A 56,734-nucleotide genomic window follows, 5' to 3' on the forward strand; every position below is an offset into this window, starting at 1 on the left:
TTCTATCGCCAACTGAAGGGCCTCATGCCCCGATACGGGCGTGACCCTGACGACCTGAAGATCATGCCGGGTGTGTTGCCCGTCGTGGCCGACAGCGTGGAGCAGGCGCAGGCGCTGTTCGAGCAATTGCAGGCGCTGGTACAGCCGCAGGTCGGCCTGTCGCTGCTGGCGGATATTGCCGGTGGCACTGACCTGGGCGCCTACCCGCTCGACGGACCGTTGCCTGACCTGCCGCTGACCAACGCCGGGGTCAGCCGCCGCGACTTGCTGATCAACGTGGCCCGCCGGGAAGGTTTGAGCATTCGCCAGCTGTACCTGCGCATGGCGGCGGCCCGCGGGCATCTCGTCGTGGTGGGTGATGCCGCGCAGGTCGCTGACCGGCTTGAGCAGTGGTTCGTCGAGGGCGCGGCGGATGGCTTCAACGTGATGCCTGCGTTCCTGCCCGGCGGGCTTGAAGACTTCGTCGACAAGGTGGTGCCTGTGTTGCAACGGCGCGGCCTGTTCCGGCGTGGCTATCAGGGACGAACCCTGCGTGATCATCTGGGCCTTTCCCGGCCCGCCCATCCCGGTTTTCAAGAGGAGCGAGTAGCCCATGGCTGATTTTTCCAACCTGCCGCGGGTTCGCGGCGAACTGCTGGAGGTCCGCCCGGGCCGACGCCTGAGCGTGGCTCACCAGCCGGGTGGGGACACCGTGGTGTTTTTCGGCCACGGGGGTGGCGGTAACAAGGACCAGTGGCGTGAACTGTGGCGAGACCTGGGCGAACAGGGCCACACCCTGGTGGCCTGGGACCTGCTTGGCCATGGCGCAAGCGACAAGCCGCGCGATGCGCATGCGTATGCCTGGGATGAACTGGTGGCCGACGAGCTGGAAATACTGCGTCGCTATGGCGGTGAACGCAACATCATCGTTGCCCATTCCTTCGGTACTGGCCTGGCCCTGAGTGCCTTGTTGTCTGGCCCTGCGGTCAACGTCGACGCGGCCTTGTTGCTGGGCAGCCAGTTGCACCGGCCGCTCAAGCGCAAGGGGTTGTTGAACCTGCCTGTGTGGGTGCTGGAGTTGCTCAGGCCGCGGTTGTCCCGAGGCTTTCGCGCGTTGGCCTGGCACCCGGAGGCCGATCCAGCGCTGGTGGACTATGAACAAGCGCTGACGCAGAACAATCCGCTGTATGTGTTCAAGGCCCTGGTCGGCCATGCGCAATGGCCGGACGCGGCGGCGTTGGCGGGGCTGGACCTGCCCGTCTCGGTGCTGGCCGGTGATCGCGATGGCCTGACCCCGGCCAGCGGCGGCGAGGCGTTGGCCCGGCAATTACCCACGGCGCAGTTCCAGGTGCTGGCGCGTTGCGGGCACCAGTTGATGCTGGAACGACCGGATGAGGTGTTGGCGGCGTTCAACCGGCTGCTGGCGCAGTTGCAGGTTGGTCACTCGGGGGCTCCCCAGCTTCTGCGCCGTTCCTGAGCAAAACGGTTTACCCACGATGGCGGGGTGATTGGCCGCCATCGCGGGTAAACCCACAAGCACCTGGCCTGCGGCCGTCGGCAAGGCCTCAGGCCTCTTGCACTTGTGGGCTTCCAGCCTCCACTACAAACCGCTTCAGCGTCGAAACCGTGGCGTTAGGGTCCATCCGGTCCGAAATCGCCTGCATCTTCACCTCCAACCGTTCCCGGTTCAGGTCCAGCGACAGGTACCCACGTGGTCGGCTGTCGTAGAAGCGGATCTGAGGGTTGGCCGGCAGGATCGACTGAATCGCCTCGTAGCTGGGGCCATTGGAGGTGATGGAGGTGCCGACGAATTCCGCCGCGACCAGGCGCGATTGCGGGTCTTGCGGGTGCTCGTGCAGGTGGTTGGCCCAGAACGAGTGATAGTCTCCGCTGAGCACCACTGGGTTGGCCGCGCGGCTGTCACGCAGGTTGTCGATCAGGCGGCCGCGGGCTGCCTGGTAGCCGTCCCAGGTGTCGGTCCAGTACCGCGCTTCGCCCCCGTCTGGCCGTTGCGCCCGCAAGGGGGCGACCAGCAGGTTTTGCGCCAGCAGGTTCCAGCGTGCTTCGCTGCGCTTGAGCTTGTCATACAGCCAGCGCTCCTGCTCGAAGCCGAGCAAGGTACGCCTGGGGTCGGCAAGGTCGACGCAGCTTTGCACTTCCATGTGGCCCTTGCCGAAGTTCGGCGCCTGGTAGCAAGGCTGCTTCGAGCGGTACTGGCGGCCGTCGAGCACCGGCAGGCTGGCCAGGTCACCCCAGGCAAAGCGGCGGTAGATCAGCGGGCTGCCATTGCTGCCCATGGGCGGGCGGCGCAGCGGCATGTTTTCCAGGAACGCCTGGTAGGCCGCGGCGCGGCGTTGCCGGAAGCGTGCCGCGTCGATGGCCGGGTCTTTGGAGTAGACGCCGGAGTAGTCGTCCTGCACTTCGTGGTCGTCCCAGGTGGCGATCCATGGTGCGGCGGCGTGCAGTGCTTGCAGGTCCGGATCGGTACGGTGCAGGGCATAGCGGTAGCGATAGCCGGCCAGGTCGGTGGCTTGCGGGGCGTTGTACGAACGGGCCAGCCCTGGTGTGCCCGGCGCGTTGCTGTACTCGTAGATGTAGTCACCGAGAAACAGCACCAGGTCTGGACGCTCCTCGGCCATGTGTCGGTAGGCGCTGAACAGGCCGCGCTCGTAGTGCGCGCAGGAGGCGACGCCGATGCGCAAGCGGTCGGCGGGCGCCCCCGGCGCCGGCAAGGTGCGCGTGCGGCCTGTCGGCCCCAGCTCGCCCAGGGCGATAAAGCGGTACCAGTACTCGCGGTCGGGGGCCAGCCCGCGTAGTTCCACCTGTACGGCGTGGCCGTTGACTGCCAGGGCGTGGGTGCGGCCGCGCTGGGCGATGCGGCGAAAGTCCGGGTCCGCCGCGACTTGCCAGTCCACGGTGATGCTCGAGGGTAGCGCCTGCTCATTGCCAGGGTAGGGCAGCCCTTCGCTGAGCCGTGTCCAGATGACGAAACCGTCAGGCCATGGGTCGCCACTGGCGACCCCCTGGCTGAAAGGCGTGGCCACGCCGGCCAGGGCACGGCCATAACGCAGCAGCAAGGGCGCCGCAGCGGCGCCGGCCAGCAGGCGCAGGGCCTGCCGACGGTGCAGATGATGGCTCATGGAGACTCCTCAGAAGCTGTAGCCGGCCTGGATGCCGACGGTGCGCGGGTCACCGGGGGTGGCCATCTGCGCGTTGGAGAGGAACGAGCCGTGGTACAGGTCGTATTGTTTGTCGAACAGGTTGCGTGCCCACAACGCCACCGACCAATTACCGTTCACCGGCTTCAAGCCAAGCCGCGCATTGGCCAGCCAATAGGCTTCGGTGGTGGTGCCATTACTGCCGGCGATGCTGTCGTGGTAGGAATAGTCGCTTTGCGCGCTGAGGATGAAACCCGGTACCTCCCAGACATATTCCACCTGCCCGCCGTAGCTGGTTTCCGGGAAGTTGGTCAGGCTCGAACCTGAAAAGTCGGTGTACACGGGGTAGGCGAAGTTGACTGCGCGGGTGGCACTGCTGTTGAGCCCCTGGTAGTCGATGTACTTGCCTTTCTTGGTGCCGAAGTACTGGCCGATGGTCAGGCCCGCGAGGGGCTCCCACTGCAGTTCGAGTTCGTAGCCGTAGATCTTCGACTTGGGAACGTTCACCAGGCGGCCGACGTTGCCCACCTGCGGGCTGATCCATACCTGCGACTGGTATTGCTGGTCGCGGTAGTCGTAGTAGAAGGCCGCCGCGTTCAGTCTGAGGGTGTTGCTCAGGTCGCTTTTGAAGCCCACCTCGTAGGCCAGCAGTTTCTCCGGTTTGACCGGCGCGATCTGCTCGACGTAGGTGGAGTTGTAGGCCGTGAAACCTCCGGACTTGATGCCACGGCTGACTGTGGAATACAGCAGTGTCGAAGGCGTCAACTGGTATTCCAGCCCCAGCTTCCAGGACGTGGAGTGGCTGTCCAGGTCGCTGTCGGCAGCGGGGAAGGTGCTTGGGCCCAGGCTGTAGTCGCCGTTGCTGACCAGAATGCGGCGGGTGCTGAAGTCGTTCAGCTCGCGGGTCTCTTTCTCTTGGCGCAGGCCGACGATCAGCTTGAGGTCCTCGGTCAGTCGGTAGTCGCCCTGGGCGAAGGCGCCATAGGTGCGTGAGCGCTGCTGGTAGGAGGTGAAAGTCCCGTAGCCAAGGTTGACGCTGAAGTCGGAGTAGAACGCCTCATCCAGACGGTCTTTGGCAAAGTACAGGCCGGTCTGCCAGTTGAAGCGTTCGTTGTCGTGGGAAGCCAGGCGCAGTTCCTGGGAGAACACCTCGATCTGCGAATCGAAGAACTCGTCTGACTGTGGGATTTCGGAGGCATCCCAGTCGATGTACTCGCGGCGACGGAACCGGTCCGAGGAAGTGATGCTGGTGACGGTCAGGTGATCGTCGAGGTCGAAGGTGCCGGTAAGGGCCAGGCCGGTGCTGTCGTTGTCGCGGTGTGGTTTGTCCTTCACCGACAGCCCGGTCAGCCCGGCGAAGCCTGGGGTCAGGCCCCAGCCGGTATGCTTGCCGTTGTTTTCCGGGGCGATGGGCGCGTAGCGCGAGCCGTAGGTCGCGTTGGGTTTGAGCCCTTGGTAGAGGTACGAGCCGCGGCTGTCTGACTTGTCCTGGCCGCCGTGTACAGAGAGGTTGAAATTGATGTTGTCGCTGGCGTCCCAGTCCAGTTGCCCGCGCAGCGATGTGGTGTCCTTGTCGCCCAGGCTTTGCCCGGTGACGCGGTTGTCCTGCCAGGCGCCGCCCTGTTCAGTGATGAACGCCAGGCGCCCGCGCAGGGTGTCGCTGAAGGGCCCGGAGATGAAGCCCTCGAGGTTGCTGGCATGGTACGAGCCGTAGTTGCCGGTCAACCCGCCGTGTAGCTCGCGGGTCGGCTTGTTGGTGATGAAGTTGATCGCGCCCGCCGTGCTGTTGCGCCCATACAAGGTCCCCTGCGGGCCGCGCAGCACTTCTACCCGTTCCAGGTCGAAGAGCTGGCCTTGGGTCTGGATCGGGTAGGGCAGCGCCACCTGGTCGAGGTAGACGCCGACGGTAGAGGTGTTGTTGCTGCCGTAGTCCTTCAGGCCGACACCGCGGATACGGAACAGCGGGTTGCCGCTGCCGTATTGCGGGGCGATGTCCAGGTTAGGCACATAGTTCTGCAACTGGTTGACGCCGGTGACGCCTTTGTCCTGCAGGTCCTGGCCGCTCAGCGCGGTCAGGGCGATACCGATGTCCTGGGCAGACTCCTCCTGGCGCTGAGCGGTCACCGTCACTGGCGCCAAGGCGGTGGTGGGCTTGGTCTCGCCTTGCTCGGCGAATACGTCTGTGGTGAGCAGTGACAGCAGCGGCGCACTGGCGAGCAGCAGCGGTCGACGCCCTAGCGCAAGCAGGGGGTGGTTGATGCGTTGTGTTGGCATGGCGGGTATCCCTTGAAAAATGCGATGCGAAATCGACGCCGTGGCCGTTTCGCGTAAGGGCCGCTCTGTGAAGAGTAAGCAGACGACGCAAAAGCAAGCGCTATGCCATCATCGTTTTGTCATGATTTTGAAAGCATTCTGGTGTTTGTTCATGCACCGCAGGCAAGGCTGGCGTTTGATTCGCAACAGTGTCTGGCGCAGGTTGTTGCGGAATCAGCAGGGGCGTTCAAGTGGTTATGTTCTAATGCTTTTTTAATATTTCTGGCTATAAGCAAGCGCCAGTAGAGTACAAGCCCACCCACCTTATGCTTACACCGGGATGTACTTGCCATGAGCGGTTCTCTGGGACAGCCGAACCCCATTCTGACCTTGCCCCAAGGTGAGAAGGACCCGTTGTCGATCCGCGCCAAGGCGCTGGTTTTCGCCGATCCACGCTCGCGCCAGTTGCTGGAATACCTGCAACGGGTCGGCCCGAGCGACGCGCCGGTGCTGATCAACGGCGAAACCGGCACCGGCAAGGAGCTTGTCGCCCGCTACATCCACGCCGCCAGTGGCCGCCAGGGTGCTTTTGTGGCGGTCAACTGCGGTGCCATCAGCGAGAACCTCGCCGAGAGTGAGTTCTTCGGCCATGAGGCCGGTGCTTTCTCTGGGGCGGTCGGCCGGCGTGTCGGCTGGTTCGAGGAGGCTGACGGCGGTACGCTGTTCCTCGACGAGATCGGCGATCTGCCGTTGCCCTTGCAGGTGAAACTGCTGCGGGTGTTGCAGGAGCAGGAAGTGGTGAGGGTCGGTTCGCGCAAGCCGGTGAAAATCGATATCCGCTTGGTCAGCGCCACCAACGTCAACCTGGAACAGGCCGTGGAGGCAGGCAATTTCCGCCTCGACCTGTTCTACCGGATCAATGTCGCACCGGTTGAGGTGTTGCCGCTGCGCGAGCGGCCGCTGGACGTGCTGCCACTGGTGGAGCACTTTCGCGCGTTTTACAGCGCGCGTCTGAAAATCAACCCGCCCATGCTTTCAGAGTCTGCCGCGCAGGCGCTTGTGGATTACCCATGGCCGGGCAACATCCGCGAACTGGAGAACGTGGTGCACCTGGCGTTGTTGGTGGCGGGCGACAAACCCATCCTTCCCAAGCACCTGAAATTCTCCGCCGGGCTGAGCACCTCGCAGACGGGACCGTCCGGGGCGCTGAAGCTGCCCCAGGAGGAGATCCGCGAGCAGTTGCTGCGCCTGTTCGAAACGCCCGGGGATTCGCTGCTGCACGACATCGAAGACCTGATCGTGCGCGAGGCGTTTGCCCATTGCAGTTTCAACCAATTACGTACGGCGCAACTGCTTGGGATTACCCGCAATGCCATGCGTACGTTGCTGGTCAACCATGGGATGCTCAAGGGCCGCAACTGATGCCAGCACCCGTCGACGGCGCGCACCGGGCTAACCTGGCTGCGCGCCGCGTTGGAGCACTCAGCAGGCTTGAGCCGCCAAGCGGTTGCTGACGTTGCGCCCGAGCACCAGCACTGTCACGAAACCGCAACCCACCAGGGCCGTGGCCAGACTCAGCAGCACCGAGCTCCCCAGTTGGTCAACGATCTGCCCGCCGAAGAACGAGCCCAAGGCGATAATCACCTGGAACATGGCGACGAACAGTGGCATGCCGCGTTCGACATCCTTGGGCGCTACAACAAACATCCAGATACTGGCGCAGGCCGGGAACGCCCCGAAGGCGAAGCCCCACAGTGCGATCAGCATCGCTGCGCCCGTCAGGCTGGTGGCAAAGTAGGGGAACAGCGCGGTGCTGATAGCGATCAACACCGCCACCAGCAGCAAGGTGTGCCGTACGCTTCGGTTGGCGGCGAAACCGGCGAAGATATTCCCCACTACGCCCGCCACGCCATACAGCAACAGCAAGGAGCCAATGGTCGGCCCATCGAAGCCCGCATTCTGTTTGAAGAAGGGCGCCACGTAGGTGTACGCGGCAAAATGCGCCAGGCCGATCAGCAATACAGCGATCAAGCCAACCCGAGCTTGTGGGTTGATGAACAGTGCCGGCAGGTCACTGATGCGTATGGCCTTGTCTGGGTTGAGCCGCGGCAGCAGGAGGATCTGCGCCAGCAGCACCGGTACGCCCACCAGCGCGGTTACCAGGAAGGTCATGCGCCAGCCCAGCAAGCCACTGAGCCAGGTGCCGACGGGCACACCCAGCACGGTGGCCAGGGTTACGCCCACCATGATGATCGAGGTGGCCTGCGCCACGCCTACCCCCTTGGGCGCCAGGCGGCCACTGAGGGCAATGGCCGTAGCCCAGAACCCACCGATGCTCACGCCCAGCAGCACGCGGCCGAACAGCAGCAGGTTGAAGTCGCTGGCGTAGGCCACCACCGCGTTGGCGATGATCATGATCAGCGTCAGGCCGATAAGCAGGTAGCGACGGTCCAGGGCACCAATGCCCACCGACAGCAAGGGGGCAGCGAGGGCGGCCATGATGCCGGGCAGGGTCACCATCAAGCCGGCATGGCCTGCGCTGATCCCGAGGTCGCTGGCGACGTCGTTGAGTACGCCCACCGGGAGAAACTCACTGGTCACCAAGGCAAAGGCACCCACGGAGACCGAGAGAATCGCCAACCACTGCTGTTTGACGCTCTGTTGATGATGTTCGGGAAGGCCGCTAGGGGCCTGGCTGTCGCTTGGCATGGTGCTGGGTTCCAAGGGGGTATGTCGCCTGTAGCAGGCGCGGGAGCGGGGAAAAATCAAGGAGGATTATAAAAGACGGTTTTGATCACCCAACAGGCGGGCTGCTCGATAGTAATCATCAGCGTGATCGATGAGGGGCCCTCAGTAGAGCGTCTGCGTCACGCTTTGCGACTGTGTGCGCACGTGTCATGAGTGCTGGTGAGCGACGTTTCTGCCTGGGTGGCGGCCAGGTGCAATCGTTCGGCCAGCCACATCACTGCTGCCGTTTTTGCATAGCATTCTGCTAAGGAGATACGGTCGTACGGTCGAAGCAGCGTCAGGCTGCTGTGAGTGGCCCCGAGGTACGTGGGCTGTATCCACCCATGGCATAAACCAAGGGTCTGTGCTTGGGCCCACAACTGTGGTGTGGTGCAGAACAAGTCAGCGTTCCACGGTATAGGGAGGGCTGGCCGTTGGTGACGGGCAGGGCAGCTGTCGAGTACCGTCTGGATGAGCGTTTGGCCGCCTGGTTGCAGGTTCCCTGAGTTGACCTCGTGATCCGGGCTGACAAAGCTGAAGCTGTAATAGCGAAACCCTAGTTCCTCGACCAGTACAGGTAGCTCGTTGAGCAAGGCTGGAAGGTTGCTTAATCCTTTCCATTGTTCGGTAGTCCGCTGCTTCATGGAACCTCCCTGTCTGTCAGCCCTTAACCTGACGTTATCGGTGATACCCCATGGGGCCGAGAATTCTGTCCGATGACTTCACAGCGGCTGGTCGGTCGGAGGTGGAATAGCGGCCTACAAATTTAATGGCATTGACGGTAGCGTTTAGTTCGATTCAGTTCCGATGAAAATAGTTTCACAAATGACGCGTCCCTGGGTTGAGGACGGGCGCACTCACAAAAAAGAGGGGAAATTTGATTTGAATTGAGTCAGCAGGCGCTGTTGGGGCGGGCTCGCCCAGGGTGGCTGCAAGGTTCAACGTGCCGAGAGCGCGTAGAACCTTGCTACTGCTTCCGGGCCGGGTCAGTGCTGCGCGCTATCTACCGCGATGCTTTCGCCGCACACTTGCGCGTGCTTGAGGCTGCGATCGGCGATGGCGTAATGGATCAGCCCGCCCAGACCTGCCCCGAAGAACCAGGAGAACTGCGACAGCGTATCGAACGCTGGGACCAGCGCCAACACGATGGCGATCAGCGAAGCCGGGATGAACGCTGCTACCGCGCGCAGGTTGACCCCGCCGCTGTAGTGATAGGCGGCTTCGGTGCTTTCGCTATACAGCTGCGGCAGGTTCACCCGGCTGCGGCGTATCAGGTAATAGTCGGTGACGATGATGCCGTACAGCGGGCCGAGCAGGGCGCCCAGGCCACCGAGGAAATACACGATCACGGATGGGCTGTTGTACAGGTGCCAAGGCAGGATCACCACCGCTATACAGGCGCTGAGCAGGCCTGCGCGGCGGAAGTTCAGCAGCTTCGGAGCCAGGTTGGTGAGCACGTAGGCCGGGGCGACGAAGTTGGCCATGATGTTCACCGCCACGGTGACGATCAGGAAGGCCAGGCAGGCCAGCACCAGGCCGGCGGTGTTCGGGATGGCGGCGACGATTTCGGTTGGGCCCTGCACCAGCTTGCCGTCGATGCTGAACTGGGCACCGGCAAGCACCACGGCAATCAGCGCGAAGCCAAGCATGTTCACCGGCAGGCCCCAGAAATTGCCCACGCTGATGGTACGCCGGTCCGGGCAGTTACGGGTGAAGTCGCAGAAGTTAAGGATCATGGTGCCATACAGTGACACCCACAACGCGGCGGCACCGAGCACCTTCAGCCACATCGTGGTGCCGGTCGGCGCGTTGCCGCTGGACCAGGCAATCGACAGGCCACTGCGCCAGTACATCCAGCCTGCCAGGCCGGCGAAGGCGACCAGGATGATCGGCCCGGCGAAGGACTCGTAGCGGCGCACCATCTCCATGCCGTAGGCAAAGATCGCTACCTGCACGCACCAGATGCCGAGGAAGGTGATCCAGCCCAGTGTCGACAGGCCGAGGATCGAATTCTGGTCGTAGGCCCTGAGTTCCGGAGCGATGGCGGTGAGCAGGACACGCAGCACCACCGAGGCGAGGTAGGTCTGAATACCGAACCAGGCGATGGCGATCACCGCGCGGATCAGTGCCGGTATCTGGGCACCATGGATACCGAAGCTGATCCGGCACATGACCGGGTAGGGCAGGCCGGTTTTCTGACCCATGTAGCCGGACAGGTTCATCAGGCCATAGATCACCAGTGCGCCGAGCGCGAAGGCGGCGAGGATCTGCGCGCCGCTCATGCCCAGCGCGAACAGGCCGATGGCAAAGGAGTAGTTGGCGATGTTATGCACATCGTTGGTCCACAGCGCAAACAGGCTGTAGCGCCCCCAGGTGCGGTTGGCCGCGCGGGTCGGCGCAAGGTCGGCACTATAGAGTCGCGGGCTCAAGACCAACTGACTGGGCCCGGCTGTATCGGCGGGCAGAGCATCAAGCTGACCTACCTCGGAACGTGAAATCGACGCCATCGGGACTCCAAGATGGTTGTGTACTTTTGTTGTTGGAGTTGTATACAAACAAGATTCGTACCAATTGGTCTTTTCCGCTAATCCGCGGTTGTACGGGCCTATCTACAGCGCTTCTACGGGCTTGGATGTGGGAATTTTGTGCACATTTTCGTGCAAGGCTGTTACCACTCGCGCCAGGTGGGGGCGCTTTCTTGTTCCATCACATTGGGGGCGATGGGTTGAATGGGTGGCTTTGCGGGGAACCTTGCGACTAATCTGGCGCCAGGGTTCTATGAGGGGCTATTCGATGTTGCATGTACCGCTCGGACTGGGTCTATTACTTGCCACCGCCTTGGTCGACGCCGCTCCACTGCAGGTGCCTACCCCGGCCGCACTCAGAAGCCAGCTTGAAACGCTCAAGCCTGGCCAGTTTCTCTGGTACCCGCAGGTCTCGCCCGTGGGGCCGGTGACCGTAGTGGTCAGCCTCACCGAGCAACGTGCCTACGTCTATCGCAATGGCATTGCCATCGGCGTCAGCACTGTAAGCAGCGGTAAGGCAGGCCGGGAGACCCCTACCGGGGTATTCAGCATTCTGCAGAAGAAGGTCGAGCATAAATCCAGCCTCTACAACAGCGCACCGATGCCCTACATGGAGCGCCTGACATGGGACGGCATTGCCCTGCACGCTGGTTATCTGCCGGGCTACCCTGCCTCGCATGGTTGCGTTCGCCTGCCGCTGGATTTTGCCAGGAAGCTGTATGAGGTCACCGGTTTCAGTTCGACCACAGTCATCGTTTCCGATACCCACAGTGCACCGGTGGAGGTCTACCACCCCGGCGTACTGGCGCCTACTGTCAGCGATGGCAAGGCTCAAGGCCCGCTGGTGTTGAACAACCAGCAGTTCTGGAACGATCCAGACCCGGCGGCAGGGCCACTGTCGATCCTGATCAGCCGCGCCGACAGGCGTGCCTATGTGTTCCGCGGTGGCCAGATGATTGGCTCGGCGCCGGCACTTTCGCTCGAAAGCAGCCAGCACCGCAGTGGAATGGCGGTGTATTCGCTGCTGCAAAAGCCATCCACCCTTGCACTCGAAGGCGGGCTACCCTTGCGTTGGTCGGTGGTGGGCCTGAGCAACCCGGAATACGGCAATACCCCCTATGAACAATTGGGGCAACTGAACATCAACCCTGAGTTCCGCCGTCATTTGCGCGCGGCGATGGACGTCGGCACGATGCTGGTGATCACCGATTGGGCGTCTACCCGCGATACCCGCAGCGAAGGAAAATTCACGGTGATCAGCACCGAAGGCAGTGAAGACGTTAAACCATTGGTCAAGAAGTGATCGGCAATTCTGAACAAATCAAGCAAAGTAGCCGCTTTTGGCTGCAAAGAAGGCAAGAAAAGACTGGTTCAGAAGGGTAATCCATGTCGATGTTCAAACCATTGCGGGGCGCCGTCCGGCTCTCTGTGGCCAGTATTGGCCTGTTTTTCCTGACCGCGTGGCATACCGCCCACGCACAACCGCTGCCTAGCGCCGCCGAGCTGCAGCAGTTGGCACCCAATGCCAGCCTGTCGACCTTGGCACTGGCACTGACTGCCTATACGTGTGCCAGCCACAACGACGCGGCCAAGTTGCTGACGGTGATCGATTATTCCAAGGCCTCGCGTGACAAACGCCTGTGGGTGTTCGACCTGCGCGCCAGGAAGCTGTTGTTCGAAGAGTGGGTCGCCCATGGCAAGAACAGCGGCGCTGATGTGCCGACCACGTTCTCCAACGCGCCGAACAGCTACCAATCCTCCATCGGCCTGTATGAGACGGGGCAGACCTACAGCGGTAAGCACGGCCGCTCGCTTCGCCTGCAGGGGCTGGAGCCGGGGTTCAACGACAACAGCATGTCGCGGGCGATTGTCATGCATGCCGCAGCGTATGCCGACCCCAAGGTCGTTCCGGGTCTCGGTCGCCTGGGGCGTAGTCAGGGGTGCCCTGCCGTTCGGCCGGCGATTGCCGGCAAACTGATCGAGACGCTGCAACGCGGGAGCTATGTATTTGCCTATTACCCGCAGCAGGATTGGCTGAAGTCATCGCGCTTTCTCAATGCCCAACGCTGTCCGCTGGCGGATCAATCGATCGCCAGCAAATAAGGGCTTGGATCCCTGGCCTCAGTTCGATCAGGCGGTTCCCTTGGCCTGCTGTTCCAGGTGCACCTGCAGCGTCGGGTCGATTTGCAGTGCGACGGCCAGTTCGTCAAGGTAGGCCCGCTCTGCGGCCTGCTGGTCATCCACCAGCATCACGCTGGCCAGGTACATTTCTGCGGCCATGGCCGGGTCCTGGGCCGACTGTGCCACCTCGGCAGCATTGAGTGGCTTGCTGACTTCTTCATCCAGCCATTGCTGGAGTTGCGGGTCGCTGGTTTGTCGTTTGATTTCAGCGTAGATCAGCAGTTCTTCTTGTTTGTCGATGCGACCGTCAGCCTTGGCTGCCGCGATCAGTGCGCGCAAGACAGCATGGCTGTGCCCCTCGGCCTGTGCGCCGGACAACTGATCGACTGTGTGCAAGGCCTGCTGCGGTGCTGCTGCCTGGCTGCGCTGCCAGCGTTGATAGGCCTGGAACGCCATCATGCCCAACGATGCCAAGGCCGCATAGTTAGCCCCGCCAGCGGAGCGCGCCTGGGTAGTGCCGCCCACGCTGCTGCCACCACCACCCAAAAGGCTGCCCAGTAGACCACCCAGTCCACCACCGCCACCCGTTGCTTTTGCGCCGCCAAGCAGCCCGCCCAGCAAGCCGCCCAGGCCGTCTTGCGGTGACACGCCACTGCTTCCTTTTTGCGCCTGCGAGCTCTGTCCGGCCCGAAGTAACTGTTCGAGTAGATCGCTGGTGTTCATGGCCTCACCCTCGGGCGGTAGTCGTTGTCCAGACAAGCAACGATAGCCCGCTCAAGGCCAATCGCCATGACCGTCTGGCCGAGAGGCGAGCTGTGGCAGTGGGGCGTCTTCATGGTCCAATGGCAAGTGACATGACGGGATTGAGCGGTGCATACCCGACTGATAGCATATGGCTATCAATCGCAATGCTCATTCAGAAGGGAATCCATGTCAAAGAAAGCTCTTGCTGCAGTGCTGGCCGCCACTGGGATGTTGACCGGCATGCAGAATGCGATGGGTGAAGACAACCTGTTCAAAAAGTATGCTTATGATACACCGATTGCCAAATACACCGAGGCAGCAGGCTACTACGATTGTTCAAGTGAAATAGGGGTCACCGCACGATGCCTGGACGATGTGGATTTTCTGGATCAGAAGTTCATAGCGGCCCTGGTTTTCAGTGGTGACAAACTGAGGTTGGTTTCGCTATTTGCACCCTATGAGCGTGACCTGTACGGTCGCGCCATTGGCGCTCTTACAAAAACATTTACTCTGGTGTCGCTGACTGACGGAAAATCCGTGCTGGATCTCGTTGAGCTCGCGCGTAAATCAAAAAACGAGGATGAATACACAGCCAAACTCTCGAACTACGAGAGTGTTGCGTTGACCGCCAACGATTTGACCTACTCCTTTGTTGAAGGGCTCACCCCGGCCGACGCCCAGGGGGCCGCCAACGTCCATAGTTTGATGAATTCAGCGCCCGCCAACATCAGGGGCGCTGATTTGATCATCTCTGGCGAGGGTGATGAATCCAGCATCATCATTAAGTTTTCTTTCCCGAAACTGGATAAAAACAAGCTCGTTCAGCAAGTCAAGAAACCAGTCGAGTCGTTCTAATCTCGTGCTTCCATTTGTGTTGAGCCCCGCGATAGCGGGGCTTCTGGTTTCGGAGCGCTGCATCCTGACACCAGCATTTCGAGTGGCCAGGGCAACTGAATCGCGTCGGATTTGATAACGGCGAATGACTACTATTGGCCGAAAGTAGCCTTTGCGACGGGCAGCTCAGGGTCGAGAGCTGACGTTCACGACCGGCTGATATCAATCCTGGCCGGACCCCCCGCTGCCTCTTACGTCGACAACGACGACCTACCAGAGCAGTGGCTGACAGCCAGGCTGTCTTAGCATCATTTAGTCTGAAGCCCGCCCATCATTTGCCCGGCGTTCCAGCTTCGCGTGATCCGATTGGGTGAAGAGCGTTCGGCCAAAACGGGTGAGCGCAAGCGGCTCACTGTTCTCTTCAATGACACGCTGGCTTCCAGCCTCTGGGGTGAAGCCACGCTTGGTGTAAAAGTGCCTGGCGCGCTCGTTGCCGTCGAGCACCCAGGCGCTGACGTGCTGATAACCATCGTCCCTCATAACCTGCTGTGCCTCTGTCCACAACACGGTGCCAATGCCACACGCCCAGAAAGCCGGGTCTAGGTAGATCGCCATCAGTTCGGCGGTTGATGCAGCAGCATCCTCATCGCGGCTAGCACCAAAGGAAACCCAGCCAACCACCTGCCTATTCAATTCGGCTACGCGAATGCAAGGACTACCAGCCTCGATCGCGTGGGTCAGGAATGCGACACGACGTTCGACACTGGCGCTCAGGGCGTTCAGGTAATGTGCCGACAATAGCCCGTTGTAGGCGCTTTGCCAGCTGCGGACATGGAGTGTGGCGATGGCTGCGGCATCACTGCTGAGGGGCTTGCGAACAAGGAGTTCGTTTAACGGCCGGACGTAACCCATGAGATCAGACCTTGAAGTGGCATGCAGTACGATAATTGCACGGGCCATGCCAGCGAGGATCCAACGGTAAACTGGCGCCTTTAAGGCCAACCGCAAGGCTCCCCCGTGCGCCGCATCGGCGCAAACTGCTGGGGCGGTGTCCGTAGACAAACAGCCACGGCGCTCGCCCGACAGGGTTGAGCAATGCTTGCCTAGGGCGATGAGCGCTATCCCAGAGAGGTCAAAAACTTGAATCTGCTAACTACAGGGATGAAATCTAGTGTGGCACTCTCCAGCATGGTCAGCCCCTACAGAGGATGGTTACGTTCATGAGCAAGCCAAGTGCCGACTCGGACGCTTCTATGCATCGCCCTACTGCCTGGCACGTTACCCATTGGAGCCAGGATGCTTTCTGTCGGGGCGCATACAGTGCTCTTCTGCCCGGCGGCAGCGTGGAGCATCGCCGCGCGTTGGGTGAATGCCTCAGTGGGCGGCTAGTGATTGCTGGCGAGGCGTGTAACCCGCACGCGCCTGCAATGGCTCACGGTGCTTGGGATGACGGCGTTCGCGCGGCAGACCTTGCGACCCAAAACGGCGCCCATCGGGTCATAGTTATCGGTGCGGGATGTGCCGGTCTGGCAGCTGCCCGTCATCTGCGCGCCCACGGTGTCGATTGTGCCGTAATCGAAGCACGGGACCGCATCGGCGGCCGCACCTTTAGCGTGCAACTGGGCTCAGTGACCGTAGACGTCGGCGCAGCTTGGTTGCAGCAGTTCGCCGACAACGCCCTGGCCCGGGAGGCAGAGCGTCTTGGGGGTCGCGTCGAGGCAACCGACTTCAGTCAACCGCTTTGCGCTGCCAGTGATGGGCCGATCCATGGCATCGACGAGGCTTGGCAGGCATTGCGTCAAGGCGTCGAGCGCAGTACCCCACTGGCCGAAGGTGTAGCACGCTACTTGGCTGGTTTGGAACCTGACCAGGCGCGGATAGCGAGGTATGCCATCGATGCCAACCTGATCAGCGAGGCCTGTCTTGCGCTCGATGAGCTTTCGGTGGCGTCTCTGGATGAAGAAGGCGTCGGCAATGATGATCACTTCTTACCCGGCGGATACAGCCAGCTCATCGAGCATCTGGCCGACGGCATAGATATTCGCTTGGGCCAGCCCGTCGCGCAGATTGACTGGAGAGGCAGTGAGCTGTGTATCAACGCAGAGCGGGGCGACTTCTGCATCTGCACCGTACCGCTGGGTGTACTCAAACTGCTGGAATTCGTTCCGCAGCTGCCTCAGCGCCAGCAGGAGGCGTTGGCTCACCTTGGATTGGGCAAGCTCGAGAAGGTCGTACTTCAGTTCGATCAGCGCTGGTGGCCGCGCTCGCCTACGGGTTATTTGCGCTGGTACGACACCCCAGCCAACTGGATCGAATGGCTAGACCTGACGGATGCGGTTGGCAAACCCACTGTTGTCGGGCTCATCGCAGCGGATGCTGTGGAGCGCCAGTTTGCCAGCCGCAGTGACGAAGAAATTGCGTTGGCCGCGCGGGACGCTTTGAAGGCTTGGGCCTGGGCCGTAGACCATTGCGGCTGGCGATCTCGCCGAGCGTAGTCTGGCTGCTTAAATAAGCATATTAGGTTATTCCTAAAATCACTTTTATTTATTTCTGACATGCCGCTACATTCGCTGCTCCCCAAGGACTTAACAGGAGCAGCGGATGTCCATACGGTCCCGTTTGTTGATTGTCATCGCCACCACCTTGCTGGCGAGCCAGGCGTTCGCCGCCGAACGCCTGACCCTGCGCATAGGCGACCAGAAGGGCAACATGCGTGCTCAGCTGGAGGCGGCCGACGGCCTGCGCGACCTGCCTTACGACATCCGCTGGGCGGAGTTTCCGGCTGCTGCGCCGTTGGCCGAAGCGCTCAACGCCGGTGCGATCGATGCCGGTATCATCGGCGACGCTCCGCTGCTGTTCGTGCTGGCCTCCGGTGCGCCGGTCAAGGCAATTGCCGTGGACAAGTCCGACCCCTACGGCACCGCCTTGCTGGTACGCCCCGATGCAGCGCTGCACAGTGCCGCCGACCTCAAAGGCAAGCGCATTGCCACCGGCCGGGGGTCGATCGGCCATCACCTGGCACTGAAGGCGCTGGCCCAGGCCGGCCTGTCGGAGAAGGACGTGGACTTTCGTTTCCTCGGCCCGGTCGATGCCAAGATCGCCCTGGCCAATGGCTCGGTGGATGCCTGGTCCACCTGGGAGCCCTACACCGCGTTGGCTGAGCTGAGCGGGCAGGGCAGGGTGCTGGTCAATGGTCGTGGCCTTTCCAGCGGTAACAGTTTCCTGGCTGCCACCGACAAGGCGCTGGACGACCCAGCGCGCCGCGCCGCGCTGCAGGACTACCTGGCACGGCTGAGCAATGCCCAGGTCTGGGCCTATCAGCACCTGGACGGCTACTCGAAAACCCTCGCCGCCATCATCGGCTTCCCCGAGGACGCGGCCCGCCTGCAGTTCGAGCGGCGTCAGCTGCATTGGCACGCCATCGATGCCAAGACCATCAGCGAGCAGCAGGACACCGCCGACTTCTACCACACCCACGGGCTGATGAATCAGCGCCTGGACGTGGCGCCCACCTTTGCCACTGGCTTTACCGTGCCCGCTACCAGCGCGTTGGCCCAACATTGATCCGGAGACCCCCTATGTTGCACCGTAAACGCTTGCGCCACCTCGCCCTGGGCTTGCTGATCGGCGGCCTGCTGCCGTCACTGGCCAGCGCCGAGCAGACCCTGCGCATCGGCTATCAGAAGTCCTCGACCTTGCTGACGTTGCTCAAGGCCCGTGGCAGCCTGGAGCATCGCTTGCAGGCCGAGGGCATTCGCGTCACCTGGCACGAGTTCCCCAGCGGTTTGCCGCTGCTCGAGGCCTTGAACCTGGGCAACGTCGACCTGTCTGCGGACGTTGCCGATACCGTGCCGGTGTTCACCCAGGCTGCTGGCGCCAACCTCACCTACTTTGCCCGGGAAGCCCCGTCGCCGTCGGCCCAGGCCATCCTGGTGCCGGCCAACTCGCCGCTCAAGACCCTGGCCGACCTCAAGGGCAAGCGCGTGGCGGTAACCAAGGCGGCGGGCAGCCATTACCTGTTGATTGAGGCGCTGGCCAAGGCCGGCTTGAACTTCAAGGACATCACCCCGGCGTACCTGATTCCCGCTGATGGGCGCGCTGCGTTCGAGAACGGCAAGGTCGATGCCTGGGTAACCTGGGACCCGTATGTGGCCAGTGCCCAGCGCCAGCAGAATGCGCGGGTTCTCGCCGATGGCAACGGCCTGGCCAGCTACCAGCGCTATTACCTGGCCGGCAGCGACTACGCCAAGGCGCACCCCGAGGTGCTGCAGCAGGTCTACCAGGCATTGCGCGAGATAGGGGCCTGGACCAAGGCTAACCCTGAAGCTGCCGCCCGTGTACTGGGGCCGTTGTGGGGCAACTTGGACAGCGCCACCGTGCAGCAGGCCAATGCCCGGCGCAGCTACGATGTGCAGCCGGTCAAGCTGGACAACCTCGGCGAGCAGCAGCGCATCGCCGATGCGTTCTACCGTGAAGGGCTACTGCCCAAGCCGGTCGATGCGCGTGCGGTGACCGTGTTCGAGCCCCGCGCTGGGCAGTAAGCGCCTGCGCTACAGGCCTATGCTGGCGCGCACCATGGCATAGGCCTGGCGAATCAGCGGGTTGACCGTATTCGCCCGCACCCACAGGTAGTAGGTCACATCCGGCAGCGGTGGCAGGCCATCGCTCTGGCCGAGCACCCGCATGTCCGGGCTGACCATTTCCTGGCTGCGTGCGGTAATCCCCAGCCCGGCGCGCACCGCCGCCTTGATGCCGATCAGGTTGGACGCCAGGTATGCCTGGCGCCAGGCGATTCCGGCGTGCTCGAGTGCTTCCAGGGCCAGTTTGCGGTACAGGCTTGGCTCATCCACCAGCACCAACGGCAACGGCTCGCCCGGTACGTGCTGGTACTGCGCAGCGCAGATCCACCACACTGGCGAGGTCCGCAGGGCAAAGCCTTCCAGCCCCGCTGCGGTGCGCGTCGAGATGACCATGTCGACCTTGCCGCGTTGCAGGTCCTCCATCAAGAACGGGCTGCGGCCTACGTCGATCTCCAGGCGCAGGTTGGGCGCCGAACGGGCGATGTGGCTAAGAATGGGCGGCAGGATGGTGTCGGCGATGTCGTGGGGTGAACCGATGCGCAGCACGCCGCTCAGGCCGTCCTCGCGCAGCCCGGCGAGGGCCTCGTCGTTGAGTGCCAGCATTTGCCGGGCATGGCGCAGCAATTGGCGCCCGGCGTCGGTAAGGGCCTTGTGGCGGCCTTGCTTGCGCAGCAGGGTAACGCCCACCTGGTGTTCCAGGCGTTGCATGTGCTGCGTCACCGAGGCCTGGGTGCGGGCAAGGTGGCGGCCCGCCTCGGCGTAGCTGGCGTGGTCGGCGATGGCGACGAAGGTGCGGAGCAATTCCAGGTCCAGAGCAGGCATGGGCGGGTGTGCTTTACATTAATCCGTTTCAAATAAATATAACGGATCTTTATGCGTTCTGCGAGAGCGGTGCATTTAAAAAGTTTGAAGCGCCTGTAAATGCTGGCTTATGTCCGTTTTGATGATTGTGTATAGCTTCAAAGTTATAACGATAGGCGATATTTGCATTTCCCCTCGCGCCTGCGACTTCCTAGCATGCGCCCTCATCAGGCCGGGTGCTCCGGCCGCCGGAACGAGGAGCTCACCATGTCGCTGTCCACTGTTGCCCGCAAGGCCCTGCTTGCCACGCTGCTCACCGGCACTACCCTGGCCGGCAGCGGTCTGGCCCATGCCGACGCCACCCTCGACAAGATCGAGCAACGCCAGCGCCTGTCAGTAGGCGTCGTGCTGTCTGGCGGCCCCTTCGGTGCCATCGACCCGGCCACCCGCCAGCCGACAGGGTTCAGTGTCGACCTGGCCCGTGACCTGGCCCGCCAGCTCAATGTGCAACTCGACCTGGTGGCCGTGCAGCCCGCCAACCGCGTGCAGTTCCTGCAGCAGGGCAAGGTCGACCTGCTGATCGCCAACATGGAATGGAACCCTGAACGCGACAAGCTGCTTGGCCACGTGCCGACGCCGTTCTACCGCGTGGGTGGCACTGCCGCAGTGGCCAAGGACAGCCCGGTACACAGCTGGGCCGACCTCAAGGGGCAACCGGTGTGCACCTCCCAGGGCAGCAGCTATACCCAGGCGCTGATCGATCTGGGCGCCCAGCTCAAGGCCTTCAAGACGTCGGCCGAGTCGCTGCTGGCCCTGCGCGGCAACAACTGCGTGGCGGCGGTGCACGACGCCACGCTGATCAACCCGCTGCTGGCCAAGGGCGGCGAGTGGAGCGGCTACCGTGCCCTGGCGCCCGAGCTCAACCCGGCACCGTCGGTGATCTGGACCCGGCTCGGCGAAACCGACACCCAGGCCCGCCTTGATCCGTTCGTGCGCCAGTGGCATCGCAGCGGCTGGTTGATCGAGCGCGAACAGGCCAACCACATTACCCCGGCCTCGCCGGCGCTGGTGGAATTGCGCCAGCAACTGCAGGGCGATGGCGCCTGAAATGAGCGCGATTTTGCAAGGGTTGGTCGAGCAGGGCACCCGGCTGGGTCTGGACTACCACTTCCTGCTCGATGCCTACCACCGCGGTAACCTGCTCGAGGGCGCGTTGACCACGCTCTGGCTGTGCCTGACGAGCATCATGGGTAGCCTGCTGGTCGGCATGGTGCTGGCCGCCATGCTGACCAGCCAGCAGCGCTGGCTGCGCTGGCCAGCACGGGCATTTGTCGAGGTGACGCGCAATACCCCGACGCTGGTTCAACTGTACTGCGCCTTCCTGGTACTGAACATGCTGCTCAACCAGAGCCTGGGCAACGCCAACCCCATGACACCGTTCGCCTGGGTCGTGATCGTGATCTCCTTGCACAAGGGCGCGTTCCACGCCGAAGCCCTGCGTGCCGGTATCGAGGCGGTGCCGCCGGTCACCCTGGAGGCCGCCAGTTCGCTGGCCTTGAGCCGCCGCCAGCAACTGTTGGAGGTGCAGCTGCCGCTGGCGCTGCGCTTCGCCTTGCCAGCCCTGGTCAACAACCTGATCGACCTGGTGAAGATGACGGCGGTGGCCTCGGCGATTGCGGTCAACGACATCACCTATGCCTCGATCATGATCTGGACCCAGAGCGACAACGTGATCGAACTGATGATTCTGATCCTGGCCTTCTTCGGCCTGCTCAGTTTCGCCGTCAACTGTATCGGCCGTGCGCTGGAAGCACGCCTGAGGATGCCCGGCTATGGCCACTGATGCCTTGACCACCTTGTGGCACTGGGCCCCCAGCCTGGCGCTGGGCCTGCTGCAGAACATCCAGATCAGTGTCGGGGCCATCGCCATCGGTAGCCTGCTGGGCCTGCTGGTGGGGGGGCTGGCATTGTCGCCGCTGGCACCGTTGCGCGTGCTTGCACGGTTATGGGTGCAGGTGTTCCGCAACGCGCCGTGGCTGGTGCTGCTCTACTTCACGTCCTACGTGTTCCCCTTCGAGGTACACATCGGCGGTACCTGGTTGGCGTTCCCCGACTGGCTGAAGGTCACAGTCGGCCTGGCCTTGCCCGCCAGCGCCAATGTGGCCGAGATTTTTCGCGGTGCAGTCGCCTCGATCCCGGCGACGCAGTGGGAGGCCGCGCGCTCACTGGCCTTCAGCCGGGGCCAGATCTTCCGCTCGATCATCCTGCCGCAGTGCCTCAAGCGCATGCTGCCGCCCTGGATGAACCTGTACGCGGTGGTGACCATGGGTACCGCCCTGGCCTCGCTGGTGGGTGTGCATGACCTGATCGACAGCGCCCAGATCGCCGCCAACACGGTCAACCAGACCCACTTCACCGTGCTGGTGTATGCCAGTGTGCTGGTGTTGTTCTTCCTCTATTGCTACCCGATTTCCCGCCTTACCCAACGCCTGGAGCGCCGCTATGCCTTCTGAACCTTTGATCCAGCTCAGCGATGTGCACCTGGCGTTCGGTGATACCCAGGTGCTGCGCGGCATCGACTTGCAGGTGCAGGCCGGGCAGGCGGTGTCGATCATTGGCCCGTCAGGTTCGGGCAAGTCGACCATCCTGCGCTGCATCACCGGCTTGCTGCGCCCACAGCGGGGCAGCATCCGCATTGGCAGCACGCAGGTGCACGACCTGCGCAGCGAGGCTGAGCTGATTGCCTTGCGCAAGCACGTAGGCTTTGTTTTCCAGCAGTACAACCTGTTCCCTCACCTGAGCGTGCTGGACAACCTGCTCATCGCTCCGATCAAAGTGCTGGGCCGCAACCGTGACGAGGCCCGCGAAGAAGCGCGGGTGCTACTCGACAAGGTACGCCTGGGCCACAAGGCCGATGCCTTCCCCGGCCAGCTCTCCGGGGGGCAGCAACAACGCGTGGCGATCGCCCGCGCCCTGGCCATGCGGCCGCGGCTGATGCTGTTCGACGAGGTAACCTCGGCGCTCGACCCAGAGACGGTCGGTGAGGTGCTGGCGGTGATACGTGCCCTGACCGAGGAGGGCATGACCTGCGTGCTGGTGACGCACGAGATGCGCTTTGCCGAAGAGATCAGCGACCAGGTGTACTTCACCGAGCATGGCCGCATCGTCGAGCACGGCAGCGCCCAGCAGGTATTCCGTGACCCGCAGCACGAGCGCACGCGTACGTTCCTGCAGCATGCCCAGGGTGAGGCCGGCCAACGTCCCGGCCGACCTGCACCGGACCTTTTGAGCAACCTGGGGCGCTACAGCCTCAGCGTATGACCCCACCGAAGAAGAGAGGCCTACGATGTCCCGTGAATCCGTGATCCAGCCATTCCTCGCGCAAGTGCGTGCCATACACGAGCGGGGGGTTGACCGCGCTGCACTGCAGCAGATCGTCACCCTGCTCGAGGCCTTGGCCAACCAGCGTGAGCTGTTCAACTTCGAGCGCTTCCCGGCACCGGATGCCGCCAGCGGTGAAACCCAGTTCCGCTATCGGCTCAATGACGATGGCGAGTCGCCGACGCTGTACGTCAACTCGCTGCTGCCCGGCAAAGCGACCCTGCCGCACAACCACGAAACCTGGGCGATCATCGTTGCGGTCGAAGGCCAGGAGCTCAACCGGGTGTACCGCCGCGCCGACGACGGCAGCGACCCGACCCGGGCGCAGCTGGCGCTCGAGCGCGAGATCATCGTGCAGCCAGGCACTTCGGTGGCCTTCCTGGGTGAAGACCTGCACGGCATCCGTGTCGAAGGGCAGACCCCTACCTTGCACTTTCACCTGTACGGCCGCCCGCTGGAATCCCTCGACCATCGCTACGGCGTCAAGGACGACGGCAGCGTGGTGAATTACAACAAATCGCAGATGGCGCCTTCCATCGAGGCCTACGGCCTCTGACCGACCACGATCACGACCACGGACCGCGTCCCATGAGCTCGAGCGTTACCCCCGCACAACTGCATGACTGGCTGTTCGATGGCCAGGAAATCGCCCTGTTCGATGTGCGTGAGCACGGCCAATACGGCGAAGCCCACCTGTTCCATGCCGTCAACCTGCCGTACGGCCGGCTGGAAATCGACGCCCCGCGCCTGGCCCCAAACCCGGCGGTGCGCACGGTGATCTATGACCTTGACGACGGCGCGCTGGCAGAGCGTGCGGCCCAGCGCCTGGCCGCGCTGGGCTACTGCGCGGTGCATCGGCTTGCTGGGGGCAGCCGGGCATGGCAGGCCGCTGGCCATGAGCTGTTCGCTGGCGTGCATCTGCCGTCCAAGGCCTTTGGCGAACTGGTTGAGCATGCTTGCCATACCCCAAGCATCAGCGCCGAGCAACTGGCAACGTGGCAGCGCACGGGCAAATCCCTGGTACTGCTCGATGGCCGGCCGCTGGATGAATTCGCCAAGATGAGCATCCCAGGCGCCATCTGCTGCCCCAATGGCGAGCTGGGCTACCGTATCGAGGACCTGGTCAGCGATCCGCAGACGCCGGTGGTCATCAACTGTGCGGGCCGCACCCGGAGCATCATCGGGGCGCAGACGCTGATCAACCTGGGCCTCGAAAACCCGGTCTATGCCCTGGAGAACGGCACCCAGGGCTGGCACCTGGTCGACCTGCCGCTTGAGCATGGCAGCCGTCAGGGCTACCCGGCCCACAGCGGCCAGGCGCTGGCGCACCAGCGCGAACGCGCCCGGCGTTTGGGGCAGCAGGCGGGGGTGCAATGGGTGTCGGCCGAGCAGGTGCAGGTATGGGCGGCTGACCGCACCCGTAGTCTGTTCCTGTGCGATGTACGCACGCCGGAGGAGTTCGCTGCAGGCAGCCTGCCAGGGGCGCAACATGCGCCGGGCGGTCAGCTGGTGCAGGGGACCGACCTGTACATTGGCGTGCGCAAGGCGCGGGTCGTGCTGTTCGACGATGACGGGGTGCGGGCCCCGGTGGTCGCCAGTTGGCTGCGCCAGATGGGCCACCCGGCCTATGTCCTCGATGGCGGCGTGGCCAGCGGGCTGGCCTTGGCGCCTGTGCCGGCACCGATTGCCAGCCTGCCAGAGGCCAGTATGGCGGCGCTCGACGACGCCCTGCTGATCGACCTGCGCCCGAGCATGGCCTACCGCAAGCGCCATGCCCGTGGTGCGCGCTGGTCGACCCGGTCGCGGCTTGCAGCAGATGTGCGGGGCGTCGAGCAGCACCTGGTGTTCATTGCCGACGACCCGCGGGTTGCGCAACTGGCCGCCGATGAGCTGCCCGACGCACAACGCAGGGCAGCACGGCTGTTCCCGGCCGCCGCGCTCGCGACCTGGCCCCAGGTCGAAGATGACCTGTCGCTGGCCGATGCCGAGTGCATCGACTTTCTGTTCTTCGTGCATGACCGCCATGCCGGCAACAAGGAGGCTGCACGCCAGTACCTGGCGTGGGAGACCGGCCTGATCGCCCAGATGAGCGCCGCGGAAATCGCCAGCTTCGCCCCGTTGACCCCGGCCGAGCCGGTCGCCACCCGCCTGGTGCACGGCGGGCGCGGCGAACCAGGGCAGGGTGCCCATGGCGTCAACCCGCCGGTAAGCCGGTTGAGCACGGTGTTGTTCGACAACGTCGCGGCCATGCGCGAGGCCCGCAGCCGTCGCGACCAGGAGCGGGTGCTCAGCTACGGTGCCCGTGGCAACCCGACCGGCCACGCCTTGGAAGACCTGGTCACCGAGCTTGAGGGCGGATACCGCAGCAAGCTCTTCGCGACCGGCTTGCAGGCCATCAGCCAGACCCTGCTCGCCTACCTGCGCCCGGGGGATCATCTGTTGGTCAGTGATGGCGTCTACGGCCCGGTGCGACGCCTGGCGCGTGAACTGCTCGAGCCTTTCGGCGTACAGGTGCAGTATTTTGCCGCCAACGGCCACGGCTTGCAGGATGCATTGCGCGCCAATACGCGCATGGTCTACTGCGAGAACCCAGGTTCGCTGTTGTACGAACTTGTCGATCTGCCCGCCGTGGCGGCCCTGTGCAAGCCCAGAAACATCCTGCTGGCGGTCGACAATACCTGGGCCTCGGGCTATCTGCAGCAGCCCCTGGCGTTGGGGGCCGACATCTCGATCATGGCCCTGACCAAGTACCTGGGCGGCCACAGCGATGTGATGATGGGCAGTGTCTGCACCACCCGCGAAGCGTTCCCCGCGCTGTCGCGCATGAGCGATACCTGCGGCTGCACCGTCAGCCCCGACGATGCCTGGCTGGTACTGCGCGGGGCCCGCAGCCTGGCCAGCCGCATGGCCGTGCACGAGCGCCAGGGGCTGCAGATCGCCCATTGGCTGCAGGGCCGTGAAGAAGTGGCCCGGGTGTACCACCCGGCGCTGCCGGAGCACCCTGGGCATGCGCTGTGGCAGCGCGACTTCAAGGGCAGCAACGGCCTGCTCAGCTTTGCCTTTGCCGACGCAGACAGCGCCCGCGCCGAGGCCTTCGTCAACGGTTTGCGGCTATTCGGGATCGGCGCCTCGTGGGGCGGCTACGAGAGCCTGGTCACATTGGCCGAGGTCGGCGAACGCAGCACGTCACCGGCATTGCCCGGCACGCTGGTGCGCCTGCATGTCGGGCTTGAAGACGTGGGCTCGCTGCAGCGTGACCTGGATCAGGCTTTCAGGGCGTGAAGCCTACTTGAAGAACTGGCTCGGGGTGGTGCCGAACTGGCGCTTGAACATGCTGGCGAACGCGCTGGGGCTGTCATAGCCCAGCGTCCCGGCCACATCGATGATGCGCTCGCCGAGGGCGATGCGCTCCAGGGCCTGCATCAGTCGCGCCTGCTGGCGCCATTGGCCGAAGGTCATGCCGGTTTCCTTGCGAAACAGGCGCTGGATGGTTTTCTCGTCCACGCCCAGGTACTGCCCCCAGTCGGCAACGGTGGAGGGGTCGTCCGGCCGTTGCTGCAGGGCTGAGCAAATCGTCAGCAGACGCTGGTCGCGGGGTTGCAGCAGCTTCAGCGGCAAGGTCGGCAGAACGCTGATTTCATCAAGGATCAGGCGCATGATGCGCGCTTCCCGCGAATCGTCGGCAAAGGGCCCGGTGAAGTGTACCGAGGCCTTGATCAGCTCGCTGAGCAGCGGTGAAATACTGATGGCCTTGCTCTGGAGTGGCAGGCCTGCTGCGGCATCCGGGCGCACGAACACGCTGCGCATCTTCACGTCGCCCACGCAGCGAATGGCGTGCTCCTGCCCGCAGGGCATCCAGATGCCACGGCTGGTCGGTACCGTCCAGCGTTCGGATTGCGACGCCACGATCATCAGGCCCTTGATGGCGTAGATCAGCTGATGCTTGGCATGCGAGTGCGGGGCGATGTACCAGTCCGGGGGGTAGTCGGTGGCACGGCTGCCGACCTCCCAGGTCCATTCATCGACCTCCACCAGCATGTCTTTCAGTGGCTTTACCATGGTGCCCTCATGTTGCCGCAATCCGGCGCCGCCATCTTAGCAGCAGGTGGCTGGCCGTGCCTTGGAACGGGTCGCCGGCAGCAAGGCGGTCGCCAGGCCGAGCAGCGGCAGGAACGAGATCGCCCGGTACACCCACTCGATGCCATGCAGGTCCGCCAACTCCCCCAGCCCGGCAGCACCGATGCCGCTGATGCCGAACATCAGCCCGAACATCACCCCGGACACCATGCCGACGCGTCCTGGCACCGCTTCCTGGGCGTAGACCACCAGCGCGGCGAAGGCCGACGACATCACCAGGCCAATGGCCACCGCCAGCACGGCTGTCCATGCCAGGTTGGCATAGGGCAAGGCGAGGGCGAAGGGCGCTACGCCAAGGAAGGAAATCCAGATCACCGCCTTGCGCCCGATTCGGTCACCCACCGGCCCGCCGGCGAAGGTGCCCAGCGCCACGGCGGCAAGGAACACGAAGAGGTACAACTGGCTTTGCTGCACGCTCAGGCCGAAGTGTTCGATGAGGTAAAAGGTGAAGTAGTTGGTAAACGAGGCGATGTACACGAACTTGGCGAACATCAGCACTGCGATCACACCTACCGCACGCCACATGGCGCCCCTGGAAAGCCCTGGCGCCTGTTGCCCGGCAAAGCTCTTGAGGTGTGTCTGGCCATGGCGGATGGTCCAGCCGGTGACGCGCAGCAGCACGAAGACCGCCAACGCAGCGGCCAGCATGAACCAGGCGATGGCCGACTGGCCGTGGGGGATGACGATCGCCGCCGTCAGCAATGGGCCGATCGCAGAGCCGGTGTTGCCGCCGACCTGGAAGGTCGACTGCGCGGTGCCGAAGCGCCCGCCCGAGGCCATGCGCGCCACCCGCGAGGCTTCGGGGTGGAAGGTAGCCGAACCGACGCCGACTACCGCCGCCGCCACCAGCAGCATGGGGTAACTGTCGGCGAATGCCAGCAGGGCGATGCCGACCAGGGTCACCAGCATGCCGGCGGGCAGCAGGTAAGGTTGTGGGTGTTTGTCGGTGTACATGCCAACCCAGGGTTGCAGCAGCGAGGCGGTGACCTGGTAGACCAGGGCGATCCAGCCGATCTGGGCGAAGCTAAGCGAGAAGTCGCTTTTGAGCATGGGGTAGATCGACGGCAGGACAGCCTGGATCAGGTCGTTGAGCAGGTGTGCGAAGGCGGCAGCACCGACGATGCGGACCAGAAAGCCCTGGGGTTGATCGGCGGGCGCGGTGGGCGAGGCCAAGGTGGCGGCAGAAGTCGTCATGGGCGAGGCTCTTTTTGTCGAGTGGTAACAAGGCATTGCGGCTGGAGAATATCCAGCGCCGCTTTTGTCTGTCTCACGTCGAACAGGCACCCACTAGCGCGTTTCGGACATTGCTGGTTTGGGCAACATGCGCCTGGCTGGACCTTGGGTGGTTACTCGCAGCAGAGCGTCGTCCATGAGCGCTACGTGCTGTGCGTGCGTCACCCGCAGGTGCGCCCTCTGCGAGGGTGCCTGACCTTCAAAGCCCCAGTTCGCCAAGGCCTGGGTGGTCATCCGGGCGACGGCCAAGGGGCCAGTGGAATTTGCGCTGCGCTTGGGTAATGGGGTGCTCGTTGATGCTCGAATGGCGAAGTTGCATCAAGCCATCTTCGGCGAACTCCCAATTCTCGTTGCCATAGGCGCGGAACCATTGGCCGCTATCGTCGTGGTATTCGTAGGCATAACGCACGGCAATGCGGTTGTCGGTGAACGCCCACAGCTCCTTGATCAGGCGGTATTCCAGCTCATGGTTCCACTTGCGGGTCAGGAATGCCTGCACGTCGGCGCGGCCCCGGGGAAACTCCACGCGGTTGCGCCAGACCGTGTCCACGGTGTAGGCCAGAGCTACCTTGGCGGCGTCGCGACTGTTCCAGCCGTCTTCGGCCAGGCGGACTTTTTCGATGGCGCTTTCGCGGGTGAAGGGTGGCAAGGGTGGGCGTGACATCGGGATACTCCTCGGTGGTGGTGGGCCTGGAGCAGCGTAGTACCACGATGCCTGGGTTGAGAATGGCTGCATGCAACATTTGATAATTGCAGTTGGCGAAATGATGCGGGCCCGCAACAGCCCCCTCCCGCTTTCACTGCTCAGCGGCGCCCTTGAGGGCCTGCTCAGGCGCCTTCTGGCGCCCGCCGAGCCAGACCAGCAGCAGGGCTGCCGCCGCCAGCAGACCACCGGCCACCGGCACAGCGGCATAGCCCAGGTTCAGGCTGATCACAGCGCCACCCAGGGCCGCACCCACGGCATTGCCCAGGTTGAACGCGCCAACGTTGATCGACGAGGCCAGCCCCGGCGCCTCGATGGCCGCCGTCATCACGCGCATCTGCAAAGGCGGCACCACCGCGAAGGTGAACACGCCCCAAACCAACAGCGCGATGGCGGCGCCCATGTGACTGCCGAGCACCAGTGGCATCAGCAACATGATCAACGCCAAGAGGCCAAGAAAGATTCGGGCTGCGCCGTCCAGCGACCAGTCGGCCAGACGCCCCCCCAAGCTGTTGCCAAGGGTGAACCCCACCCCGATCAGTACCAGGCCGAAGGTGACGAACCTGTCCGAGGCGCCGGTCAGCTCCGCCAGCACCGGTGCCACGTAGGTATACAGGGTGAACATGGCGCCGGCACCCAGCACCGTGGTGGCCATCGCCAGCAGTACGCTGGGGCGTGCGATCACTGCCAGCTCCTTGCGCACGTGGGGTACGCTGCCGCGCTCACCTCTGGGCAGGGCATACCACAAGGCGCTCATGGCCAGCAGGCCGAGCACTGCGGTACCGGCAAACGCCATGCGCCAGCCGACTTGCTGCCCGATCCAGGTGGCGGCGGGTACGCCGCCGATGTTGGCGATGGTCAGGCCCATGAACATGGTTGCCACGGCACTGGCCTGTTTATCCTTGGGCACCACGCTGGCGGCCACCACCGCACCCAGGCCGAAGAAGGCGCCATGGTTGAGGCTGGTGACTAACCGGGACGCGAGCAGGGTGTAGTAGTCCGGCGAGAGCGCCGACAGCAGGTTGCCGAGCGTGAAGATGGCCATCAGCGCCATCAGCGCGGCGCGTTTGCCAAAGCGGCTGAACAACAACGTCATGATCGGTGCGCCGACCATCACGCCGATGGCGTAGGCGGTAATCAGCATGCCCGCGCTGGGGATGCTGACATCGACGCCCTGGGCGATCACCGGCAGCAGGCCCATCGGGGTGAACTCTGTGGTGCCGATGCCGAAGGCGCCGATGGCCAGGGCAAACAGGACCCGTTTGGGGGAAAGCGCGCTCATCTACAGCTCCAAGAATGCAGGTCATCGAAGGTGGTCGGTAGCGCTCCCTTGACGGGTTTACCTGCGAGGGAAGCGCTACCGGCGCATAGGGATCAGTCCCAGGCAGGCGCCAGGCCGTCGGGGCTGACTTCGCGACCGTTACGCTCGAGCGTGGCGATGCGCGCCATGTCGTCAGCGTCCAGGCGCAGGTCGCGGGCAAGCAGGTTGCTGGCCAGGTTCTCGCGCTTGGTGGACGACGGGATCACCGCGTAGCCCAACTGCAGGGCCCAGGCCAGCGCGACCTGGGCGACGGTGGCCTTGTGCTTGGCGGCGATCTCGGCTAGCAGCGGGTCGTTCAGGACCTTGCCATAGGCCAGGGTCATGTAGGAGGTCACGGTGATGCCCTGTTCCTTGAGGTAGGCGGCGAGCTTGCTGTTCTGCAGGTAGGGGCTGAGTTCGATCTGGTTGGTGGCGATCTCCCCTTGACCGACCACATCGATGGCCTGCCGGGTCAGTTCGATGTTGAAGTTGGACACACCGATCTGACGAGTCAGGCCAAGCTTCTTGGCATCGGCCAGGGCCGTCATGAATTCGGTCAATTCGACGCCGTTATCCGGAGCCGGCCAATGGATCAGCAGCAGGTCGACGTAGTCGGTGCGCAGCTTGTTCAGGCTCTCGCGCAGGCTGGGGACCAGCTTGGCGGCGGCGTAGTTGTCGACCCAGATCTTGGTGGTGATGAACAGCTCATTTCGCGGGACGCCGCTCTCGGCGATCGCCTGGCCGACGTCGGCTTCGTTCTTGTAGATCTGTGCGGTATCGATGGCCCGGTAGCCCAGTGCCAGGGCGGATTTGACCGAATCGATGACGGCGTTGCCGGTGAGCCGGAAGGTGCCGAGGCCGAAGGATGGAATGTTCATGGGCTGCTCCTGCTGAGTGATGAAAGGTGAACAAGAGCTTAGGCGCTTTAGCCTCAAGCTCGTTCGAATGGGAGCAGTGTGCAGGTTTGGCGGGGATTGATTAAGGCGGGGCGGGGTCAAGGTGCTTTGACTGAAAGTCACGAGTACAGCTTTGGCTCGTGACTCCCAGCGTTACAATCAAGTCTGTCAGGCGGCGATCTGCCCTGGGACCGACTGCAGCAGCCACAGATGGCGCTGGCTAGCCAACTGGTCTTCCAGTACAGAGGCCGCGCCTACCCGGCGTGCGGCGCGATCCTGGGTAAGCAGGGTATCGAGCATGGCCAGTAGATCACGGGTCTTGGTGGACGACGCTTTGTGGGTCACATCGTCCTTCATCACCCCCTCTTGATAGGTGCGTACTCGCTCCTGCTGGCTGGCTTGCTGGGTCGCACTGGCGTGCACCAGCTTATCGCGAGCGAACTCAAGCCGTGTGGTGCTGCTCGATTGGTCGTTGACCTCGTGGTAGCGGTAATTCTGCGATTTGCTGTCATGGGTCAGGTTGAGCTGGACCAAGGGGTTCAGGCCGGTGTGCCAGGCTGCTTTCAGATCGGCCTGCTGGTCCTGTTGCACGGACAGGTTGGTGGTGCCGCCCTTGAGCGTGGTCGCTTGCGAGGCGTTGTAGTCGAAGTGATCGACCTCTTCGCTGCGCATGGGGTTGATCTTCTGTTCGGCCTGCTTGAGCGAGGCGGTGAAGTCGGCCAGACCACTCAACAGCAGGCGGCTGGCGGTGTTCTGCGCCGTTGTATGGCTCACCGGGCGCGGCTGGGTATCGTCCACACTGTTGAGCTGGCTGAAGGCATCCTTGAACAGGGCCATCAACTGCGCGTCACCGTGGCCGCGCTTCTGTGCAGCATCGAACTGGGTCAGGTAATTGGCCACCGCAGCCTGGCGCTGTGCCTGGCTGCCCAGCAACGCACCCCCTTGGGTATCGAGGTTCATTTTCACCTCACCGCTGGGGCCTTGCAGTTTCAGGCTGCGGGTGTGGTCATCGAGCTGCAGGTCGAAGGTTTGCATGTCGCCATTGGCGTTCTCAAGCTTGGCATTCAACTGCAGACCGGCGAACAGTTTGGGGTCGAGCTTGACCAGTGTGCCCAGTTGCAGGCGCGGTGGCTCCTGGGACAAGCCGTTGAGGGCTGACTGGAAGCTGTCTGCCATGGCAGCCAAGCCCTTGAGCTCTTCGCCGCTCAGCGTACCCCCTTGCACGTCAGCGTCCACTGCCAGGCCATTGGCGCTGCTGTACAGCCCCAGGGTCACCGTGGCACCCGATGCGGTGGTCAGGTTGAAGCTCACGCTGCTGGTGGCATGTTCGCGCAGCCTGGCCTGCTGCAGACCTAGCAACAAAGGGTCGGTTGGCGTGTTGTTGCTGATTGCCAGCCCCGATTGCGAGATGCGTTGCCCGCCGTTGGCTGCCAATTGCTCCAGCAAGGCGGCACCCAACCCCTGGAAGCGTGCGGCAGTGGAGGACGACTGGATTGCGCTCAACATGTACATGCTGAGTTTGTCGGTGCTGTCCTGCTCCCACGCATACTGGCGCTGCCCCTCGCCCAGCGTGCCCTTGGCCGTGTAGAGCGGAGCATCGACGCTGTCGATCTGCTGCCCGAGGCTGACCACGGTGCTTGGGGGGGGGACCAATGTTTGGGTCGAACTGGCAGCCCTCACCTGAGGCGCGCGTGCTACAACGTCGAAGACGGGGGTCAGGCGTGCTGCTGAGGTAATGGGGTTCATCGCCAGCTTCCTTACTGTTCACGGCATATAAAGCTGGGTATCGGCAGGCCGGACAGGAACATGAGCGCTATTGATCCGAGGCCGAGGGCATGCGCACCGCCAGGTCCGAAGCACTGGTACAGCAATAGCTACCGCAACCGCCTGACACAGCAGTGGTGCAATCGCGCTTTTGCCGCGAGGAGCCCGCGATGCCCAGCCAAGCGTTCACCGATGATTCCACCGATGCCTTGATTGCCAGCCGCCTGCCGGTGTGGATGACCACCGGTTCGCTGGACACGCTCTACGCCTTGCACCACAGCCAGCAGCGCCAGCAGCAGGTGCAACAAGAATTACACGAGCTGCTAGCGTGCATCACCCCGTTGGAGGCCTTTGCCGCGCCGCTGCTGCAACAAGCATTGCAGACACAGCACGCGCTAACGCTTGATGTGCGTGAAGCCCGCTTGCGCCGCAGAACGCTGCAACGCTCTGCGTCTTACATCGCTCAAGTGCCAGATGGCGTCAGAGAGCAGGTCCATGAGCACAGCCTGCTGGAAGCGGCACTGCACAACTTCACTGAACGTGAAACGTTCGCGGCCGAGGTTCTCCAGGGCAGCGCCGTGCTGGATCCGTCGGGGCTAGAGACCGGTTTGTCGCTCAAAGCTTTTGCCAGGCTGTGCCGTACGCTGGACTTGGGGGGCCGATACCAGGCCTACCTGCGGGCCCAGCTTACGCCCGACGGCGAGGCGGGCAGGCAGCTTGAGGCTCTGCTTGAGGAAGGGTTTCGGGCCAGCCTCGAGGCGACACTGCGGCTGTCGTTGGCCAAGGGTGAAATCGGTGTAGAGGCCTACGCCCCGTGTGCACCGCTGTTTGCCTTGCTGGCGGCCAAACCGGAGTCGGCCTGCGGCTTGCGGCCCATGCAACTGCGGGTGTTTGGTCAACGGGTACGCTCAGCGGTGGCCTTTGAATTCAAGCAACACGGCGCCAGCGGGTCGGCGGTTGAAGGTGTGCTGTGCTGGATCCCGGACGACCCCCAGGGCGCGCTCACCTGGTACGCCTCCTGGGAGATGCTGTTTCTGGCATTGGGCAAACAGTTCCGTTTGCCGGGCTACAAAGAATTCTTCCAACGTTTTATCGGTGAGCGTGACCGAGAAGCGTATGCGCGTGGCCTGGCCCAGGCACTGCAAGGCGTCGGCGTGGATGTCCCGGTCCGGCTCGACGGGCGCTACGAGGCCATTGAAGTGCCGTTGTTCGAACACCTGCGTCAGCAACAGATCGACACCTTGCTGGACAACGCCAGTGTGCAGGCGCCGCCCACTGCTGCGGTGGATGCGCAAGTGCGGGATCGCCGCCTGCATTTCTATCGCAGCTTTGCGCTCGATGCGGTGGGCCTGGTCAGTTTCGCGCTGCCCGTTTTGGCCGCGCCCTTGCTGGGCATCACGGCATTGCAGGTGGCCGATGACGTGTATGAGGGGTATGCCGACTGGCGATTGGGGGACCGCCAGGAGGCCCTTGAACACCTGTATGCCGTGGCTGAAACCGTGATCATGACCGCGCTCAATGTGGGGGCTGGTGCGGCTTCGCAGCGTCTGGCCCGTGCTGACAGGGTCGATGAGCTGGTGCCGGTGTACCCCGGTGAAGGCACCCTCAAGCTGTGTGACCCCGCATTGCCGGGCTATGGCGTCGAGGACCGAGGGGCGGTCGGCGAGCTCACCCAGGTGCAAGGCCAAGCGTATGTGCGTACACCGTTGGCTAGCCACATGACGTACCTGGACGAGGCCACGCAGCAGCGGCGCATCCGCCACCCGCTGCGTAGCGATGCTTACGCCCCTGTGCTTGAGGACAATGGGGCCGGCGGCTGGCGCCATGCGCTTGAGAACCCGCAAGAGTGGCAGGGCAGCGTGCAGCTGATGCAGGACTTGAGCCGCGACTGGGCGCAGCTCGATGAACGAACAGTCCATGAGGTAATGCGAGCAACGGGGTATGACGAAGCGCAACTGCGCGGTTTGCACATTGAACAGGCCCCGCCGCCAGCGCGCTTGCGCGATGCCGTGCAGCGTCACCAGTTGCATGCGCAGTTCCCCAGGCTGGAGGGAGAGGCGTTCGAACGGCAGCTGCAGGCGCAGCAGGGTAGCCCCAGCCCGGCGCAAACCCTGATGCGCCGTGACTTCCCCGGCCTGACGGTGCTGGGCGCGGGTGAGATCATCGATCACGCGCCCGAGGACCTGGTCGAGCACATGCAAGCTCACCAGCGTGTGCCGCTGGCCTTGGCTGAACAGGCACGCTGGTACATCCGCGATGCGCGGCTGGACCGCGCCTGTGCGGGCCTGCTGCAAGCGGCAGCGATCAACCGCGACACTGAGCGATTGGCCCTGGGCCTGATCGCTGACCGCGCGCCCTGGCGCGCAGTGCGGCTCGATGTGCGCGGCGACACGCTGGCGGCGACGCCTACCGCCAGTGCTGGCGCTCCTGCGGCAACACACGTACGAACCGTGCTCAGGACTGCCCAGGGCTATCAAGCGCTGGATGCCCTTGGCCAACCCTTGCCATCGGCCAGCGCTGAAGACAGCCTGTTCAAGGCACTGCTGCTGCAGCTCGACCCCTGGCAGAAGAAAGCCTTGGGCGACGCTTGTGAGTCGCCTGAGGCACTGGCCGACGCCCTGTCGTTGTGGGCAAGCGAGCACCGTGAGCGGGCCGCTGCGTTGCTGGGCATGGCGCCGGTCGGGCTTGGTTTCAGGCCGCCGGTACGCCTGGGCGATGGCCGTGTGGGTTACCCCTTGAGCGGCCGCGGGGAGAGCAGCAATCGCGCACTGCGGCGCGGCCTCCAGCAATTGTTCCCGGCGAGCGACGAGCACACACTCGACCATTTTACGGCGACTGCCCGTAGCCTCGGCCTTTCCCCCTGGAACTACTACCTGCGCCTGTGCGACGAGCTGCGGGCGCTGGATCAGGCGTTGGGGCAGTGGCGGCGACAGGCCTCCGGCCCACTACAGTTCCTTCGCCGTGCACGTATGGCACGGCGTATCCGGCGTGCCTGGCAGCGCCGTGACCATGATGCGAGCGGCAATCGGGCGTTGACCCTGGAAGGTTCCAGGCTGGGCACCCTGCCTGACCTTGCGCCGACGGTGAGCTTTGATCATGTGACCACGCTGACCTTGCGCAGCCTCGACTTGGGCGAGGTCAGCGAGGGGTTTCTCGCCCGCTTCCCGAATGTGACTCGGCTGAACCTGTCGGGCAACCGGCTGACATCGATACCCGATACCTCGCATTTGCAGTGCTTGCAGCACATTGATCTACGGGACAACCGCATTGCCGAGGTCAGCCAGGCGCAGGCTGCCCGGCTGCGCGCCAACGTCGACGAGGTTCAGTTGCAGGGCAATCCGCTGTCTCAGCGTGCGCGGGAGCGACTCCATAGCGAGCCCGCGCCCGTCGTGCAGGAGCCGGCCGTGGACGGCGCGCCATGGTTCGACGGGCTGGCGGAGGCGCAAGCGAATCAGTGCCGTGAACAGTGGCGGTTGCTTCGCGCACAAGTGGGTAGCGAGCGCTTTTTTTCTCAGCTCGCGGAGCTGTCCGATGGCCCAGCGTTTATCCAGCATCCTGCAGAGATGCGCCGACAGGTCGTCGAACTGCTCAATGCCATGTACCACCATGGGCAAGTACGCAGCGCGCTGTTCGAGCAGGCCGCTGCGACACGTGGGCGGGCGGATCTTGCGGCATGGCGGGTGCGGATGCAGGTGGTGTTGCGCACCGAGGGCCTGCGCGGCCGGCGTGTGGAGCGCGAGCTACGCAACCTGGGGCGTGAGTTGTTCAGGCTCGATCAGCTCGACCGCTTTGCCGCACGTCATATCGAAGCCCTGCGTACGGGCGGCGAGCCTGTGAACGAAAATGATATCTACCTGGCGTTCAGGGCTGGGCTCGCCGAATCACTGGGCCTCCATGGCCAGCCTTCGCGCTTGAGTTATGAGCACGTCGACACCGTGACACTGGGCAACCTGGCTGACGCCGAGGCTCATTTGTATGAAACCGAAACCCCCGAGGTGCTGAGTCAGTTTCTGGCGCAACAGCCGTTCTGGCAGGAATATGTTCAGGCAGAATACCTCGCACCCTTCGCCGCCATACGCCGGGACTACCACCTGCGCCTGGCTGCCGCTGTTCCTGAGGGCGAAGGGCAGGCACCTGCAGAGGTGATCGAGCGGCTGCGTGATCAGCGCCGGGAAGAGGAGCAGGCCATGACATTGACCCTGGCCCGGGGTAACTATTGGACGTGGTACCGGCTCGATGGCCCGCATGGTCCAAATGTCCGTGGGTTCAGCCATTTGTCGAGGCGGCTCGAGCACAACCTCATGGCATGGCGGGGGCATCCTGGTGGCCCGGAGTACAAGGCGCGCTCCTACATCGCCGGGGTGCTGAGGGATGTCTGGCTGTCGAACTATCAGGACCAGGATTCATCGTTGAATTCAACAATCGAAGGCTTATCGATCAGCTCGCTGCCCACCCTCCCAGCGGGTATCGTGTTCGACCGGCTGCGGACGCTGTCGCTGAGCAATCAGCAGCTCACGGCGGTCGACAGCGCATTTCTGAGGTGCTTTCCAAATCTGGAAGAGGTGGACCTTTCCGGCAACAGCATTTCCCATTTTGACGGGCTGGAACACCTGCCATACCTGCGCCGGTTAAACCTGGGCGGTAATCTGCTGACCACGGTGACGGGATTGCAACACCTAAGCCAATTGACCGAACTGGACCTTAGCGGCAATCAGCTGGAAGAACTGCCAGCCGGTATCGAGCAACTGGGACACCTGCGCGACCTGGACCTCTCGTTCAACCAGCTCACCGACCTCAGCGAACGGGCCTGCCGATTGACCAGCCTGGAGAACCTGCACTTGAGCGGCAACCTGCTGGGCAGCGTGCCGCGCCGCCTCGGTAACCTCGAGCGGTTGGTTGTACTCGATCTGAGCGCCAACCGCTTGACCACCGTACCCGAGCACCTCAATGGCCTTGGCCGGCTGACCCAGTTGTACCTGCATGACAACGTCATCACCCTCGATGCAGGCAGCGAGCTGCGGCTGGAATGGTTTTCCAGGTTGGAAATCCTCAGCCTGGCAGGCAACCCCTTGGGCATTGTGCCGAGGCTGCGCTACAACCCGCACCTGTCTTACCTGTCCCTGCGCGCAACCGGCCTGCGCAGTTTCCCCTTGGCCCTGATGCAGCGCCATCCTGATCTGGTCGTGGATTTGCGTGGCAATCGCATCGCGACGCTAAGCGAGGACGCGCTCAGTTGGATCGAGACCCATGCAGCCAACGTCAATCTTGAGCACAACGTGTTGAGTTCACAGGTCATGGAGCGGGTGCGGGCTGCATTGATTCGGTTCAGGGAGGAGGCGGCGAGGGGGGCCGACATACCGCCTGCGACAGCGAGCAGGAAACCGCCGAGCCGCCATGGCTGATGCAGGGCGCCCTCGGGGCAGACGGTGAGGAAGGCCATGGCCCAGCGACGTGGGCCATGGCGGGTGACGATCAGCGGCGGCGGAACAGCGGCAGTGGTTCGTCAGTGGCAGCCTGGTAGGTCACCGAGAAGTCCTTCAAGCCTTGCAGCGCATCTTCAGGGTTCTTGTCGGCGCGGATGGCGAACGCATCGAAGCCGCAACGGGCCATGAAGAACAGCTGGTCGCGCAGTACGTCGCCAATGGCCCGCAGCTCGCCCTTGAACTTGTAGCGGTCGCGCAGCAGGCGCGCATTGGAGTAACTGCGCCCGTCGGTGAACGCCGGGAAGTTAAGGGCGATGACCTGGAAGTGCTGCACGTCTTCGCCGATTTCTTCGGCCTGTTCATCGCTGTCCAGCCACACGCCCAGGCCGCCGTCGCGGGCCTTGAGTACATGGGCATGGTCGCGCCACAGTTGCAGCGGGACGATGTAGTCATCGCAGTTGGTCAGTTCGTCGAGCGTGGTTTCCTTGGGCAGCAGGTGCCAGGTCTCGTCGACGATCTGGTTGTTCTTAATGATTCGCTGCATAGACGCGTTCCTTGAAGGGGTCGATGCCGATACGCTGGTAGGTATCGATGAAACGTTCTTCCTCGGTACGTTGTTCCACGTACACGGCGATCAGCTTCTCGATCACATCGGCCATGTCATCCTGGGCGAAGGACGGGCCGAGAATCTTGCCCAGGCTTGCGTCGCGCGCGGCATTGCCGCCCAGTGACACCTGGTAGAACTCTTCGCCCTTCTTGTCCACGCCGAGGATGCCGATATGGCCGACGTGGTGGTGGCCGCAGGCGTTCATGCAGCCGGAGATGTTCAGGTCGAGCTCGCCAATGTCGAACAGGTAGTCCAGGTCGTCGAAACGGCGCTGGATGGATTCGGCGATCGGGATCGACTTGGCGTTGGCCAGCGAGCAGTAGTCACCGCCCGGGCAGCAGATGATATCGGTCAGCAGGCCGATGTTCGGTGTGGCGAAGCCACTCTCGCGCAGCTCCAGCCACAGCGCGTGCAATTGGCGTTGCTCGACGTCCGCGAGGATGATGTTCTGCTCGTGCGAGGTCCGCAGGAAACCGAAACTGTAGCGCTCGGCCAGGTCGGCAACGGCGTCCAGTTGCTTGTCGGTCAGGTCGCCAGGGGCAACGCCGGTGGGCTTGAGCGACAGGGTCACGGCCACATAGCCTGGGCGTTTGTGGGCGCGGGTGTTGCGCGAGCGCCAACGGGCGAAGCCCGGGTTTTCAGCGTCCTGGGCACTGTAGTCGACATTGTCCAGGGGCAGGTAGGCCGGGTCGACGAAGTGGCGCGAAACGCGCTGCAGTTCTTCTTCGGTCAGGGTGGAGCTGCCGCCACGCAGGTGGACCATTTCGGCCTCGACCTTTTCGGCGAACACTTCCGGCGTCAGTGCCTTGACCAGGATCTTGATCCGCGCCTTGTACTTGTTGTCACGGCGACCGTAACGGTTGTACACGCGCAGGATGGCATCGAGGTAGCTGATCAGGTCCTGCCACGGCAGGAATTCATTGATGAACGAACCGACCACTGGGGTACGGCCCAGGCCACCGCCGACCAGTACACGGAAGCCCAGTTCACCGGCCGCGTTGCGCACAGGCTCCAGGCCGATGTCGTGCACTTCGATGGCGGCACGGTCTTCCTTGGAGCCGTTGATGGCGATTTTGAACTTGCGTGGCAGGTAGGCGAATTCTGGGTGGAACGTGGTCCACTGGCGAACGATCTCGCACCAGGGGCGCGGGTCGATGATTTCGTCTGCGGCAACGCCCGCGAACTGGTCGGTAGTGGTGTTGCGCAGGCAGTTGCCGCTGGTCTGAATCGCGTGCATTTGCACGGTGGCCAGCTCGGCAAGGATGTCCGGGATGTCTTCCAGCGCCGGCCAGTTGTACTGCACGTTCTGACGGGTGGAAATGTGGGCGTAGCCCTTGTCGTAGTCGCGAGCGATCTTGGCCAGTGTGCGGACCTGGCGGGCGTTCAGCTGGCCATAGGGCACGGCGACGCGCAGCATCGGCGCGAAACGTTGGATATACAGGCCGTTCTGCAGGCGCAGAGGGCGGAATTCTTCTTCGCTCAGCTCACCGGCCAGGTAGCGGCGGGTCTGATCACGGAACTGCTTGACGCGGTCCTCGATGATCCGCTGATCGTACTCGTCGTATACGTACATAAAAGTCCTGTCTCAGGCATGCAGCTATTCGCGCGCACGGCCGCGCACTCCGGTTCGGAGCCGGGGAACGATATCAGGTTGCGTTTATGCGCTAAAGTGATGTTTTTGCATATGAAAAGAACCAAACGGACTAAGTGAGACTGACTGGCATTTGTTCGTCATTCGGTGCCATGTGTTTATACTCGCGTGTTTGTTGCAAGGGGTGTAACCGCATGCTCAAGGCGCTTTGCCAAAGCTTGTGCCTGAGCCTGCCGCTGGCAGCTGGCGCACATGCCGCTTCAGTGGTTTTCCTAAACCCTGGGTTGCCCAATGAGGCATTCTGGGCGAGTTATTCGCGCTTCATGCAGGCGGCCGCCGACGACTTGGGTATGACCCTGCAGGTGGCGTACAGCGAACGCAACGCCGGGTTGGCACTGACCCAGGCACGGGCAGTGCTCGACGGCCCGCAACGTCCAGATTATTTGGTGCTGGTCAACGAGCAGTATGTAGCCCCGGAGATCATCCGTTTGTCCCAGGGCACGGGGGTCAAGTTGTTTTTGGTCAACAACGGTTTGACCGCCAGCCAGGCGCAGAGCGTCCAGGCGCATCCTGAAAAGTATGCCCCGGTGCTGGGTGCGCTGACCACCAACGATGAGCAGGCCGGTTACCAGATGCTGCACCAGATGGTTGCGTTGCTGCCGCGCAGCGATGGCCCGGTGGACTTGGTGGCGTTCGCCGGGGTCAAGACCACGCCGGCTTCGCAGCTGCGCGAGGCGGGCATGCGCCGGGCCCTGGCCGACTTTCCTCAGGTGCGTTTGCGCCAGGTGGTTTACGGTGGCTGGAGCCGTCAGCGTGCTTTCGAACAGGCGCAGGTACTGCTTGAGCGTTATCCGCATACTCAGTTGGTGTGGTCGGCCAACGACGAAATGGCCTTCGGTGCCATGCAGGCGTTCGAGGCCGCCGGGCGCAAGCCGGGGCGTGATGTGGTGTTCAGCGCGATCAACAGCTCCCCCGAAGCCTTGCGTGCGCGTATCGACGGACGCCTGGGTGTATTGATGGGCGGCCACTTCAGCTTGGGGGGCTGGGCGATGGTCATGCTGCATGACGACGCTCTGGGGCTCGAGATCAACCGTGATGGCCAGCGCGAGCACACCGTGCCAGCCCTGCAGTTGATCGACCAGGCCAAGGCCCGGCGCTGGCTGAAGCTGCTCGAACAAGACGGGCATGGCGTTCACTTCCAGCCCTACAGCGCCGAAGGGCGCCCAGCCGATTATCAATACCCGTTCCTGACGTCCCCCATGGCGTACTGAAGACCAACCAGCGTGCGCTCATCTTGGGTATCAGGCGTCATTCGTCGATTGTGCGGGGCGCCCGCTTGAGAGCTGGGCGGTGCTCGTCTTAACTGCTGGGTGTGAAGTGCATTCCCATAACCACTACAAGAGGCAATGCAATGGGAAACTCAACCAAGGTCCGCAAGGCTGACAGCAGTGTTGATGCCTGGGCGATACTGTGCCTGATCGTCCTGGTGGTGGTCACTGCCGTGTATTGGGTCAGCCACCAGTAACCTTCGTGACAAGACCGTGATGCAACCAGGCCGCCCGCGCAATGGACTTGCGTGGGCGGTTCGCGTTTTAGCGGGCGGTCAGGTGCATGGCCAGTTGTACAAGGCCTATCAGCACCAGAATGAAAACCAGGGTGAACAACGTGCCCAGCACGATGAAGTGGCTGGCTTTGCCGTGGGTGAAATCGCGCGCGCGGTTCTTGCCGCTTTGCACACCGAAGGCGGCGGCGAGGATGCTGTGCAGCATTTGCCACAACGTAGGGGGCTTGCCTTGGCTTGAGTCGTCCATGGTGGCTCCTGAGCTGTATCAGAGGCAATCAGGGACATTGTAGGTGAAAGCGCCGGCACCATTGCCCGCTTGTGCCTTCAGAGGGACTGGAACCTGGAGTTAACGCGGTGGTTGGCACCGGCTTGGCCGGTATTCGCGGGCACGCCCGCTCCCACAAGGGTGGACTGCCCCCAAGAAGTTGGACACTGATCCAACCTTGGGGGCTGTGGGCGCCGAGGATGAGGCCGGGGCGGGCTCAGCTGTCGTAACCCAGGTTCGGCGCCAACCAGCGTTCACTCACACCGACCTCCTGGCCTTTGCGCGCGCTGTAGCTGTCGATCTGGTCCTTGTCGACCTTGCCCACCGCAAAGTACTGCGCTTGCGGGTGCGCGAAGTACCAACCGCTGACCGCTGCCGCTGGGAACATGGCGAAGTGCTCGGTCAGGAACACGCCGCTGGCCCCGGTTTCACCAATCGCAGTGCCATCGAGCAGGCGGAACAGCGTGGCCTTTTCGGTGTGGTCCGGGCAGGCCGGGTAGCCAGGGGCGGGACGGATGCCGCTGTACTGCTCCTTGATCAGCGCCTCGTTGTCCAGGTGCTCGTCGCGGGCGTAACCCCAGTGCTCTTTACGTACCTGTTCATGCAGCCATTCGGCGCAGGCCTCAGCTAGGCGATCGGCCAGGGCCTTGACCATGATCGAGCTGTAGTCGTCGCCTTTGTCCTGGTACGCCTTGGCCACTTCCTCGGCACCGATGCCTGCGGTGGTGATGAAACCGCCCACATAGTCGGTTACGCCGCTGCTTTTCGGCGCGACAAAGTCAGCCAGGGAGAAGTTTGGCTTGCCGTCGGGCTTGATGGTCTGCTGGCGCAGGTGGTGCAGGGTGGCCAGCGGCTGGCCATCGTCACCATAGACTTCGATGTCGTCGTCGGCCACCTGGTTCGCGGGCCAGAAACCGAACACCGCGCGGGCGCTGATCAACTTCTCGTCGATCAGCTTGTCGAGCATCTCCCGGGCATCCTTGTATAGCGAAGTGGCCGCTTCGCCGACCACTTCGTCGGTGAGGATGCGTGGGAACTTGCCGGCCAGGTCCCAGGAGATGAAGAACGGGGTCCAGTCGATGTACTCAGCCAGGGTACGCAGGTCGATGTCTTCCAGCACCTTGACACCGGTAAAGGTGGGCACCGCCGGCTGGTAGCCGGCCCAGTCGTATTTCGGCTTGGCCGCCACTGCCTGGGCATAGCTCAGGCGTTCGGTGCGGGCACTGCGGTTGGCGGTGCGTTCACGTACTTCGACGTATTCCTGGCGGGTCTTTTCCACGAAACCTGGCTTGAGCTCCCTGGACAGCAGTTGGGTGGCCACGCCCACGGCGCGCGAGGCGTCGGTAACGTAGATGACGGCATCGTTGCTGTACTTGGGCTCGATCTTCACGGCGGTGTGCGCCTTGGATGTGGTGGCGCCACCGATCATCAGTGGCAGCTCGAAGCCCTGGCGCTGCATTTCACGGGCAACGTGGACCATTTCGTCCAGCGACGGGGTAATCAGGCCGGAGAGGCCGATGATGTCGCATTTCTCGTCGCGGGCGGTTTGCAGGATTTTCTCCGCCGGCACCATCACGCCGAGGTCGACGATGTCGTAACCGTTACAGCCGAGCACCACGCCGACGATGTTCTTGCCGATGTCGTGCACGTCACCCTTGACCGTGGCCATCAGGATCTTGCCTTTGGCTTCAGGCTTGTCACCTTTCTCAGCTTCGATGAAGGGGATCAGGTGGGCCACGGCCTGTTTCATCACCCGCGCCGACTTGACCACCTGGGGCAGGAACATCTTGCCGGCACCGAACAGGTCGCCGACCACGTTCATGCCGCTCATCAATGGCCCTTCAATGACCTCGATTGGGCGAGCGCACTGTTGGCGGCATTCCTCGGTGTCCTCGACGATGTGCGCGGTGATGCCCTTGACCAGGGCATGTTCCAGGCGCTTGCCAACGGGCAGCGAGCGCCAGGCTTCGTTCTCGACTTCCTTGGTGGCGCCGCCGCCTTTGTAGTCATCGGCGATGGCCAGCAAGGCGTCGGTGCCTTCCGGCGTGCGGTTGAGCACGACGTCTTCGACCTTTTCGCGCAGGTCGGCTGGAATCTCGTCGTAAATCTCCAGCTGGCCGGCGTTGACGATACCCATGGTCAGGCCGTTGCGGATGGCGTGGAACAGGAACACCGAGTGGATCGCTTCGCGTACCGGGTTGTTGCCGCGGAACGAGAACGACACGTTGGACACCCCGCCCGAGCTCAGGGCATGGGGCAGGTGGTCACGGATGTAGGCACAGGCCTCAATGAAGTCGACGGCGTAGTTGTTGTGTTCTTCGATGCCGGTGGCAACGGCGAAGATGTTCGGGTCGAAGATGATGTCTTCCGGCGGGAAGCCCACTTCGTTGACCAGGATGTCGTAGCTGCGCTGGCAGATTTCCTTCTTGCGGGCGGCCGTGTCGGCCTGGCCGACTTCATCGAAGGCCATCACCACCACCGCAGCGCCGTAGCGCTTGCACAGGCGGGCGTGGTGCTTGAACTGCTCGACGCCTTCCTTCATGGAGATCGAGTTGACGATGCCCTTGCCCTGGATGCATTTGAGGCCGGCCTCGATCACTTCCCATTTGGAGGAGTCGATCATGATCGGCACGCGGGAAATGTCGGGCTCGCCGGCGATCATGTTGAGGAAGCGCACCATGGCAGCCTGGGAGTCGAGCATCCCTTCGTCCATGTTGATGTCAATTACCTGGGCGCCGGCTTCGACCTGCTGCAGGGCGACTTCCAGGGCCTCGGTGTAGTTCTCTTCGCGGATCAGGCGGGCGAATTTGGCGGAGCCGGTGATGTTGGTGCGCTCGCCGACGTTGACGAACAGCGACTGGCGATCGATGGTGAACGGCTCAAGGCCCGACAGCCGGCAGGCTTTGGCGATCTGCGGAATCTTGCGTGGCTTGTACTTGGCCACGGCTTCGGCGATGGCCTGGATGTGCCCTGGGGTGGTGCCGCAGCAACCACCGATGATGTTGAGGAAGCCGCTGGCAGCAAACTCTTCGACCACGGCAGCCATCTCGGCCGGGGTTTCGTCGTACTCGCCGAAGGCGTTCGGCAGGCCGGCGTTGGGGTGGGCTGAAACATGGGTGTCGGCCTTGGTCGACAGTTCTTCGAGGTACGGGCGCAGGTCCTTGGCGCCCAGTGCGCAGTTCAGGCCTACGGAAATCGGCTTGGCATGGCGCACCGAGTTCCAGAACGCTTCGGTGGTCTGGCCCGACAGGGTACGGCCCGAGGCGTCGGTGATGGTACCGGAGATCATGATCGGCAGTTCGATGCCGTCGTCCTCGAACACCTGCTGCACGGCGAAGATCGCCGCCTTGGCATTGAGGGTGTCGAAGATGGTCTCGATCAGGATCAGGTCGGCGCCGCCCTCGATCAGCCCGCGGGTGGCTTCGATGTAGTTCTCCACCAGCTCGTCGAAGGTAACGTTGCGGTAGCCAGGGTCGTTGACGTCCGGGGAAATCGAGCAGGTACGGCTGGTCGGGCCGAGCACACCGGCAACGAAGCGCGGCTTGTCCGGGGTCTCCAGGGTCTTGGCATCGGCCACCTGGCGGGCGATGCGTGCGCCCTCGACGTTCAGTTCGTAAACCAGCGACTCCATGCCGTAGTCGGCCTGGGAAATCTGCGTGGCGTTGAAGGTGTTGGTTTCGAGAATATCGGCGCCGGCATCCAGGTAGGCTTTCTCGATGGCAGCGATGACATCGGGGCGGCTGAGCAGCAGCAAATCGTTGTTGCCCTTCACGTCGCTTGGCCAATCGGCGAAACGCGTGCCACGATAGTCGTGTTCCTCGAGGCGATAACTTTGGATCATAGTACCCATACCGCCGTCGAGGATCAGAATGCGCTCATTGAGTGCGTGCTGGAGTGCTTGGAGACGAGCGCTGCGGTCGGACATAGGAACTACCTGGTCGGGCGAAATCAGAAGGTGCGGAATCATATCAAAGCTGCGCGGTTTTTAGGCGCATCAGCCAATTGCATGAATTTCGTTCATGTTGAGCCCAAAGCACCCAAGAACGACCAGGCAATCGTGATAGCTTTCAGAACCCAGGACTTTCGGCACATGGTGCAGCGTATTCTTGTCGTCGCCTTCGCCCTGCTCATCAGCGGCGCGGCGTTCGGGCAAGCCCCCCAATCAAGCCCGGCAATCTCCTACACTCGGGATATTCAACCGATCCTCACAGAGAAATGCGTGGCCTGCCATGCCTGCAACGATGCTGCCTGCCAATTGAAGCTGGAAAGCCCGGAAGGCGCGGTGCGCGGCGCGACCAAGGTACCGGTGTACCAGGGTGAACGGAGCCAGGCAGTGCCCACCACACGGCTGTTCTACGACGCTCACAGCGAAGGTGAGTGGCGCAAGAAGGGTTTCTACTCAGTGCTCGACAACCAGGGCAGCCAGGCCGCGCTGATGGCGCGGATGCTGGAGCTGGGGCACAAGACGCCGCTGACCCCCAACGCAAAGCTGCCGGACGAAATTGTCCTGGGCCTGAATCGCAACAATATGTGCCCGTTGCCCCATGAGTTCGACGCCTATGCCGGCGCGCACCCTAAGGAGGGCATGCCGTTGGCGGTCACTGGGCTAACCGACCCGGAATACCAGACGCTGCAGCGCTGGCTGGCCGCGGGTGCGCCGGTCGAGTATCAAGCGATCACGCCGAGCCCGGTAGAGGCCAGGCAGATCGCTGATTGGGAAGAGTTGCTCAACCGCCCGGGCTCCACCGAAGCGTTGGTGGGCCGGTGGCTGTACGAGCACCTGTTCCTGGCGCACATTTACTTTGTCGGCGGCGAGCAGGGCCACTTCTTCCAGTGGGTGCGCTCGCGCACGCCCAGTGGCCAGCCGGTGGACCTGATCGCCACCCGTCGCCCCAACGACCCGCCAGGCACCGACTTCTACTACCGCTTGATCCCGGTGCAGGGCGTGATCGTTCACAAGACCCACATCACCTACCCAATGGGGCCCCAAAAACTCAAGCGCGTGAAGCAGCTGTTCTACGCTGGCGACTGGCATGCCACCGCATTGCCAGGTTATGGCCCGCGTCATCGGGCCAACCCGTTCGAAACCTTCGAGGCGATCCCGGCGGTGGCGCGCTACCAGTTCATGCTCGACAACGCCGAATACTTCGTCCGCACCTTCATCCGCGGCCCGGTGTGCCGTGGCCAGATCGCCACCGACGTGATCCGTGACAACTTCTGGGCGCTGTTCCAGGAGCCGGCCCACGACCGTTACATCACCGATGCCGAATACCGTGGCCAGGCCACCCCGCTGCTGGCCATGCCGGGGCAGATCGACGATGTGGGCAGTGTGCTCACCCTCTGGCATGCCTACCGCGACAAACGTAACGAATACGAGAAGCTGCGCCGTGAAGCCTATGCGCAAATGCCCGCGCCGGGCTGGTCGAGCTTGTGGGCCGGCAATGACAATGCGTTGCTGAGCATTTTCCGCCACTTCGACAGTGCGTCTGTAACCAAAGGCCTGATCGGCGACGTGCCGCTGACAATGTGGCTGTTCGACTATCCGCTGTTCGAGCGCACCTACTACCAGCTGGCGGTCAATTTCGATGTGTTCGGCAACGTCTCGCACCAGTTGCAGACTCGCCTGTACTTCGACCTGATTCGCAATGGTGCCGAGGTCAACTTCCTGCGCCTGATGCCGGCCGACCAGCGTGGCGCGATCCTCAGCGACTGGTACCAGAACAGCGGCAAGGTGAAGATGTGGCTGGACTATGAAGACATCGACACCGATACCCCAAGCGGTATCAAGCTCGACCCGCGCAACCCCAAGCGCGATTTCGGCCTCAAGCTGGTACAGCGCACCGGCAGCCTGAATGCCGCACCCGACCCGATCAACCGCTGCCAGGGCGCATACTGCTCACGGCCCCAGATGAGTGAAGAGTTCCGTAACGTCGAGCAATCGCTCAGCCGTCTGGTGTCCCGTCCGGCTGCCGGGCTGAAAGTGATCAACCAATTGCCAGAGGCAACCCTGCTGCGTATCGAAGGGCAGGGTGGCCAACGCCAGGTCTACAGCCTGTTGCGCAACCGTGCCCACAGCAACGTCGCCTTCCTGCTCGGCGAAGCCTACCGCTACCAGCCGGGCCTGGACACCTTGACTTTGTACCCCGGGGTGCTCAGCAGTTACCCGAACTTCATCTTCAACATCCCTGCCAGCGACGTGCCGGAGTTTGTCGAGGACATGGAGTATGCACGCGACGATGCGGCCAGGTTCGAGCGTATCGTCATGCGGTGGGGCGTGCGCCGCAGCCACCCGCAGTTCTGGCACTACTTCCATGACCTGAACACCTACATCAAGGAGACCGAACCGGTGGAGGCCGGCGTGCTGGACATGAACCGCTACGAGAACCTCTGATCGGTTGGCCTGACCTTTCCGATACGACTGCGGTCAGAAAGGTTGGGTGGTCCGGGGCTGCTTGCAGCCCATCGCCGCTTTCGGCGATCGAACGCACCGCGTTCGCCAAGGCCTCAATGCACCGGCAATCGCAGGGTATTACATGCTGTATTCGCTTCAGGCACTGCGGGCGTTCGCCGCCTGGGTGGTGGTCTGCCACCATTTCATGCAGATCTTCTTCGACTTCCATGCCACCGGCCCCATTGGCCAGTTGCTCGCCGACCGGGGCGCGGTGGGCGTGGACATCTTTTTCGTCATCAGTGGGTTGGTGATCTACCTGTCGACCCGCGACAAGCCCATCGAACCGCGGCAGTTCCTGCTCAATCGGGCGCTGCGTATCATCCCCGCCTACTGGTTCTACACGGCACTCATGGCGGTGGTGCTGCTGGCGTTCAGTCAGTGGATGCCGCACCAGGAGTTCGCCTGGCGCCACCTGTTGCTGTCGATGCTTTTCATCCCGGCGCAAAACCCTGGGGGTTATGGCTTGTACCCCACCCTGAACGTGGGTTGGACGCTTAACTTCGAGATGTTTTTCTACCTGCTGTTCGGCCTGGCCTTTCTGGTTCGCCAGCGCCACCACCTGCTGCTGGTGACGGCGGCGTTGCTGCTGGTCAGCGAGGTGCTTGGCCGCCTGGGGGTGCTCAGCCACTTCTACAACAACGGCATCATCTACGAGTTTCTGTTGGGTATCGGCCTTGGTGTGCTGTATCGGCGTGGCCTGGTGCGCGAGGGGTTGTGGCTGCCACTGGTGGTGCTGGTCGCTGCGGGGTATGCGATCTACCACCTCGATGCGTCACAACGCCTGCTGCACTGGGGCGTGCCGAGCGCGCTGGTGGTGCTGGCATTCATCGCCCTGGAACCGTACTTCCAGGGCAACCGTGTGCTCAAGGCACTGGGTGACTGCTCCTACTCGGTGTACCTGATTCACGTGCTGGTGCTGTATGCGGGCTGGTTCGCCAGCGAGCGCCTGCACCTGAATCCCTACCTGGTATTCGCCCTGTGCGTGCCGTCCATTGGACTAATGTCGTGGTTCAGCTACCAATGGCTGGAGCGTGGCCTGTACCGGCGGATGCAGGCATGGCTGGCGCAACCACGGCAGCAAAGCCCGGCATTTGCGCTTTCCCGAGTTAAATACTAGGACTTTGTTCACAGGCCAGGTTGGCGTACACTTGGCCGCAAGTCTGTGAGGAACTTCCATGAGCGCTATAACCATTACCGACGCCGCCCATGATTACCTGGCTGATCTGCTTTCCAAGCAGAACACGCCTGGCATCGGCATTCGCATTTTCATCACCCAGCCGGGCACCCAGTACGCCGAGACGTGCATTGCCTATTGCAAGCCGGGCGAAGAGAAGCCTGACGACACCGCCGTGGGTCTGAAGAGCTTTACCGCCTACCTCGACGCCGTCAGCGTGCCGTTTCTGGAAGATGCGCTGGTCGATTACGCCACCGACCGTATGGGCGGCCAGCTGACCATCAAGGCGCCGAATGCCAAGGTGCCGATGGTCAATGAAGACAGCCCGATCAACGAGCGCATCAACTACTACCTGCAGACCGAGATCAACCCGGGGCTGGCCAGCCACGGTGGTCAGGTGAGCCTGGTGGATGTGGTTGACGACGGCATTGCCGTGCTGCAGTTCGGTGGCGGTTGCCAGGGCTGCGGCCAGGCCGACGTTACCCTGAAAGACGGTATCGAGCGCACCCTGCTCGAGCGTATTCCGGAACTCAAGGGCGTGCGTGACGTTACCGACCACACCCAGAAGGAAAACGCCTACTACTGATCCGGTGTCGTGGCGCACATCTAGCAACAATCTGTTACGGATTCAACCCCTGCGACAACAGGCCGCAGCCCGTGTTTAAAGGGCTGCAGGCCATCACCGCCTTCGTCGGGTAGAAGCCCTCGAGGTGTCATGCCAGAATGCCCCGGTTTTTCGGCCGGCCCGTCCCGAGGGCCGGCACCTTCCCTGTAAAGGATGGTTCCATGAATGATCTGTTGACCCGGCGCGCAGTTGTCGCTGGGATGGGCGTTCTCGGGCTCGGCCTGTTGGCGGGTTGCAACCCGGCACGGGGGCTTGAGTTCAAGTACGGCAAGAACATGAGCAACGAGATCCTCGGGCGCAAGTTCCGCCTGAAGGATACCAAGGGCAACGACGTCACCCTGTCCAGCTTCTACGGCAGCATGCCGATGATCTTCTTCGGTTTCACCCAATGCCCGGCGGTCTGCCCGATCACCTTGGCGCGGGCGGTGCAAATCAAGAACCTGCTCAAAGGCCGCGATCGCCAACTGTTCCAGGTGGTGTTCATCACCCTGGACCCGGAGCGCGACACCCCCGAAGTGCTCGACGCCTATGTCAAGGCCTTCGACCCGTCGTTCACTGCGCTGACTGGCACCCCGGAGGAAATCGCCGAGGTCGCCAAGGAGTTCAAGGTGTTCTACGAGAAGGTTCCGGCCGGTGACACCTATACCATCTCTCATTCTTCCACCAGCTACGTCTACGACACACGTGGCACCCTGCGCCTGAGCCTGGGCCATTCCCTGAACGCCAAGGAATGCGCCGAAGACCTGGTCACCCTGATGGAGATCTGCTGAATGTCGATGCAACCGATCAAACGCGGCCTGGCTGCCCTGGCACTGATGGGCCTGGCCCTGCCGGCCCTGGCCCAGACCACAGTGAGTGATGCCTGGGTTCGTGCCAGCGTGCCGCACCAGCAGTCCACCGGTGCCTTCATGACCTTGACCGCCAGCAGCGACAGCAAGCTGGTGAGCGTGGCTTCGCCCGTGGCCAAGACCGTGCAGGTGCACGAGATGACCATGAACGGCGACGTGATGGGCATGCGTGAGGTGAAGGCTGTCGAGTTGCCAGCCGGCAAGGCCGTGACCCTGGACCCCAATGGCCTGCATGTAATGTTGATGGGCCTGAACAATCAGGTGAAGGAAGGCGAGAAAGTGCCACTGACCCTGACCATCGAGGATGCCAAGGGGGCCAAGGAAACCCTCGACGTGCAGGCCGAAGTGCGTCCGCTCAACGCCGAGGCTGGCGGTGGGCATGACCACATGCACATGAAGCACTGATAAGTTTGAACGGGGCGGCCTGTGGGAGCGGGCTTGCCCCGCGAACCGCTTAATCGCGTTGCCGCCTTCGCCTGCAAGCCCGCTCCCGCGCCGGTCGCTGCTTCAGTCAGCTGCGAAACTTGGGCAGCGGCCTGTCGAGTGTCAGCGACGTCAGAGTCTTTCGAACCTGGGCCTCATCGGCCTCCAGCGCCTTCAGGCTTGCGCGGATCTTGCCTGCGGCGGGCACATCGCCCTGCCGGTCGATCCAGTCGGCAATCTCCTTGCAGGCACTGTTCAGGCAGGCCTGGCGCTGGTTCATCAGCGACAGGAGGGTGGTGAGCTCTCTTTCGGACATGGCAGGATCCTCCATTCAGCCTTGTCAGTGTAGCAGAGGGTTGGTGGGCTTCTACTCCCCTGGCAAAACGCGCTGAGGTCGTGGCAAAGACTCGCTCTGGCAACGCTGTAAAAACTCGTTACTTATAAACGGCATGATTATCGTTGCTGGTGGTTCAGTGCGTACGCGATGAAGCACGGCATTTGATATGCCTGAATAAAAGCGCTCTGCTGCGCTGTTTGGCAGTTGGGGCAGCATCTGCATTCAAAAGCCTACTGACTGTAGGAGTATTCCTAGGTTCAGAACTGCACATGTGGCGCGACTTGCTGTTGTTACAACTTACAAGTTGAGCACGATCCTGAATGAGCCTTAGATTGTTGTTGCCCGAGCCAAGCACAGGCAAATTCAAACAATGCCGCCACGTCAGTCAAATTACACAAGCAGATCAGCGCACGCTTCACAGCTGTATTCGCCCCACACATTCAAGGGGTACATACCGTTCGTAATTCGGATGACTCGGCCTCGCTAGGGGTATTCGTGTTTGACTGAAAACGCAAAATCACCCTCGGGCCCGAACAGCAAGTTCATTCATGTGGATATGGATTCCTACTTCGTCGCCGTCGAGTTGCTGGATGCGCCGTGGCTGCGCGAACGGCCAGTTGCCGTGGGCGGCAGAGCGATGGACCGCGGGGTGATCAGCACATCCAACTACATAGCCAGGCAGTTTGGTGTCAGAAGTGGGATGGCAACCGCAACTGCGCAGCGGCTATGCCCGGAGTTGGTGCTGTTACCGGTGCGATTCGAACGCTATGAAGCGGTGACACGACGGCTGGACAGCATCTTTCGCCGTTATGACCCGAATGTTGAGTTTCTCTCGCTGGACGAGGCCACACTGGATGTTACAGGGCAGGTGCATTGCAACGGCTCGGCGACGCTCATGGCGAGTCGAATCCGCAATACAATCGAACAGGAGCTGAAGTTGACGGCTTCGGCAGGTATCGCACCTTTGAAGTATCTGGCGAAAATGGCTTCGGAAGTGAACAAACCCAATGGCCAGTGTGTTGTGGCGCCGAATCAGGTGCAGTCCTTTCTTGCGAACATGGACGTTCGCAAGATTCCCGGGGTAGGGCCCAAGACCTGGGCTGTGCTGCAGGCCATGGGCTGCAGCACTTGTGCTGATGTCACTGACGAGATGATCCCGGCACTGCTGCGCCAGCTTGGGGCGCACGGCTTCTATGTATGGGAGCGTTGTCGGGGCCAGGAGGGCTACGAAGGGAAGCCTGGGAGTGTCCAGTCACTGGGTGTCGAGCATACGCTGCCCAGCGACTGCACTGACTTTGCCTGCTGTGCCAGGCAACTGGATGAATTGCTGGCGACCTTAGCTGGACGCCTGAACGCGCTTGGCAGCGTGCCCCACATAGTCAGGAATCAGGTCAAACTCAAGTTTTCCGATTTTTCCATTGCCAGCGCCGAGGCACCTGCCTTGGCGTTGGAGCCGAACGTCATTCAAGGCCTGTGCCGTATGCTTTGGAACACCAAACGGCAAGGGCGGGCAGTGCGACTGGTCGGTATTGCCGTCAGGATTCGACGAAATCATTCGGACCTCTTGCAACTGGAGTTGGCCCTGTGAAGAGTGGGCCAGGCACGACCGAATGGACGCATGCCTGCCGATACGCCCCCGGTGTCACCCCATAGGCTTGCTTGAACTGCCGGCTCAAATGGCTCTGGTCTGCAAAACCCAGGTCGAACGCCACCTCCGAAGCGGCCAGGCCGCTCTTCAGCATTTCCCGGGCGCGGGCCAGGCGCCGCTGCTTCAGCCAGGCGTGCGGCGGCAGGCCGGTGGCCTGGCGAAACACCCGGGCGAAGTGGAATGGCGACAGGTTGACTGCCGCCGCCAGCGCTTCGAGCGAGGGCGGGTCGGCCAATTGGCTTTCCAGCAGTTCACGGGCACGGGCCACGGCGAGGGGCTCATGGCCAGGCGCCGACGGCTCGGCGCATTGCCCATGACGTTGCACCAAGGCCAGCACGGCCTGGCGCCAAGCCGTTTGCTGCTCCAGGGCGCTCGCGCCGGACTCCGACAACTGGTGCAACTGGCTGAAAGCAACCGCCAGCGTGGGGTCCTGAATCACGCTGTCCTTGAAATGCGGCATGCCATGCCGACTCAGCTCCAGTTCATCCAGCACCCCGGTAACCCGCTCGTGCTCAGGATAGAAACCGCGATAACGCCAGCCCGCTTCATGGGCCGTGGCGCCGGTATGCAGTTCGTCGGGGTTGATCAGCACCATGCTGCCCACCGGTGCCAGGTGCTCGCTGCCGCGGTGCCAGAAGCGCTGGGCGCCAGACTCGATCACGGTGAAGACGAAGCCCTCGTGCACATGCGGGGCGAAGCGCTGCTGAAAGTAGCGCGCATGCAGCATCTCGACATCGCCCAGAGCCGGCGCCTGCCACAGATGGGTTTGTTCGCGCAGGGGCGTGCTCATGCCAGCCAGCTGCGCAGCAGGAAGAAGATCAACATGCTCACCAGCATGCTCAGCAATACACTGCGGGTCAACAGCACCAGTGCCACGGCTACCACAGCGCCCAGCAGGTAAGGGTTGAGCAGGCTCAGGTCCAGTTGGTGGCCCGGCAGGAAAATGATCGGCCCGCAGATGGCGGTGAGCATGCCAGGTACCGCGAATCCGAGGAACTGGCGTGCATTGGAACTCAGGCGTAACGGCAGGCGCGGTTCAAGGAAGGCGTAGCGGTTGAGAAACACCACGGCGCCCATGGCGAAGATCAGCAGCCAGGTCATGCGCGGCCTCCAGAGCATTTCTGACAGATGAAACCGGCCGCCATGCCGAGCAGGCCGGCCGCCACCAGCGCGGTTTCCCAGTGCCAGTAGCTGAACAGAACCGAGCAAAACAGCGACACCGCGACGCACACCACCGTGGGGAGGTTGCGCACCAAGGGCGCGATCAGTGCAACGAAGGTGGCGACAATGGAAAAGTCCAGGCCCAACTGGTCGAGGTGCGGAATGTTCTGGCCTAGCACGATGCCAGCCAGGGTAAACAGGTTCCAGGCTACGTAGAACGTAAGGCCGACGCCTAGGGCGTACCAGCGATTGAACTGCTGGTGGTCATGGTGGCTGGTCAGGGCAAAGAACTCGTCGGTCAGCAGAAACCCCAGGCCGAGCCGCCAGCGCAAGGGCTGCCTGGACAGCAACGGGCGCATGGACAAGCCGTAAAGCAGGTGCTGCGAAGTCAGCAGCAGTGTGGTCAGCAGGATCGACAGCAGGTTGGCGCCGCCTTTGAGCATGCCGATGGCCACCAACTGCGCGGCGCCCGCGAAGACGATGGCCGAGAGCCCCTGGCCCTCCCAGGCGCTGAGGTTGGCCTCGATGGCCATGGACCCCGCCAGCAGGCCCCAAGGGGCGACCGCCAGGGATAACGGCAAAATGGCGATGGCGCCGTGAAGGAAGGCTTGGCGGGCAATGGGTGTGCGGCTTGGCATGAGCGGGCTAACACTGTTGTTCGGTAGACCAGCATGCCAGAGCGTGAGGGTGGCTGGCTTGAACGATCTTGCTGGTTTGCTGCCCGCCGACCCCGGTGCCGGTTAGCGTTGGCTGGTCAACCGCTGCTGCGCGGCCGCACAACCATTGATTTCCACGGCCTTTTGCAACAGGTCTCGGCGATGCTGCGGGTCAAGGTCGCCCAGAAGCCGATACACCTCGGCCTGATAGTCGCGCTGGCGTCCCCACTGCATTTCCAGCCCTTGTGGCTGGCTACGGCTGCAGGACAGCCGAGCGGCGGGTTGCGGGTAGTAGGAAGCATACAGCGTGGCCATGCTCGGGATCGCTTCGAGCGCTTCGCGGTAGGCGGGGCTGGCGTTATAGGGCTGGCACCAGGTGGCGATTGCCGTCGCCGGTGGGGCAAAGCCCTGGTTGAGGCTCGACTCCAGCAACGGGCAGGCGGCATCGGCGATTTGCGCTGCCGGCAGGTAGGTCGTGTAGTACAGCGCCAGACGGTATTGGGCAACAGGGTGGCCGAGCTCGACCGACTTCTTCAGAAGCGCCACCGCCGTCGGCAGCGTGCGGGCCAGCGCCTGGCCCTGGCGATTGAGTTCTGGGTCGCCACCAATGGCCGTGCGCAGGGTGCTGGCACTGTCGTCCTGATTGTCAGCTTGTTCCAGCAGTGGCAATGCCTGGCGGTAGAGCAGGTCGGCATGTGGGTCGATGCGCACGTCAAGTGCGTGTGCGGCGAAGGGAAGCAGGCTGAGCAGCAGCGCAGGCACGCGAACGGGGCGGCTCACAGGCAGGCCTCGCAGGTGCAACAGCCACGCAAGGCAAACAGGTAC

The 56,734-nt window shown here is 62.9% G+C and carries 46 protein-coding genes (1 of these 46 running past the window's edge); 23 read left to right on the top strand and 23 right to left on the bottom strand.

All coding sequences use genetic code 11. From position 1 onward, the window contains the following. Window positions 1-600 carry the end of an LLM class flavin-dependent oxidoreductase gene (locus L6D80_RS05235; RefSeq protein ID WP_176512850.1) on the top strand. 624 nt of this gene lie to the left of the window's left edge, so only the last 600 of its 1,224 coding nucleotides appear in the window; its start codon lies off the left edge, out of view; the stop codon is at window positions 598-600. Beyond that, a complete protein-coding gene (locus tag L6D80_RS05240) occupies window positions 593-1,456 on the top strand; it encodes an alpha/beta fold hydrolase (protein ID WP_176512851.1) in 864 nt (287 codons plus the stop codon). The genes L6D80_RS05235 and L6D80_RS05240 overlap by 8 nt, the downstream gene beginning before the upstream one ends. Window positions 1,457-1,544: 88 nt before the next feature. Here L6D80_RS05240 and L6D80_RS05245 read toward each other — a convergent pair whose 3' ends face one another. Then, complete coding sequence (locus tag L6D80_RS05245; RefSeq protein ID WP_176512852.1) at window positions 1,545-3,119, bottom strand: alkaline phosphatase D family protein; 1,575 nt, start codon at window positions 3,117-3,119, stop codon at window positions 1,545-1,547. A gap of 9 nt (window positions 3,120-3,128) precedes the next feature. Next, window positions 3,129-5,411 carry a TonB-dependent receptor gene (locus tag L6D80_RS05250; protein ID WP_176512853.1) on the bottom strand — a complete coding sequence of 761 codons (2,283 nt, stop codon included), beginning with the start codon at window positions 5,409-5,411 and terminating at the stop codon, window positions 3,129-3,131. A 330-nt stretch (window positions 5,412-5,741) separates the two neighbouring features. On the opposite strand from L6D80_RS05250, the gene L6D80_RS05255 reads away from it, so the two are divergent. Beyond that, the gene (locus L6D80_RS05255; protein WP_176512854.1) at window positions 5,742-6,812 is read left to right on the top strand and encodes a sigma-54 interaction domain-containing protein; all 1,071 of its coding nucleotides are present in this window, start codon (window positions 5,742-5,744) and stop codon (window positions 6,810-6,812) included. 60 nt (window positions 6,813-6,872) lie between these two features. Here the strand turns inward: L6D80_RS05255 and L6D80_RS05260 are convergent, their stop codons facing one another. From L6D80_RS05260 to L6D80_RS05270, 3 genes are all read right to left on the bottom strand, one after another. Continuing rightward, window positions 6,873-8,099, bottom strand: coding sequence for an MFS transporter (locus tag L6D80_RS05260; protein WP_054902709.1), 1,227 nt, complete (start codon window positions 8,097-8,099; stop codon window positions 6,873-6,875). A 158-nt stretch (window positions 8,100-8,257) separates the two neighbouring features. After that, complete coding sequence (locus L6D80_RS05265; RefSeq protein ID WP_176512855.1) at window positions 8,258-8,761, bottom strand: hypothetical protein; 504 nt, start codon at window positions 8,759-8,761, stop codon at window positions 8,258-8,260. 342 nt (window positions 8,762-9,103) lie between these two features. Then, window positions 9,104-10,624: an NCS1 family nucleobase:cation symporter-1 gene (locus L6D80_RS05270; protein WP_176512856.1), complete on the bottom strand. Its 1,521-nt coding sequence runs from the start codon at window positions 10,622-10,624 to the stop codon at window positions 9,104-9,106. A 286-nt stretch (window positions 10,625-10,910) separates the two neighbouring features. On the opposite strand from L6D80_RS05270, the gene L6D80_RS05275 reads away from it, so the two are divergent. After that, the gene (locus L6D80_RS05275) at window positions 10,911-11,945 is read left to right on the top strand and encodes a L,D-transpeptidase (protein ID WP_176512857.1); all 1,035 of its coding nucleotides are present in this window, start codon (window positions 10,911-10,913) and stop codon (window positions 11,943-11,945) included. A gap of 83 nt (window positions 11,946-12,028) precedes the next feature. Next, window positions 12,029-12,745 carry a murein L,D-transpeptidase catalytic domain family protein gene (locus L6D80_RS05280; RefSeq protein WP_176512858.1) on the top strand — a complete coding sequence of 239 codons (717 nt, stop codon included), beginning with the start codon at window positions 12,029-12,031 and terminating at the stop codon, window positions 12,743-12,745. Window positions 12,746-12,772: 27 nt separating this feature from the next. On the opposite strand, the gene L6D80_RS05285 is transcribed toward L6D80_RS05280, so the two are convergent. Continuing rightward, window positions 12,773-13,486 carry a tellurite resistance TerB family protein gene (locus L6D80_RS05285; protein WP_176512859.1) on the bottom strand — a complete coding sequence of 238 codons (714 nt, stop codon included), beginning with the start codon at window positions 13,484-13,486 and terminating at the stop codon, window positions 12,773-12,775. A 207-nt stretch (window positions 13,487-13,693) separates the two neighbouring features. Between L6D80_RS05285 and L6D80_RS05290 the strand changes: the two genes are divergently transcribed. Beyond that, entirely contained in the window at window positions 13,694-14,362 is a 669-nt protein-coding gene (locus tag L6D80_RS05290) for a hypothetical protein (RefSeq protein ID WP_054902715.1), read from the top strand. A 291-nt stretch (window positions 14,363-14,653) separates the two neighbouring features. On the opposite strand, the gene L6D80_RS05295 is transcribed toward L6D80_RS05290, so the two are convergent. Further along, the gene (locus L6D80_RS05295) at window positions 14,654-15,301 is read right to left on the bottom strand and encodes a GNAT family N-acetyltransferase (RefSeq protein ID WP_223849217.1); all 648 of its coding nucleotides are present in this window, start codon (window positions 15,299-15,301) and stop codon (window positions 14,654-14,656) included. Between the two features lie 293 nt (window positions 15,302-15,594). On the opposite strand from L6D80_RS05295, the gene L6D80_RS05300 reads away from it, so the two are divergent. The 3 genes from L6D80_RS05300 to L6D80_RS05310 all read left to right on the top strand — a co-directional run bounded on the left by L6D80_RS05300 (window position 15,595) and on the right by L6D80_RS05310 (window position 18,882). After that, a complete protein-coding gene (locus tag L6D80_RS05300; protein ID WP_176512926.1) occupies window positions 15,595-16,836 on the top strand; it encodes a flavin monoamine oxidase family protein in 1,242 nt (413 codons plus the stop codon). Window positions 16,837-16,942: 106 nt separating this feature from the next. Further along, window positions 16,943-17,905: an ABC transporter substrate-binding protein gene (locus tag L6D80_RS05305; RefSeq protein WP_176512860.1), complete on the top strand. Its 963-nt coding sequence runs from the start codon at window positions 16,943-16,945 to the stop codon at window positions 17,903-17,905. 14 nt (window positions 17,906-17,919) lie between these two features. Further along, the gene (locus L6D80_RS05310) at window positions 17,920-18,882 is read left to right on the top strand and encodes an aliphatic sulfonate ABC transporter substrate-binding protein (protein ID WP_054901476.1); all 963 of its coding nucleotides are present in this window, start codon (window positions 17,920-17,922) and stop codon (window positions 18,880-18,882) included. Window positions 18,883-18,891: 9 nt separating this feature from the next. On the opposite strand, the gene L6D80_RS05315 is transcribed toward L6D80_RS05310, so the two are convergent. Beyond that, window positions 18,892-19,743, bottom strand: coding sequence for a LysR substrate-binding domain-containing protein (locus tag L6D80_RS05315; RefSeq protein ID WP_054901477.1), 852 nt, complete (start codon window positions 19,741-19,743; stop codon window positions 18,892-18,894). 246 nt (window positions 19,744-19,989) lie between these two features. Between L6D80_RS05315 and L6D80_RS05320 the strand changes: the two genes are divergently transcribed. From L6D80_RS05320 to metC, 6 genes are read left to right on the top strand one after another with little or no spacing between them, the layout of a single operon-like run. After that, on the top strand, window positions 19,990-20,829 hold the full coding sequence (locus L6D80_RS05320; protein WP_176512861.1) for a transporter substrate-binding domain-containing protein: 840 nt from the start codon (window positions 19,990-19,992) through the stop codon (window positions 20,827-20,829). A 1-nt stretch (window position 20,830) separates the two neighbouring features. Then, on the top strand, window positions 20,831-21,565 hold the full coding sequence (locus tag L6D80_RS05325) for an amino acid ABC transporter permease (RefSeq protein WP_054901479.1): 735 nt from the start codon (window positions 20,831-20,833) through the stop codon (window positions 21,563-21,565). Continuing rightward, the gene (locus tag L6D80_RS05330; RefSeq protein ID WP_054901480.1) at window positions 21,555-22,235 is read left to right on the top strand and encodes an amino acid ABC transporter permease; all 681 of its coding nucleotides are present in this window, start codon (window positions 21,555-21,557) and stop codon (window positions 22,233-22,235) included. Before L6D80_RS05325 ends, L6D80_RS05330 begins: the two co-directional genes overlap by 11 nt. Next, window positions 22,225-23,043 carry an amino acid ABC transporter ATP-binding protein gene (locus L6D80_RS05335; RefSeq protein ID WP_054901481.1) on the top strand — a complete coding sequence of 273 codons (819 nt, stop codon included), beginning with the start codon at window positions 22,225-22,227 and terminating at the stop codon, window positions 23,041-23,043. Before L6D80_RS05330 ends, L6D80_RS05335 begins: the two co-directional genes overlap by 11 nt. 25 nt (window positions 23,044-23,068) lie before the next feature. Next, on the top strand, window positions 23,069-23,659 hold the full coding sequence (locus L6D80_RS05340) for a cysteine dioxygenase family protein (protein WP_054901482.1): 591 nt from the start codon (window positions 23,069-23,071) through the stop codon (window positions 23,657-23,659). 32 nt (window positions 23,660-23,691) lie between these two features. Continuing rightward, complete coding sequence (gene metC / locus L6D80_RS05345; RefSeq protein WP_176512862.1) at window positions 23,692-26,385, top strand: cystathionine beta-lyase; 2,694 nt, start codon at window positions 23,692-23,694, stop codon at window positions 26,383-26,385. A 3-nt stretch (window positions 26,386-26,388) separates the two neighbouring features. On the opposite strand, the gene L6D80_RS05350 is transcribed toward metC, so the two are convergent. The 6 genes from L6D80_RS05350 to L6D80_RS05375 form a co-directional block, all read right to left on the bottom strand. After that, complete coding sequence (locus L6D80_RS05350) at window positions 26,389-27,162, bottom strand: AraC family transcriptional regulator (protein WP_054901484.1); 774 nt, start codon at window positions 27,160-27,162, stop codon at window positions 26,389-26,391. A 36-nt stretch (window positions 27,163-27,198) separates the two neighbouring features. Continuing rightward, window positions 27,199-28,434 (bottom strand): MFS transporter, encoded by a 1,236-nt coding sequence (locus L6D80_RS05355; protein ID WP_054901485.1) that lies wholly within the window; start codon window positions 28,432-28,434, stop codon window positions 27,199-27,201. 238 nt (window positions 28,435-28,672) lie between these two features. Continuing rightward, the gene (locus tag L6D80_RS05360) at window positions 28,673-29,137 is read right to left on the bottom strand and encodes a nuclear transport factor 2 family protein (protein WP_054901486.1); all 465 of its coding nucleotides are present in this window, start codon (window positions 29,135-29,137) and stop codon (window positions 28,673-28,675) included. Window positions 29,138-29,270: 133 nt separating this feature from the next. Then, a complete protein-coding gene (locus L6D80_RS05365; RefSeq protein ID WP_176512863.1) occupies window positions 29,271-30,458 on the bottom strand; it encodes an MFS transporter in 1,188 nt (395 codons plus the stop codon). Between the two features lie 92 nt (window positions 30,459-30,550). After that, window positions 30,551-31,354, bottom strand: a complete 804-nt coding sequence (gene dkgB / locus L6D80_RS05370) for a 2,5-didehydrogluconate reductase DkgB (protein WP_176512864.1) — start codon at window positions 31,352-31,354, stop codon at window positions 30,551-30,553. A 186-nt stretch (window positions 31,355-31,540) separates the two neighbouring features. Continuing rightward, entirely contained in the window at window positions 31,541-33,118 is a 1,578-nt protein-coding gene (locus tag L6D80_RS05375; protein ID WP_176512865.1) for a hypothetical protein, read from the bottom strand. 188 nt (window positions 33,119-33,306) lie between these two features. Between L6D80_RS05375 and L6D80_RS05380 the strand changes: the two genes are divergently transcribed. Further along, window positions 33,307-38,538, top strand: a complete 5,232-nt coding sequence (locus L6D80_RS05380) for an NEL-type E3 ubiquitin ligase domain-containing protein (RefSeq protein WP_176512866.1) — start codon at window positions 33,307-33,309, stop codon at window positions 38,536-38,538. Window positions 38,539-38,608: 70 nt separating this feature from the next. Here the strand turns inward: L6D80_RS05380 and L6D80_RS05385 are convergent, their stop codons facing one another. Together L6D80_RS05385 and L6D80_RS05390 are read right to left on the bottom strand one after the other, a co-directional pair. Then, window positions 38,609-39,103 (bottom strand): DUF934 domain-containing protein, encoded by a 495-nt coding sequence (locus L6D80_RS05385; RefSeq protein ID WP_054901491.1) that lies wholly within the window; start codon window positions 39,101-39,103, stop codon window positions 38,609-38,611. Next, window positions 39,087-40,739, bottom strand: a complete 1,653-nt coding sequence (locus L6D80_RS05390; RefSeq protein WP_054901492.1) for a nitrite/sulfite reductase — start codon at window positions 40,737-40,739, stop codon at window positions 39,087-39,089. Before L6D80_RS05390 ends, L6D80_RS05385 begins: the two co-directional genes overlap by 17 nt. 212 nt (window positions 40,740-40,951) lie before the next feature. Here L6D80_RS05390 and L6D80_RS05395 point away from each other — a divergent pair, with 212 nt between their 5' ends. Further along, window positions 40,952-42,028 carry an ABC transporter substrate-binding protein gene (locus tag L6D80_RS05395; RefSeq protein ID WP_054901493.1) on the top strand — a complete coding sequence of 359 codons (1,077 nt, stop codon included), beginning with the start codon at window positions 40,952-40,954 and terminating at the stop codon, window positions 42,026-42,028. Between the two features lie 321 nt (window positions 42,029-42,349). Here the strand turns inward: L6D80_RS05395 and L6D80_RS05400 are convergent, their stop codons facing one another. Together L6D80_RS05400 and metH are read right to left on the bottom strand one after the other, a co-directional pair. Beyond that, window positions 42,350-42,568: a DUF2970 domain-containing protein gene (locus tag L6D80_RS05400; RefSeq protein WP_054901494.1), complete on the bottom strand. Its 219-nt coding sequence runs from the start codon at window positions 42,566-42,568 to the stop codon at window positions 42,350-42,352. A 235-nt stretch (window positions 42,569-42,803) separates the two neighbouring features. Further along, the gene (gene metH / locus L6D80_RS05405) at window positions 42,804-46,511 is read right to left on the bottom strand and encodes a methionine synthase (protein WP_054901495.1); all 3,708 of its coding nucleotides are present in this window, start codon (window positions 46,509-46,511) and stop codon (window positions 42,804-42,806) included. A gap of 165 nt (window positions 46,512-46,676) precedes the next feature. On the opposite strand from metH, the gene L6D80_RS05410 reads away from it, so the two are divergent. The 5 genes from L6D80_RS05410 (at window position 46,677) to L6D80_RS05430 (ending at window position 52,089) form a co-directional block, all read left to right on the top strand. Further along, window positions 46,677-48,977: a fatty acid cis/trans isomerase gene (locus tag L6D80_RS05410; protein ID WP_176512867.1), complete on the top strand. Its 2,301-nt coding sequence runs from the start codon at window positions 46,677-46,679 to the stop codon at window positions 48,975-48,977. 142 nt (window positions 48,978-49,119) lie between these two features. Next, window positions 49,120-50,154 (top strand): acyltransferase family protein, encoded by a 1,035-nt coding sequence (locus tag L6D80_RS05415; protein ID WP_176512868.1) that lies wholly within the window; start codon window positions 49,120-49,122, stop codon window positions 50,152-50,154. 58 nt (window positions 50,155-50,212) lie between these two features. After that, entirely contained in the window at window positions 50,213-50,797 is a 585-nt protein-coding gene (gene nfuA / locus L6D80_RS05420; RefSeq protein WP_054901497.1) for a Fe-S biogenesis protein NfuA, read from the top strand. 200 nt (window positions 50,798-50,997) lie between these two features. Next, entirely contained in the window at window positions 50,998-51,606 is a 609-nt protein-coding gene (locus tag L6D80_RS05425; protein ID WP_054901498.1) for an SCO family protein, read from the top strand. Continuing rightward, window positions 51,607-52,089 (top strand): copper chaperone PCu(A)C, encoded by a 483-nt coding sequence (locus tag L6D80_RS05430; protein WP_054901499.1) that lies wholly within the window; start codon window positions 51,607-51,609, stop codon window positions 52,087-52,089. A gap of 106 nt (window positions 52,090-52,195) precedes the next feature. Here the strand turns inward: L6D80_RS05430 and L6D80_RS05435 are convergent, their stop codons facing one another. Further along, window positions 52,196-52,423: a hypothetical protein gene (locus L6D80_RS05435; protein ID WP_024717704.1), complete on the bottom strand. Its 228-nt coding sequence runs from the start codon at window positions 52,421-52,423 to the stop codon at window positions 52,196-52,198. Window positions 52,424-52,943: 520 nt separating this feature from the next. Here L6D80_RS05435 and dinB point away from each other — a divergent pair. Then, window positions 52,944-54,032, top strand: coding sequence for a DNA polymerase IV (gene dinB / locus L6D80_RS05440; protein WP_236183032.1), 1,089 nt, complete (start codon window positions 52,944-52,946; stop codon window positions 54,030-54,032). Here dinB and L6D80_RS05445 read toward each other — a convergent pair. The 4 genes from L6D80_RS05445 to L6D80_RS05460 form a co-directional block, all read right to left on the bottom strand. Continuing rightward, complete coding sequence (locus L6D80_RS05445) at window positions 53,980-54,882, bottom strand: AraC family transcriptional regulator (protein WP_054901501.1); 903 nt, start codon at window positions 54,880-54,882, stop codon at window positions 53,980-53,982. The genes dinB and L6D80_RS05445 overlap by 53 nt on opposite strands. Beyond that, entirely contained in the window at window positions 54,879-55,193 is a 315-nt protein-coding gene (locus L6D80_RS05450) for an AzlD domain-containing protein (protein ID WP_176512869.1), read from the bottom strand. The genes L6D80_RS05445 and L6D80_RS05450 overlap by 4 nt, the downstream gene beginning before the upstream one ends. Continuing rightward, complete coding sequence (locus tag L6D80_RS05455; RefSeq protein ID WP_176512870.1) at window positions 55,190-55,891, bottom strand: AzlC family ABC transporter permease; 702 nt, start codon at window positions 55,889-55,891, stop codon at window positions 55,190-55,192. The genes L6D80_RS05450 and L6D80_RS05455 overlap by 4 nt, the downstream gene beginning before the upstream one ends. A gap of 102 nt (window positions 55,892-55,993) precedes the next feature. Beyond that, window positions 55,994-56,689, bottom strand: a complete 696-nt coding sequence (locus tag L6D80_RS05460; protein WP_054901612.1) for an SEL1-like repeat protein — start codon at window positions 56,687-56,689, stop codon at window positions 55,994-55,996. Window positions 56,690-56,734: the final 45 nt, after the last annotated feature.

Source organism: Pseudomonas ceruminis (assembly GCF_021602025.1).
In the GTDB taxonomy this organism is placed as follows: domain Bacteria; phylum Pseudomonadota; class Gammaproteobacteria; order Pseudomonadales; family Pseudomonadaceae; genus Aquipseudomonas; species Aquipseudomonas ceruminis.

What these genes read in the sequence shown, in the direction of transcription:
- L6D80_RS05310 (WP_054901476.1), top strand. Translation starts at nt 17,920, where the DNA reads ATGTTGCACCGTAAACGCTTGCGCCACCTCGCCCTGGGCTTGCTGATC.
- L6D80_RS05435 (WP_024717704.1), bottom strand. Translation starts at nt 52,423, where the DNA reads ATGTCCGAAAGAGAGCTCACCACCCTCCTGTCGCTGATGAACCAGCGC.
- L6D80_RS05275 (WP_176512857.1), top strand. Translation starts at nt 10,911, where the DNA reads ATGTTGCATGTACCGCTCGGACTGGGTCTATTACTTGCCACCGCCTTG.
- L6D80_RS05385 (WP_054901491.1), bottom strand. Translation starts at nt 39,103, where the DNA reads ATGCAGCGAATCATTAAGAACAACCAGATCGTCGACGAGACCTGGCAC.
- L6D80_RS05360 (WP_054901486.1), bottom strand. Translation starts at nt 29,137, where the DNA reads ATGTCACGCCCACCCTTGCCACCCTTCACCCGCGAAAGCGCCATCGAA.
- L6D80_RS05290 (WP_054902715.1), top strand. Translation starts at nt 13,694, where the DNA reads ATGTCAAAGAAAGCTCTTGCTGCAGTGCTGGCCGCCACTGGGATGTTG.
- nfuA (WP_054901497.1), top strand. Translation starts at nt 50,213, where the DNA reads ATGAGCGCTATAACCATTACCGACGCCGCCCATGATTACCTGGCTGAT.
- L6D80_RS05450 (WP_176512869.1), bottom strand. Translation starts at nt 55,193, where the DNA reads ATGACCTGGCTGCTGATCTTCGCCATGGGCGCCGTGGTGTTTCTCAAC.
- L6D80_RS05455 (WP_176512870.1), bottom strand. Translation starts at nt 55,891, where the DNA reads ATGCCAAGCCGCACACCCATTGCCCGCCAAGCCTTCCTTCACGGCGCC.
- L6D80_RS05300 (WP_176512926.1), top strand. Translation starts at nt 15,595, where the DNA reads ATGCATCGCCCTACTGCCTGGCACGTTACCCATTGGAGCCAGGATGCT.
- L6D80_RS05320 (WP_176512861.1), top strand. Translation starts at nt 19,990, where the DNA reads ATGTCGCTGTCCACTGTTGCCCGCAAGGCCCTGCTTGCCACGCTGCTC.
- L6D80_RS05245 (WP_176512852.1), bottom strand. Translation starts at nt 3,119, where the DNA reads ATGAGCCATCATCTGCACCGTCGGCAGGCCCTGCGCCTGCTGGCCGGC.
- L6D80_RS05350 (WP_054901484.1), bottom strand. Translation starts at nt 27,162, where the DNA reads ATGGTAAAGCCACTGAAAGACATGCTGGTGGAGGTCGATGAATGGACC.
- L6D80_RS05330 (WP_054901480.1), top strand. Translation starts at nt 21,555, where the DNA reads ATGGCCACTGATGCCTTGACCACCTTGTGGCACTGGGCCCCCAGCCTG.
- L6D80_RS05325 (WP_054901479.1), top strand. Translation starts at nt 20,831, where the DNA reads ATGAGCGCGATTTTGCAAGGGTTGGTCGAGCAGGGCACCCGGCTGGGT.
- L6D80_RS05415 (WP_176512868.1), top strand. Translation starts at nt 49,120, where the DNA reads ATGCTGTATTCGCTTCAGGCACTGCGGGCGTTCGCCGCCTGGGTGGTG.
- L6D80_RS05315 (WP_054901477.1), bottom strand. Translation starts at nt 19,743, where the DNA reads ATGCCTGCTCTGGACCTGGAATTGCTCCGCACCTTCGTCGCCATCGCC.
- L6D80_RS05425 (WP_054901498.1), top strand. Translation starts at nt 50,998, where the DNA reads ATGAATGATCTGTTGACCCGGCGCGCAGTTGTCGCTGGGATGGGCGTT.
- L6D80_RS05395 (WP_054901493.1), top strand. Translation starts at nt 40,952, where the DNA reads ATGCTCAAGGCGCTTTGCCAAAGCTTGTGCCTGAGCCTGCCGCTGGCA.
- L6D80_RS05445 (WP_054901501.1), bottom strand. Translation starts at nt 54,882, where the DNA reads ATGAGCACGCCCCTGCGCGAACAAACCCATCTGTGGCAGGCGCCGGCT.
- L6D80_RS05255 (WP_176512854.1), top strand. Translation starts at nt 5,742, where the DNA reads ATGAGCGGTTCTCTGGGACAGCCGAACCCCATTCTGACCTTGCCCCAA.
- dkgB (WP_176512864.1), bottom strand. Translation starts at nt 31,354, where the DNA reads ATGAACATTCCATCCTTCGGCCTCGGCACCTTCCGGCTCACCGGCAAC.
- metH (WP_054901495.1), bottom strand. Translation starts at nt 46,511, where the DNA reads ATGTCCGACCGCAGCGCTCGTCTCCAAGCACTCCAGCACGCACTCAAT.
- L6D80_RS05280 (WP_176512858.1), top strand. Translation starts at nt 12,029, where the DNA reads ATGTCGATGTTCAAACCATTGCGGGGCGCCGTCCGGCTCTCTGTGGCC.
- L6D80_RS05240 (WP_176512851.1), top strand. Translation starts at nt 593, where the DNA reads ATGGCTGATTTTTCCAACCTGCCGCGGGTTCGCGGCGAACTGCTGGAG.
- L6D80_RS05400 (WP_054901494.1), bottom strand. Translation starts at nt 42,568, where the DNA reads ATGGACGACTCAAGCCAAGGCAAGCCCCCTACGTTGTGGCAAATGCTG.
- metC (WP_176512862.1), top strand. Translation starts at nt 23,692, where the DNA reads ATGAGCTCGAGCGTTACCCCCGCACAACTGCATGACTGGCTGTTCGAT.
- L6D80_RS05380 (WP_176512866.1), top strand. Translation starts at nt 33,307, where the DNA reads ATGCCCAGCCAAGCGTTCACCGATGATTCCACCGATGCCTTGATTGCC.
- L6D80_RS05340 (WP_054901482.1), top strand. Translation starts at nt 23,069, where the DNA reads ATGTCCCGTGAATCCGTGATCCAGCCATTCCTCGCGCAAGTGCGTGCC.
- L6D80_RS05285 (WP_176512859.1), bottom strand. Translation starts at nt 13,486, where the DNA reads ATGAACACCAGCGATCTACTCGAACAGTTACTTCGGGCCGGACAGAGC.
- L6D80_RS05270 (WP_176512856.1), bottom strand. Translation starts at nt 10,624, where the DNA reads ATGGCGTCGATTTCACGTTCCGAGGTAGGTCAGCTTGATGCTCTGCCC.
- L6D80_RS05265 (WP_176512855.1), bottom strand. Translation starts at nt 8,761, where the DNA reads ATGAAGCAGCGGACTACCGAACAATGGAAAGGATTAAGCAACCTTCCA.
- L6D80_RS05355 (WP_054901485.1), bottom strand. Translation starts at nt 28,434, where the DNA reads ATGACGACTTCTGCCGCCACCTTGGCCTCGCCCACCGCGCCCGCCGAT.
- L6D80_RS05390 (WP_054901492.1), bottom strand. Translation starts at nt 40,739, where the DNA reads ATGTACGTATACGACGAGTACGATCAGCGGATCATCGAGGACCGCGTC.
- L6D80_RS05260 (WP_054902709.1), bottom strand. Translation starts at nt 8,099, where the DNA reads ATGCCAAGCGACAGCCAGGCCCCTAGCGGCCTTCCCGAACATCATCAA.
- L6D80_RS05250 (WP_176512853.1), bottom strand. Translation starts at nt 5,411, where the DNA reads ATGCCAACACAACGCATCAACCACCCCCTGCTTGCGCTAGGGCGTCGA.
- L6D80_RS05410 (WP_176512867.1), top strand. Translation starts at nt 46,677, where the DNA reads ATGGTGCAGCGTATTCTTGTCGTCGCCTTCGCCCTGCTCATCAGCGGC.
- L6D80_RS05295 (WP_223849217.1), bottom strand. Translation starts at nt 15,301, where the DNA reads ATGGCCCGTGCAATTATCGTACTGCATGCCACTTCAAGGTCTGATCTC.
- L6D80_RS05375 (WP_176512865.1), bottom strand. Translation starts at nt 33,118, where the DNA reads ATGAACCCCATTACCTCAGCAGCACGCCTGACCCCCGTCTTCGACGTT.
- L6D80_RS05335 (WP_054901481.1), top strand. Translation starts at nt 22,225, where the DNA reads ATGCCTTCTGAACCTTTGATCCAGCTCAGCGATGTGCACCTGGCGTTC.
- L6D80_RS05365 (WP_176512863.1), bottom strand. Translation starts at nt 30,458, where the DNA reads ATGAGCGCGCTTTCCCCCAAACGGGTCCTGTTTGCCCTGGCCATCGGC.
- L6D80_RS05430 (WP_054901499.1), top strand. Translation starts at nt 51,607, where the DNA reads ATGTCGATGCAACCGATCAAACGCGGCCTGGCTGCCCTGGCACTGATG.
- L6D80_RS05305 (WP_176512860.1), top strand. Translation starts at nt 16,943, where the DNA reads ATGTCCATACGGTCCCGTTTGTTGATTGTCATCGCCACCACCTTGCTG.